Origin of the sequence: Candidatus Nitrosopumilus sp., from assembly GCF_029882185.1 — an archaeon.
Lineage (GTDB): Archaea > Thermoproteota > Nitrososphaeria > Nitrososphaerales > Nitrosopumilaceae > Nitrosopumilus.
The window spans coordinates 1-45796 of the sequence record NZ_JAOULD010000011.1 but is presented as its reverse complement, the minus strand read 5'-3'; the positions used below and the strand labels follow the sequence as shown (position 1 = coordinate 45796).

Genomic DNA, 45796 nt, shown 5'->3' with positions numbered 1-45796 from the left:
CATCTATGGGTTTGCAGATGTGATTGCACCATGTGCTGCCGAGCCTACAAGTGTTGCATATTTTGCAAGTGCACCTGATGTGTAATTGGGCTTTGGTTTTTTCCATTCGAGTCTCCTTTTTGCCAATTCTTCTTCTGAAACATGAAGATCAATTACAGTAGTTTCTGTATCTATTGTGATCTCATCACCATCTTTTACTAGTGCAATTGGACCTCCAACATATGCTTCAGGTGCTACGTGGCCTACCATGAATCCTCTGGTTCCTCCTGAAAATCTTCCATCCGTTACCATTGCTACTTTTTTGCCTAGCCCTTGTCCTACAAGTGCCGCTGTTGTTGCAAGCATTTCTCTCATTCCTGGTCCTCCTTTGGGACCTTCATATCTGATGACCACTACCTCTCCTTCTTCCACATCTCCTTTGGCTACTGCATCAAATGCATATTCTTCTCTGTCATACACTTTGGCTTTACCTGTAAATTTTGTCATCTCTACACCTGCTGTTTTAATTACTGCTCCTTCTGGTGCAAGGGTTCCTTTGAGAACAACAGCTGTTCCTACTGAATGCAGTGGATTCTCAATTGGTCTGATGATTGATTGTTCTGGTTCTGGAATTGTCATGGCATCAAGATTCTGTTGAATAGTTTTACCTGTAACCGTAACACAATTTCCGTTTAGTAATCCTTTGGCAGCTAATTTTTTTAGAACAAAGGGAATTCCCCCAATCTTGTCAAGACTATTCATGACATAACTGCCACCTGGTTTCATATCTGCAATATGTGGTGTCTTTTTTCTAATTCTCTCAAAATCATCATAAGTTAATTTTACTCCAGCTTCATTTGCCATTGATAACAGATGCAAAATTCCATTTGTTGATCCTCCTACTGCATTTAACATTACAATTGAATTTTCAAATGCTTCATACGTCATAATGTCTCTTGGCTTGATGTTTAATTCTAGTAATTTTGCACATGCTGCACCTGTATCATATACCATTTTATTTCTGCGTTCATCTTCTGCTGGGGGACTGGCACTTCCTGGCAATGCCAAACCAATAGCTTCGGAAATTGATGCCATTGTATTTGCTGTAAACATTCCTCCACATGATCCTGAACTAGGACACGCTGTGTTTTCAATATTTTTTAACATCTCTAGGGAAATTTGTCCTGCATCATATGCTCCTACTGCCTCATACACATCAACTACTGTCAGCTCTTTGCCGTCAAGAATTCCTGGCATAATTGTTCCTCCATATACGAAGACCGAAGGTAAATTCAATCTGGCCATTGCCATCATTGTGCCTGGCAAACTTTTATCACAACCTGCAATTCCTACAATTCCGTCATATTGATGGGCTCTTACCATCAATTCAATAGAATCTGCAATTACTTCGCGAGAGATTAAAGATGATTTCATTCCTTCATGTCCCATAGCAATTCCATCACTTACTGCTATTGTTGAAAATATTCTTGGAGTTGCTCCGTTTTCTTCAACTCCTCGTTTTGCCTCTTCTGCCAATTTTGGTAATAAAATGTTGCAGGGAGTTGCCTCATTACCTGTATGACAAACTCCGATGAATGGTTTACTAAGATCATTGTCATCTAGCCCCATGGCTTTGTACATTGCTCTATGTGGAGAACGTGCTGTTCCATCTACGACATTTTTGCTAGATATTTCCATTACATGTTAATTTTTGATTGGTATAATTTAGACTTTGTTGAAATTTTCTAATTACAAACTTTCATTGAGTTTAAATTGTAACTATTTTGGATTATTTCATGGAACAAAAAGCACTTGAATGTCCAATATGCAAGAGCAATAAAGCCGAAATTGCGGGGGATAATGTTAAACTTAGTGGACGCTTTGAAGACAAGGAATTTCTTACAACTGAACTGACAGTTTTACGGTGCAGTATGTGTGGATATTATATGATGTTTGACAAAAGTGCATCATCATTTACCACAAAAGATGAATCTTGATTTTATTTGATCAATTCTTGATTATCTAATTGTAACAAATAGGCTTCAATTTCTTCAGGAGTTTCAGCACCAAATACAATCAATACTCTATCATCTTCTTGAATTTCATAATCTCTAATGTCTGATACTTGTTCTCTATTAATGAAGAACTTTAGTGTGTAATCTTCATTTGTACAGAATTGCTTTCCATCTGGAAATACATAACATTGATCATCAAGACCTATTGCAAGTGTTTCAAAGAGATATCCTAGAGTGACTCCCGTTGCATGCTTGTGAATTGTAGTTCCGTCTCTTCCTTCAAAATGAATCCAAGATGATTTTATTTGAAAAGCTGGACCGTCAAAATCAAATGTATCGCCAAAAATTTTCACCAATATTGCTGCATGTGAATGCTCACTTCCCAAGGCTCCTGCATTTTCTGGTCCTCCAGGTGCTGTCTCAGTCATGTTCAAAAACATATAGCCTGCATACCCGACAATTACTGCAATTACGGATAATACTCCGATGGCAATTAACGTCTGCTTCTTTTTCTCGGCTGAGTGCTTTGTGGCATAGTTTTCACGTTTTACTTCACGCTCTCGTCTCTCTTTTCGGCCCATTAGTTAATTCCACTTCAAAATGTGCCCTAATTAACCATTCGTCACTAATCCATCTTGATCAGGTTTTTAATAAGACAATCTTTGTTTTTGATGAATTGTTTTGAATAGTTAATGTTGATCGAGACTGTTTTTGACCAGACTCTTTGTAATGCTATCAAATCTAATGACAATGTGAATTGCAAAGAGGGCTTTATTCATGATTTTGTGTGGTTTGAGATATTATCCTCAAAAAGATGCATGCATTGTGGAAAAGAAGAAAATTAAATCTTTAGGATTTACTTTCTATAATTAAGGGAATCATGGCTAGATAAAATATGATTAGAATCAATTAGAAACAATAAATAAAATTAGAACTGGTTTTATTTTATGGGCTGTATTTTTTGTGATATTTTAGATGGCAAGAGAGATGGCCATTTTTTGTATGAAGACGAACATCATGTTGCATTTTTAGATAAATATCCAATTGATGTAGGGCATAGTTTGATTATTCCAAGAAAACATCATGAAAGAATTACCGATATGACTTCTGATGATGTTGGAAATCTGTTCTCACTTGTGCCAAGAATTGCCCAAGCCATTTTGGATGCTGCTGGAGCAGACGCATTTAGTTTAGGACAAAATAATGGCAGAGCTGCAAAACAAATCATCCCCCATGTCCATATACACATTATTCCTAGATACAATAGTAAAGGAACCGTTTGGACTAAACGACAAATATCTAGTGATCATGAACTCTCAGAACTAGCAGAAAAAATTCGTAGTCTTATTTAGCATGTCCTGGATTATATCTTAGAATTGCTCCTACTTTTCCTAAACTTGCAAGCATGTTTCCATGCTCTGCACTGCCTGAAATAACTTCAAGCTGAGTACCTGTTTTTGATGCCAATATTTCAAGATAGTCTACAATATCTTGTTCATTAACTTCTACTTCCATTGATTTGCAACCTTGACATGGATTGTTGACAAATTCTGTTTTTTTTGGGATTACTAGAGGTCTTTCAACGATTTCTTCTTGAATGTGTTTACATCTTTTACATTTTCCTTCCACTCTGTGGAGATTTGTGTTATCTGTAATTAGCAAAGTCTGAACAACATTGTTTTTCAAAAACTCTATTACTTCTTGCAATCCGTATGATCCTTTGCCTGTGTTGGAATTGATTTCTCTGAACAGATCCTCTACTAATTTTTTCTCTTCTACCATTCTGAAATCACCTAGAATGTCTGCTGATTTTGCAAAAGCTTCCCTTATTCCTTCTGCCCCTGAATATGATGAATCAATTGTACTGATAATGTTGTTTTGTAATCTGTATTCTAGATAATTTCCGTTAATGAAATCTTCTTTTGTAGGTCCCGGACCTGAAATAATTAATCCTTTGACTGGATAAATGTCAATAAAATATTCACGTGTAGTCTGTGCAACTCTATTATAGAAATAACTCAACTCCATTTCTCTTAATTTCTGAAATCTCTTTGCAGACTGTCCTCCCTGTCTATGTTTTCCTGCAACCCCTGATCCTGTTTGAGATAACACTTCTATTTTATCTCCATGTAGTAATCCCCACCCTGCATCTTTTGCATCTATTGCTAGAAATCCTATGAGGTTATCGTCCTTTAACATGTCTTTTAGAATGTCTACATGGAAATGATCATCACATCGATACAGATACTGATTCAAATCTTTTGGTGGATCAATTTCCCAAACCTTGACTACTTCACTTCCTAGAGGCCCTCCTTCTTCTGGGGGTAATGCACCACAAAACATCACTAGTCCTCTATCCGGAGTTTTTTTGTATAGCTTCAATCTTTGAATGACTTTGCCTAATGAATCAACCACATGTGATCTTGTCAAGTCTGATTTTATGTTGTCTGCAGTTCCTTGTTCTTGTTGAAGAGAGCTGATAATTTCATGTAATTGTTTTCCTTTTGGAATGTATACTGTGATTAATTCAGTACCTCTGCCTGATTTTTGAGATAACTCTTCTAGTGTTTTTCGAATTTTATAGATTTTTACTGAATCTTGTTTTTCGATGTTAATTTTAGGCATTAAAATTACTCTTTAATTTGCGAATATATCTTTTTGATATTTTTTAAAATCATAATTCATCAAATGTTCTAAGAAATACTTCTAATGGTTGATTTCCTCTAATTTTGATAACTTTTTCACCATTGAAGACTAGAAATGATGGTGTAGCATCAATTCCTATCTCTTTTCCAAAATCATGAATTAAAATTACTTTTTCTTGATATTTTCGTTCATCAAGACATTTGTTAAATTCATCCAAATTCAAATTCACTGTAATTGCAAATCTATCAAGTGATTCTCTAGTGATCCAGCCTGTCCTTTCTCCTGCCCAATTTGTGTATAGTTCATTGTGATACTGCCAATATTTTTTTTGATCTTGAGCACAATATGTGGCCTCTGCAGCCAAAAATGAATCAGGACCGTTTAGAGGAAAATCTTTGAACACTAATTTGACTTTTCCAGATTTGATAAAATCTTCATCTATGATGTCTAAAGTATTTTGATGAAATTTGTAACAAAATGTACATTGATAATCTCCCCACTCCAATATTGTGATGGATGCGTTTGGATTTCCCATTATTGGAGACCCTCCTTCAATTAATTTTGTTATTGTTATTTGATTTGATTCAGATTCTGGATAATATACCATGAACATTCCTGTGAACACTCCAATCAATACAGGAATTGTCAACAAGTACAATTTTTCCATACAGTTACAATCTTTATTTCAAGTAAATATCTTCGCTAATTTTTATGTCTTAATTTTCTAAATAAGATTTTGTAAAACCATCCTAATTTCTGTCCTCTTTTCTTTGACGTCTCTTTCTTTTCCTTCAAAAAATGCTTTGTATAATTCTAAAATTTCTATTTCATCATCTGCAATTAATATTCTCATGCATTCTTTTTTTGTTTTCTTCTCTTGATGGATGTTCTCTATTCATATGATGTCTATTTTCATTTTGATTGGAACCAAAATTTTTGATTTTGATGATTTTCCAAAAACCCCTTATGATAACTCTGAAAATAATTCTAAAATTTCTAATTGTTTCATCTTCTGTTTTTTCAGAAATTTTTGTCATTGTTTGCATTATTGATTTGTATCCGTTTGCACCATACAGATCAATTAATTTGCCTTGTATGGTGTATGAAATTTTATTTTTGTATCTACTACTCTCTTTCCTTATTCCTAAATGATCCATTTTATGAATTTTCTAGGAGAAAAGATATCAAAAACAGCAGTATGTAAGATCACATAATAACAGATTTTCATGACTATTTGATATTTTTTTCAGCACCCAAGAGTTTTAATATAAACAGAGAATCATATTTCTTATGTCTGAATTAAGGCAAATAACTGTCTCAAAAACAGGTGTTTCAAAACTAGCAATTCTTGCATTAGCAATAGTATTTGCAGCAGGATTATTTGTTGTTGGGTTTGACCAAGGACACATCTTTAGTCTAGTATATGGTGAACAAGCATTTACTGACCTTTACATTCATGAATTGACTCATGATATGAGACACGCAGCAGGCTTTCCTTGCCATTAGCTTAACATTTATTATTTTAATTATTTATTGTCCATATTGCAGTATTGATTGCTGAAATTTCTGCCACAAATTTATCATCAGACGATGTGATGATTATGACATCTCCGTTATTTGGATTTACTTTGTCTATCAAATCCTTCTTTGTTTCAGATTCATTATCAAAACATTTCATTTTATCTCCTATGAAGAAAAATTCATTTTTATCATGATTCAGAGTTAATGAATCTGATGCACCGTAAAGAATTGCATAATCTCTTTGTTGCATTCCGTTTCCTAAATTTGAAGCAAATTCCTTTTTGATTCTAATAACGTAATTGAATTTCCCTTTAGTAATATCGCATTTCTTTAGAAATCCTTGTGCCGGAATTGCATCATAAAATTTCTCGGCAACTTTTTGTCCTTTTTTAGTAAGGAAAGTACCTGATTTTATTGTCTCTACTAATCCTTCTTCTTTCATATGTCCAATTAGTGTTTTTACTGCACCTTCTCCTAATTGAATTTCTTTACAAAAATTTGAACGACTAACATATTTTTGATTTGACAAATGGAAAATTGATTTTAAAATATGAGGCATACTAAATGATAATGTCTTACTAGATCCTTTTCTTTTTACAACTTTTTGTAAAATTTTGATTGTTTGTTTCATGTTTCAGAATACATTATTTATTATATAAATTGGATAATCTATCCAACAAGTTATATAATTATGAACAATTTGAAATTCATTGAATAGTTCAGTGTTAACAACAAAATCTAAATCAACAATTCCTGTTTTTGGAATTCTTGTTTTATCGATAATTTTTGCAGCAGGATTATTTGTTGTTGGGTTTGACCAAGGACATATCTTTAGTCTAGTATATGGTGAACAAGCATTTACTGACCTTTACATTCATGAATTGACTCATGATATGAGACACGCAGCAGGCTTTCCTTGCCATTAGATGTGATTAATTTTGAAAACGGTTCTATTTTTAACAATTGTTTTAATTTCAGGTACTCTTGCTGGACTTGTTCATGGAACTGTAAATTTTGCAATTGTGGAACCCTATCTTGATCAAGCTATTGGAATTGAAAATCAAAACCTCTTTGCATCTGGCGAAGAAGAAGACACTCCTGAATTTTGGGTAGAATACGAAGGATATAGAGTATGGCAAAAAAGTGGCCAGATTCTTGCAGGGGTAATTTTAGGGGTTTCTGTAGGGTCTCTTTTTGGAATGGTATTTGCATTATCTAAGAATTCCCTTCCTGGAAATCATTATGTGAAAAAATCTCTATTACTTGCAGGAATTATGTGGGCAACTTTATACTTGATACCTTTTCTCAAATATCCTGCAAATCCTCCCACGGTAGGCGATGCTGAAACTGTTGTATTGAGGGCAATTTTGTATTTGTCTTTTATTGCAATATCTGGCATAGGTGCCGTTGCTTTTTACAAGTTATCTAAGAGATTTGAAAACAATAAAAAAATTATTTCTCTAGTCGGTTATGGTATTTTCATATCTGCAGTTTTCTTTGCAATGCCAGAAAACCCTGATGAAATCACTGCTCCTATGAGTCTTGTAAATGAATTTAGATTGATGTCTGTACTCGGTGTCTCTTCATTCTGGATATCTGTTGGAATAATTTTGGGATTGTTTTGGAATAGATTCGAATCGCATAAAGAAACAACTCCTTACACTTGATTGTTCCAACTCTCTAGAATGAGAATGACTACAACTCGTTTAAATAGATCAATAATATTTCAAATGTTTGCATGTCTCGAAAATTAACTTTGCCCCAATTAAAAAAATATGATATTACTCAAAAAGTAATAGAAGCTCTAGCTGATTCTGAATCACGTGCAATCTTGTTTTCAATAATAAAGAAAGGAAATACTGCTGCCGAATTATCAGACAAACTGAAAATCCCTCTTAGCTCTGTATACAAAAAATTGACTGATCTTGAGGAATTAACATTAATTGAAGTTGAAAAATGGATGCTGTCTGATAAAGGCAGAAAATACAAGGTATATCGAAGCAGAATAAGTAAAGCCGATATCTCTATACGAAAGCCAGAACCTGTTCTTACTTTAATTCCAAACTGAGTGACAAGATTGCAAAAACCTACCATAATCCAATTATCAGAGTTTGACATTACGCAGAAAATTATCGAGTCCTTAAGCAATGTCTGTACAAGGTCTGTGCTATTTTCGGTAAAAAACCAATCAAAAGATGCTACTCAAATTGCTGATGAATTAAAAATTTCACTTTCTACTGTATACAAAACATTATCTACATTAGAAGAACTTGCCTTGGCAGAAGTTGACAAATTCATCATATCCCCAGAGGGTAAAAAAATAAAGTTGTACCGGAGCAGAATTGGAAAAGTTGAAATCACTTTGGACGATTTGGAGCCTAGTTTGAATTTGTATTCTAATACTACGAATCCAAAATCTTCTTAACTGTCTATCTTAAGACTCAGCTTATTCTCATTCTATAGATTTGGAATGATTGTTTGGAATGATACTTTGCTTTAAATAATTTAGCTTGTCCTAATTTTTTGTTAATCATGAAACGACAAATTACATTGACATTGATTGCTGCTTTTGCAGTACTTGGTGTATTGTCTGTACCATTAACTCAATCTGCACAAGCAGAAAATTTGGTTCCTGAATGGATTAAAACAAATGCTGGCTGGTGGGCTGATGGTACTTTGGATGATGAAACTTTTCTAAACGGAATTACGTTTCTGTTGGAAAATGGCATCATCAATGTTTCATCTGAATCTAACACTGTAGATATTGACACCATGACCATTGGATTCATTCCTGTTGAAAAAGCTGATGAATTGACTCCAAAGGCTCAAGAACTGGAAAAATTCCTAGAATCTGAGCTTGGCATAGATGTTAAAATCGTAGTTCCAACAAATTATGAGACAATCATTGAAGGAATGAGATTCGGTCATATTGATGCAGCCTTTATGGATACTGGCCCTGCATGGATAACTCATCAAAGAACTGGCGCTGAGGCAGTTATGGCTGAACTTGTTGCAGGAAAAGTAAACTATCAGGCCACAGTTTGGGCCCTTGCTGAAAATGATTCAATCAATTCATTGGAAGATACAGTTGGCAAAAAAGTAGCATTTACTAGCATTACTGGTTCATCTGGTTTTGTTAGACCTATGGGAACTTTAGTTACCGAAGGTCATGTTTCTATAGAAGGAGATGATATTGTAGCCTTAGAGTCTGCATTGGCAAAGAACTTTGAAAGTTACACATTTGCAGGCGGTTACAAAGCTGCATTAGAATTACTCCTTAATGGAAACGTTGATGTTGCATTTGGTTCAGATATTGCTCCGCAAAAATATCTTGAATTAAAAGATCAAGTAAAGTTGAGACCCGTAACAACCATTGGACCTGTTCCATCACATGTGTTTATGGTAAGCTCTGACATGTCAGATTCTACCAAAAATGCACTTGTTGATGCAATGATCGAACTCAATTATGATGAAAATAATCATATTTTGAAGGATTTGTACGGTGCAGAAGCTCTAGTCCCAACCACTACAACTATGCATATTGGTGAGTTTGGTGACTTTATTGATGCTTTGACAGGACTTGATCAGTTGATTCTTGATAAATCAAATTACGACAAGAGCAAATAAAACCCGGGATTCTTGAAATGAAACAAATTCAGATGACCCAAAACCCTTCTTTTTCATTAATTTCTACAAATAAAATTATCCAAATGAATAACGTGTGGACATCATATGACTCTAAAAATTTTGCATTGGAGGGAATCAATCTCTCGATATCTAGAGGTACAAACTATGCCATTGTTGGACAATCAGGTTCTGGAAAATCAACTCTTCTAAAATTGATGAATGGGATGATGATTCCAAGTAAGGGTACGATCAAAATTGATTATGTTACACCTAACATTAATAATAAAAAATTCAAAAAAATGATGCATACTATAGGTTACATCCCTCAAAGTTTGGGATTGGTAAAAAACATCACTGTGCTTGAAAATATTTTGATTGGTGCATTACCTCGATTGACAAAACTCCAATCTTTATTTAAAAAATTTCCCGAATCTGAAATCCAAGAAGCAAAACGAATAATGTCTCTTGTTGGATTGTCTGGAAAAGAAGACAGAAAAGCATACATGTTAAGTGGTGGGGAAAAACGTCGCGTTGCTATTGCCAGAGCTCTGATGCAAAAACCTACTATTTTGTTAGCTGATGAGATTGTCTCAGAATTAGATCATGTCACTGCACGTGAAATAATGAATTTGATTGCTGATGCTCAAAAAAGAATGAATCTTACTGCCATCATGGTTCATCATGATATGCAATTGGCATTAGAATATGCAAATAGAGTTGCAGTAATTAAAGAAGGCAGAAAAATTCTAGAAATTGGTGTTGAAGGTGACACTATTGTTGACTTTCAAACAGGGGATTTGAACACTGAGGAAATTATGGAGATGTATTCAGATGACACCAAAAAATAATATTATAATTGGAATTATCATTGCACTAGTTGTAGTTGCATCATATAATGTGGACGCTAATCCTTTAGAATTTGCTAAAGGGTTACCCAATCTTGCAATTGTTGCAGAAGAGATGTTTCTTGTAGAGCCAAAGTATATTCCGACAGCACTTTGGGCAATGTTTGAAACTATTCAAATGGCATTCATTGGAACTGTGGTGGGTACTGCAATAGCCTTACCTCTTAGTATGCTGGCAGCACGAAATCTAAACAGCAAGTATGTTTATGCTCCAGTTCGTGCTTTATTGGCAGCAATACGAACATTCCCTTCTATTCTTTGGGCAATTTTGTTTGTGATTATGGTTGGTCTTGGAACTTTTGCAGGTGTTTTGGCAATTGTCATGTATACAGTTGGATTTGTCGCAAAGTTACAGTATGAGGCAATTGAGACCATTGATTCTGATCCAATGGATGCTGTAAACTCCATCGGTGTCTCAAAGTGGCAACTAATACGATATGTAGTCATCCCCGAATCTGCATCTCATTTGTTAAGCCAAATGCTATACATGTTTGATTACAATGTTCGTCAAACTAGCATACTTGGATTAGTTGGTGCTGGCGGAATTGGATTCTACATCATCAATTATATCAAATTCTTTGAATACGGAAAAGCGGCAATCTTCATGTTGGTGGTGCTAGTAACTGTTCTGTTCATAGATTGGGCTAGTGTAAAAATCAGAGACAAATACATCATAAAATCACAACATGGAATGAAAGTGATTACAAAATAAATCTGAGCAATGTTTTATGTTGTAATTTTATCTAATTGATTTGATTCTGCAGCCGTTTTTACTTCTCTGGCGATTCTTTTTCCCATACTCATTGTTTCGTTAAATAATAATGAGTAATATGGAGAGCCATCCATGTAGATATTTGATCCTGCAACAATTCTTGCTGAAAATTCAAACGATGTGAACTTGGCATTTTCGTCATAAACTCCTTCTATACAAAATGGTCCGTTCATTCCTGGTGCAACCACTCTTTTAGCAGCTTCTACAAAATTTTCTCCCATAGTATAGACTTCATCTAATAATGATTCTCGCAAAACCAAAGGACTGTTTCCTATGACGTTAAAGGATGGAACTTTGTTTGATTTTAGTTGTTGTTCTGCAGGTATTCTTCCCAACCCTTCAATATCTGATTCGTGTCTTTGATCAACTCCAAAGAATTCCAACTCTTCTTTTAATGGAGAATAGAAAAATGTCAAATAAGCTAAAACACCTGCTGCATACTCTTGAATGTATAGTGTTTCTTCTTTAGAAATTATTCCTTCTGAAATCAATTGATTTCTTTTTATATTGTAGTCTTTTTCATTTGCTGCCATAAAGTACCCTTTTCCTCCTGCAGCCCCCTGCCTTTTTACAATCACCAGTTTTTCAATATCTTTAGGCTCTGTAACGGGTCTTGGCATTGGAAGTTTTGCCTCTCTCATGAGTTTTTCTTTCATTTCTCTGTCTGATTCCCATCTTAGAATCCATTTGTTTCCAAATATGGGGGTCTTGATTGATTCTATTTCTTCAGAACTCATTTGTGCGATTAATGTTCCATGCGGGATTAGAACAGAATTGTTTTCTTCAAGAATTTTCTGGCATTTTTCATCTAGTATTTCTTTGAATGAATCTACTATGACTAATTCATCGATAAATGGAAATCTTTTGTATAATTTTTCACGTTTTTTTTCACACACAAGAATTGTTTTGAGGCTTTCATCCTTTGCTCCTTTTAAAACTTGTAGAGAACAATGTGAGCCTAATGTTGCTATGGATGTCACTGTTTTTGTGAATACTTTGTACTTTATGAACTATGTGCGGAGGTTACATACTGGAATACTTCGTCTATCAGTTCCACACTTAATTCTGATTTGATATTTTCTGGAATGACTTTTAACACAAAATCATACATTGCCGTATTTTTTGGCAATTCATCGCGTTCTTGTAATAATGAAAAAACGGCTATTCCGTTTGAAATAATTGCAACCATTCTTTCTTTGTTTGAAAGTACCATGATTTTCAATAATGGATATAATTTAATATAAATCCGACTTTGCTATTTCTAAAGGATTGTTTTTCGAATTTCTGGATTTTGTAAGATTTGCACCGATTCTGAATTATCGTTTAGAGTTTCTAGTTCTACTGTAATATTGTGAGCTTCTCCGCCTTCAGGGGTTTCTTGTTGAGATACATGATATCCTACGTATACTCCTACAATGATGAATATTGCAATAACCAGTGCTATGAGGAAATTCATCTTGTTTTGATGTGAATTTTTTACTGGCTATAAGCATTATGAAAATTAATACAATTGTCCATTATTTTGTATAAAAATTAATTACACCATGAAATCAAGAATAATGTAAATTATGATAGAAACTGAGCTTGGAACTTTACGAAGATCTCATTATTCCAATGAAATTACCTCTGCAATGGATGGCACTAAAGTTACTGTGATGGGTTGGATATTGACTGTCAGGAGTCATGGGAACATCAGCTTTGCTACAATTCGTGACAAAAACGGTGATCTTTCTATTGTGGCAAAAAAAGGAGATTGTCCTGATGAAATACGCGAGAAAATTTCTTCACTGAAAGCACATTCTTCGGTTGCAATAACTGGCAACGTCAAGGCATCTGAAAAAGCACCAAGCGGATTTGAGATAATACCAACTGATATGAGGGTTTTCTCAGAAGTTGAAAAAATTCCTCCATTTGAGCCTACTGTAAAAACTGTCAAAAATATTGATACTCGACTTGAGGTGAGACCCATTGATCTTAGACGTGATGTTTTACAACATATTTTCAAAACACGAAGTTTAGTTCTAAAATCAATTAGAGATTATTTTAACAATCAAAATTTTGTTGAAATCAATACTCCAAAAATGATTGCTACTGCTACTGAAGGTGGTGCTGCACTATTTCCAATATTTTACTATAACAAAGAGGCATTCTTGGCACAAAGTCCCCAATTATACAAAGAACAATTAACAATGAGTTTTGAAAAAATATTTGAAATTGCTCCTATTTTTAGAGCCGAACCATCCAGAACTAATCGTCACTTGGCAGAAGCAATATCGATTGATCTGGAAGAAGCATTTGTAGATTATAATGATGTAATGAATAGAATTGAAGAGATCATCAAAGTTTCAATTCAAACCGTAAATGTTTATTCTAAAGAAAATCCTGATTCTGGATTTCCTGAAATCAAAGTTCCCAAATCCATTCCAAGATATTCTTATGATGAACTTGTAGATAAAATGCAAAAGGCAGGTGCAAAAACAGAATGGGGTGATGACTTGTATCCTTCAAATCTAAAAAAAATAGGCCTTGATGGATTTTATTTTATTACTGATTGGCCTCTTGCACCAAAACCTTTCTATGTAAAAGATAGTAAATCCAATCCCAAAGTTTCTGAATCTTTTGATTTAATGTATGGTGATTTGGAATTGTCTTCTGGAAGTACAAGAATTGAAAAACGTGATGAGTTGGCTGATAGAATGAAAAACAAAGGAATGAAAACTGATGCATTTGAATATCATCTTGGAGCTTTTGATTATGGTGTTCCACCACACGCTGGTTGTGGAATTGGTCTTGAGCGATTGATAATGGTTTTGACTGGAACTGAAAATATTCGTGATACTACATTCTATCCAAGAGATGTTGATAGATTGACCCCATAAATTTTTGAGATAATTCTAAATTTTATTTGTAGGAGGATTTTTTGATTTTGTTCAATACTTTATCAGTCATTTTTTCCAATTCTGTTCTGCGGTGTGGAGAATTAATATTATAAACAATGATTCCCCAAACACATTCTATGTTAGAGAAGATACCGCGCTGTTGTTGAAACTCTAGGAGGTTCTACCAATGCATTCTATATTGTAGATTGTGCAACATCAAACTCTCCTACTATTATAGCATATGCCTATCTTGATCAAAGTATAGATCTTTGTGAAGAACTGCGTATTTATTTTGGTACAACAACAGCTGGCAATGCTCTTGAAGATGACTCCATCTAATAAAGGAGTTAATGAATCACCTATACTAATGTTTGGAAAGATATGTTCTGGAGGGAGTTGCCCAGGATCCGGCTCATCCTATGTCCAAACTATTCCTTTTCTTGGTATTTTGTTAGATTAAATATAATGCATTAATATCTGAAACATCATGGTAACTGAAGAAGAATTAGAACACGTCTCAAAATTGATGAGAATAGATGTTGATGATCATAAAGAGTTTATTGAAAAAGTACATGCTATGATTGATTATTTTGATATTTTAGATTCTGCAGGAGTAGAATCCGAAGAAATTTCAATGCCTGAAATTTCTCTTTCAAATTTAAGAAAAGATGAATACATCCCATTTGATGATAAATTGATTGAAAAACTAAATCATTACAAGGGAACATACGTTCGTGCACCAAAGATGTCTTCATGAATCTAAAAATATCTGCTCTTGATTACATTCAAGAAGTAAAAATTGGAAATATATCTGCAGAAGATTTTGTTGCAAAAACCTTAGAGCAGATTCATAATGAGGATGATAAACTTCATGCATTTTTGTCTGTAAATGAAAAAGCAGTTGATCAGGCCAGAGATATTGACAAAAAAATAAAGTCGGGCGAAAAAGTTGGAGACTGTTTCGGAATGCCGATTTCAATTAAAGACAATCTGTGTATCAAAGACTCTAAAACTACATGTGCATCAAAAATGCTTGAAAATTTTATTGCGCCATATGATGCTACTGTGATTAGAAAACTAAAGCAACAAGATGCCATATTCGTTGGCAAAGTAAACATGGATGAATTTGCAATGGGTTTGACTACTGAGTTTAGTGCATTTGGTCCCAGCAAAAATCCGTGGAATAATGACTGCGTTCCAGGTGGCTCTTCTGGTGGTAGTGCGGTATCTGTTAGCGCATTTGAGTGTGTTGCATCTCTTGGCTCTGACACTGGTGGGTCTGTGAGAAACCCTGCAAGTTTTTGTTCTGCAGTAGGATTCAAACCGACTTATGGATTGATTAGCAGATTTGGTTTAATTTCATATGCTAACAGTATTGAACAGATTGGCCCTTTGACTAGAACAGTAAAAGATACTGCCTTTATGCTAAATATGATTTCAGGAATTGATCCTAATGACAATACTACAATTGATAACAAAAATGAAGACTATCTATCAGGAATAGATTCTGGCATTGAAGGCAAAAAAATCGGCATCATCAAAGAAATGATTGGTGAGGGAATAGACCCTGCCGTATTGTCTGCAACAAAAGATGCTATTTCCAAACTTGAGAGTTTGGGTGCAATATGTGAGGAGATCTCACTTGACATGGTAAAATATTCAGTTGCAGCATATTACACCATTACTGCAACTGAAGCTGGAAGTAATCTTGCAAGATATGACAACATACGATATGGTTACGATTTTCCACTTGAGGGCTATGAGTTTAATTCATACATCTCAAAGGCCAGACGCAATTTTGGCCCCGAGGTAACTAGAAGAATGATTATTGGTGGATTTGTACCCTCTTCAGGACAAGCTGGAAAATATTTCTTAAAGGCATTAAAAGTAAAAAGCAAACTTACTAATGAGATCAATGATGCGTTTAAAAGATTTGATCTTCTACTATCTCCTACGGTTCCGGTACTCCCATTCAAGTTGGGTGAAAAAATAGATGATCCTGTCTCACTATTTTTAGTAGATATTAACACAGTAACTGCAAATCTCACAGAAAAGCCTGCAATTTCTGTTCCATTTGCAATTTCAAATGGTTTGCCTATTGGAATCCAATTGATGGCAGACACCTTACAGGATAAACAATTACTTCAAGCAGCATATGCATTAGAGCAAACTGTACGTTTGCCGGAGGTTCCACTTTGACCATGATTGGTTTGGAAATTCACTGTCAGCTAACAAATCTAAATAGCAAATTATTTTGCCCATGCAAAGCAAACTATCGTGGATTTGAAATCAACGAAAACATATGTCCTATATGTATTGGATTGCCTGGAAGTATGCCTCGATTAAATCAAGAAGCGGTAAAAAAAGCAACAATTATTGCAATGGCTCTTAATTGCTCAACTCCTGAAAAAATCGCATTCTTTAGAAAAAATTATTTCTATCCTGATTTGCCAAAAAACTTTCAAATTACACAACTCAATATCTATGGAGATACAAGTGTCGGTGGAACTGGCTCGGTAATGGTGGGAGATAAAAAAATCAATATCACTAGAATCCAACTAGAAGAAGACCCTGGGAGGTTGATTTACGAAGGAAGTTCTTCAAAAAATCAGATAACTCTAGTAGATTACAATCGTGCAGGCACACCGTTAGTAGAAATTGTTACTGAACCAGATTTTGAGACTCCTAAAGAAGTTCGAGATTTTCTAAATATTTTGTCAGATATTCTTGAAAATCTTGGAGTTGCAGATCCTAGTTTGGAGGGTGCGATGAGAGCAGATGCTAATGTATCAATCAAAGGAGGAAAAAAAGTTGAAATTAAAAACATTGGATCATTTCATGATTTAGAAAAAGCAGTGCACTTTGAAATTACTAGACAAGAAAGTTTGCATTCTCGTGAAATTGAAATCATCCAAGAAACACGTCATTGGGATGATAAAAGAAAGATAACTGTATCATCCCGTTCTAAAGAAGAGGAATTGGATTATCGTTACTTTTTGGAAGGCGATATTCCATGGGTCATAATTGATCCTGCAACTAAAACAAAATTAATTTCTGAAATGCCTGAAAGCATCGTCTCTAAAAAAGAAAGATATGTTTCAAAATATCATATTCCTGCACAGGTAGCTGACGTGCTATCCTCTGACAAGTATTATTCTGATTTGTTTGAAGACTCTCACACTGAATCAAATGCAAAAGAAATTGCAAATATAATCACAACTGATTTGATGGGACTAGTAGACACAAGAGAAAAACGAGAAGCATCAAAATTGACACCTCATCATTTAAAAGATCTAGCAGATTCTATTCAGTCTAGCAAACTATCTAGAAATTCATCAAAAAATGCATTACATGAGATTCTGAAAACTGGAAAAGATTTGTCAATAATAATCAAAGAACTAGATCTTGGAAATGTTTCTGATGAATCTGAATTGTCTGGAATTATAACACAGGTAATCTCTGAAGAGGCACAAGCTGTTGAGCAAACAAGGTCAAACCCTCAGACAATTAATTATTTGGTGGGCAAAGTTATGCAAAAAACAAAGGGAAAGGCAGATCCTACATTAACTTTGAATTTGTTAAAAAAACAAATTGGTATCTAATGCCTGAAATATCTCTTGAAGATATAGAATTTATCAAAATTCTGGCTATGTCTGATGCTACCATTCTTCAAGCAGGCATGAATGATGCTACTAGGCACAGATTAGATGATGAAATAGGCGTGATTTTAAGAGAATATTATCGTGAAAACACAATGGGGATACAAACCGGATGGACAGAAAAATTACTTCAATTTGGAATTAATGAAGATGTAGGTAAATCATCTATTGCATGCGCTAGACGTCTTGGGATAGATATTTCATAAAAAAATCTTTTTACTGTGTCATAATCTAAAAAAAGAAACCTTGTCTGATTTTGAATTTGTTCCAACTGAAAAACAAATCCAGGAATCTAATATTTACAAATTTATGAAAAAGCATAATCTTTTGACGTTGAATGATTTATCTGATAAATCTAAAAATGATTTAGAATGGTATTGGAAATCAGTAGATGAAGACATTGGTGTAGTTTGGGATAAACCATATACAAAAATATTGGATAACTCAAAAGGGATAGCATGGTCAAAGTGGTTTGTTGACGGAAAAACAAATCTTTGCAAATCTTCTGTAGAAAAATTTGCTAAAAAATCTCCTGAAAAAATTGCATATTATTTTGAATCTGAAGATGGCAAAAAATCAAAAATTTCATATTCTGAATTAAATTCAAAAGTCTCAAAACTTGCAAATGGATTAAAGTCAATGGGGGCAAAAAAAGGAGATGTTATTGCAATATATTTGCCTATGATTGAAGAAGCAATTTTATCTATACTTGCTGCAGCAAAAATAGGTGCAATACAAACTGTAATTTTTTCTGGATATAGTTCAGAATCATTACATGTGAGACTAAAAGATTGTAGTGCTAAATTTTTAATAATTTCAGATGGTTTTTATCGTAAAGGAAAACCTGTTTCTCAAAAAAAATCTATGGAAATTGCACTTGTCGATACATTTGTAGAAAAAACAATACTGGTACCATACAAAGGAATTGATGAATATGCTGAATCTGAAAACATTGTTTTTTACGACAAACTTGTATCTACTCAGAGCGATTCTTGCGATACTGAAATTTTAGATTCTGAGGATCCTTTGTTTATCTTGTATACTTCTGGCACTACAGGCAAACCAAAAGGCGTGATTCATACTCATGGTGGGTTTTCGGTGTTTGCGGGACATCAGGCAGCATATCTTATTGATTTGCAGGCACAAGATACGCTATTTTGGCCTGCAGATATTGGTTGGATTACTGGCCTCGTATGGAATATCTATGGTCTTTTAATGATTGGCGCATCTGCTGTGATTTACGATGGAGGATTAGATTTTCCCACATCTGATAGACTTTGGAGGATGTTATCGGAATATGGTGCAACAATCTTTGGGATATCTCCAACTGCTGTAAGATTGTTTAAAAAAAATAACATTAAACCGTCTAAATTATTTTCATTAGATAAAATCAGGAACATTCCAACCACCGGTGAACCTCTTGATGAGGATTCATGGTGGTGGCTGTATGAAAAAGTTGGAAATAAAAAAATTCCTATCATGAATCTTTCTGGAGGAACTGAAATTGGTGGCGCAATGTTGTCTGTTTTTCCTGGAATGAAACTAAAACCATCTACTGTTGGAATTCCGGTACCTGGAATGAATTTGGATGTAGTTGATGAGAATCAAAATTCTGTTAGAGGCAAAAATGGTTATTTAGTAATAAAATCTCCTTGGCCTGCTATGACACGAGGTCTGTTAAATGATGATGAAAGATATTTGAAAACATATTGGTCTAAATTTAAAGATGTTTGGTTTCATGGGGATTATGTGTATGTGGATGAGGATGGTCTTTGGTATATGCGTGGAAGAACTGATGATGTGATTAACGTATCAGGTCATCGAATGTCTACTGCTGAAATTGAACATGTTGTTATATCCAATGAAAAAATCTCTGACGCTGCAGCAATTGCAATTCCTGATGATATCACTGGTGAAGCAATTGTAGTATTTTTTGTATCTAACGTCTCTGAAAAATTGTCTGTCTCTGAAATTTCTGATTATGTGGTAGAAAAAATTGGCAAGTTGGCAAGACCAAAACTACTTTTTCAATTATCAGACCTCCCGAAAACCAGAACAGGAAAAATTATGCGCAGATTATTAAAATCCAAATTGTTAGGCCAGGAACTTGGAGACTTGTCTTCTTTGGAAAATCCTGAAGTTTTAGATGAAATTGAAAAAATAAGTTGATGAAATCTATCTATTTGTTATCTATTATTTCTCGATTTGTTTATAATGCCTGTCCCTGTTGGTAACATTATTGAAATTTGTAGTTGATCAGCAGGTAGAAGACATTGAGATGCCTGAGAATCTCAAATTAAACACATTTTTGCAAGAATTTCATTCAAACTGTCCTCATGCAGAATGTAGTTTTGGATTTTATGGATTTGCATTTGGTCAATCTCCCTTTCCTGTCCCTAAATTAATTCAGGAAGCATTAATCAAAAATGTTGACAAGGGAGCATATGCCCCTATATCTGGAATCACAGAATTACGAAATGCCATTTCTAAATACAACAAACATTATTTCAATATGGATGTCTCCCCCGAAAGAATCTATGTTGGCCCTGGAACAAAAGAACTGATCTTTAATCTTTTAGAAATTTTACACGGGACTGTAATTTTGCCTACTCCTGCATGGTTAGGATATCTTCCTCAAATCCGATTTCTCAAAAAAAATTACCACATGTTGCCTACTAGAGCTAACAAAAAAATATCTCCAAATGATCTAAAGAAATTAGCATTAAGATTACAAGACAGACAAAAGATATTGATTTTAAACAATCCAAATAATCCTACGGGATTATTGTATGATCGACTAGAGCTAGAGGAAATTGCTGATATATGTAAAGAACAAAACATTACGGTGATTTCTGACGAAATTTATGCTCAAACAACATACAATTTTTCAAAATTTGTCAGTATGGGAAAAATTTATCCTGAAGGAACATTCATTACAAATGGTCTATCAAAATCACACGCTGCTGGCGGGTATCGTTTGGGCTATGTTGTTTTTCCACAACATGCTGAGAATCTTGGGGTGCAGTTTAAAAAAATTCTTGCAACTGAATATACTGCAGTATCAACTCCAATACAACACGCTGCTGTTGCAGGATTTGAAATCAGTAAAGAAATGGATGAATATTTTGAAGTTACAAGAAACATTCATCAAATAATGGGCGAATACACTCATCATGCTCTTACTGCAATTGAAGGAGTAAAAGTAACAAAACCTGATGCTACTTTCTATCTTTTAGCTGATTTTAATTCATATGCCCCTGATTTGCAAAAATCTAATATCTTTACATCTCAAAAATTATCTGAATCTTTGATTGTCCACCCTTATCACACTGCAATAGTTGGTGGTGATAGCCTTGTTTTAGAGAGAACAGACTTTAGTGCAAGGATTGCATATGTAGACTATGATGGAGCAAAAGTCTATCAAAATTATCTGGATAACAAACCAAAATCCAGCATAGAAAAAATTGAATTTGTAAAAAAGAATGCTCCTAAAGTGGTTGCAGGTATTGATATGATTGCTGACTTTTTCGGTAAATTGAGAAAGGATTTCTTACAAGAAACCCCAAGTTCTACAGTTGTTTCATAGTTAGTCTAATTTTGATTTTAGTTTTTCATATTCTTCCAAAGTGATTTCACCTTTGACCAATCTTGTCTCAAGGATCTCTTTAGGATCAAACTTGTGATGGATGATTTTTGGAATGCTTATACTGTTTCTGTTAATTGAAATTTGTCTTGAATTATTATCTACTTGTTTTTTAACGCCGTACACTGCTCCAAATAATATACCTAATGCGGCTAAAATCAATGTAATTTGTGCAATATCTGAATCATCACTATTATGATTAGATGTAACAATTGATGATGCTTGTACTTCTGGAATAATTTTATTATCCATAATGTCATTTACTGCTGATTTTATTTTTTCTACATTGTCTGTGTATCCCACGGTTTCTTCAATTGTTTGTCCAGGATAATTCCTATCAAACCAACTCTTGTATGCAGGTTCAGAATAATATCTTTTAACGTAATAAGATGGTTGGACATTAGAATCAACAAAATCTCTATTTATGATCTTTACGTTCTCTAATGGAACATCTTGTTCATTTCCTTGAATTATAATTTGTGCATTCTCAATTACCTTATCTTCTAGTTCTTCTGAAATTATTTCGTCGATTATTTTATTTTCATCTAATGACACACTAAATTCTGAAGTGACTCCTCTAGTCATGTTTAGAATGAAACCTGTTGCGTTGTAAATTCCATTATGAGTAAATGTTTCCTCGATTTGTATACTTTTTTCAAAAGTGTCATCATGGTTTATCGTTGCTTGTGTTAACAACACAAATTCGTTATTTAGATCTTGAATCACGATTGTTACTAGTCCATTAGATTCTTTTTCAACAGTACCTGAAAATTCAATTTTATCCCCCATCAAAAATGAATCATTGTTTGTATAAAGACTGGTCACTTCCCCAAATGCTGGATTGACTAATAGTCCTAAAAACAACAATCCTAGAGAATATGAAAGATATTTCTTCATTTTTAATAAAATCCTTGCATGAATTTTCAATTTAAGAAAAGCGTAGAATTTATCCAGTTTTATTATACGAAATCGTTAAATTCTAATTTAAAATTTTTAACATATTGTAATCCTTTATTAAAAATTCTGTTTGAAATAGATTAAGAAAGTATTTTTTACACTCAGTCATATTTTTTACATTTATTTTATTTGTCCATGATGGTTCAGATGACTTGGTTTTGAGGTATCCTAGACTGTCTCCTTAATCATTTCTTTTTCTTGATTTGTTGTGCAACCATTGGCAAAAATGCACCCACGTCGGATACAATTCCCATAGCTTGCCAAGTTCCTCTATCCATTAATTTTGTAACGGTTGGCTGGCTGATATCCACTACAATCACTTTGACATTTGCAGGTAGCATGTTTCCTGTAGCAATAGAATGCAGCATAGTTGAAATCATTATCACCATACTTGCATCTTTTAGAATTTTTTTGTATTCTCGCTGTGCTTGTGCAACATCTGTTATTACATCTGGTAGAGGACCATCATCTCTAATTGATCCTGCCAAAACAAATGGAATATTATTTTTTATACATTCATACATGATTCCTTTGGTTAGTTTTTTACTTTTTACCATGTTTGCAATAGAGCCTGCTTTGAAAACTGCGTTGATTGTATCCATGTGATTTCTATGCCCGTGATAAGCAAGTGTTGCATCATGAACATTCATTCCAAGGGATGTGCCAAGAGTCGCATACTCTATATCGTGAACTGCTAATGCATTTCCTGCCAATACTCCGTCAATGTATCCTGCCTTGATCAAATATGATACAGCATCATCTGCTCCTGTATGTACAATTGCAGGACCTCCAACGATGACGATTTTTCCTCCCTTTTTCTTTGTATTGTAAATATCATCAGCTACTTTTTTTGCAATGTGTTGAGTTGGTCTCTCGCTGGAACTTGAACTTCCCATAAATTCAAAAACATTGACTCCTTCTCTTGGACGCTCTGGTGGGGTAATTTTGATTCCGCTTTCTCCCACAATCACATTATCTCCTTTTTTTACATCTCTTACTGGAACACAAAATGCTCTGTTTCCTTTTACAACTATACATTTATCCATCATCATATTTTCTACTTGAATCCATTTTCCTTTGTAAAAAATACTTGTGTGGTTATTTGTTGTACTGTAAAAATCATCTGGCATTACATAATTTTTTGGAGATTTTTTTAGTTTGATTTCTTGTTGAATTTTTGATACTGCTCCTAATCGATAAATTGTTTCTAAAATTTCATCCAGATGTTTTTGATTCTTTCCTGTAACTAGTAATCGTGCAAAAGAATGATCCCCTTTCTTTTTACCAATCTCAATTTCTTCTACCTCAAATTCCCCATGAAGATCCATAATTTTATCAAAGATCTTCGTCAAAATTGACGAGTCAATCAAATGACCTCTGACTTCAATTTCTTGAGAAAATTTGCCCATTTTATTTCTGGATACTATATCATAACTAAAGCTTACGTTTTTTCTTTAGACAGGCAAGATTACTTTACCCTCAAATTTTGGAATGTTGTCTTTTTCAAATGCTTTTTCCAAAACCTCCTTTTGTTGCTTTGTCACTCCTTGAACTATGGTTTTTGACGACCCTGTTTTATCCACTAGTGCAAGGATATACCCACTACTATCAGTCAAAATAAAACCTGACGACTCATCAACAAACGCATAAAGGTTCTCCTCACCTACGGGATTCCATACATTGGATTTGGTATCTACCAGTGCTAGTGCGGGCATTGCTTTACCGTCAGTCAAAGTGTTTAGATATTCTCTGGCCTCTGCAACCCTTTTCTGACCTAATTTTAAAGCCTGAAAATACTGCATGTATTTCAATTAACTTGGTTGCTATAACAATTTATCTTCTAAAGATTGTTATAGAATCTGAACGTATGAGAAAATATGCCACTAACAAATCCAGTAATAATCAAATTAAATGAAATCAGTACATTGGTTGAGGATAAATCAAAATTATCCGAATCTGAAATTGAGGAGATAAAATTAATCTTTAAAGGTCTTGTTGAGCAAAATGAACGATATGATCTTGATGAAATAGAGTTTTGGTTTGAAAATGAAGGGCATTGGACTACAAAAGAGCCTCGAGTCAGAATTGTGAATATGGCAAATTATATTCAAGACAAATATCAACAAACAGCCCATCTTAGAATAATATCTGATGATGATTGTAGTTGTGGAAATTAGATTTCTAATTGTTCTAACAACCTGCCTACAATTTTTGCATTTTCTGTTCTTTCGTTTTGAATCTCTTTGATGCGAATCTCATTTTTCTCTCCTTTTGAAATAATCTGAAAATATTCTTCATCAAGATCACTGTTGGTTTGTTGTCTTTTAATCACTTCAAACAATATTCCAATTACTTGTTTTTGTGCCTCAATTAATTCATCCTTTTCAGTATTGGACATCTCTAATTGTTTTCCAGAATCTTTCTAAATAATTCTTTTAATTTAGGATTTGTAATGTCTTGTTTGGCTGATTCAATAAATGAGGATAGATTTTCTTTAGAATGGCCATCATTTTCATATATTGTTGCTTGAAGGACCATCTCCAAGCGGTCAATCTGATGTACCAACTTTGATTCATATGATTTATTTTCTTGGTATTCATCCCAGATTTTTTGATATTGTGATTTTATGTCCGCAGGCAGATTCTCTGAAATTTTATAAAATGTTTCATCTTCTAGTTTTCTTTTTTCTTCAGAGGTAATCTGTCCTGGAGTGTAATCTCCAATTTCAGATTCTGCCAAATCATGTAGTAAAATCATTTTCAAGATTTTTTCAGAATCACAATTTCCAATATCTGATAGTATCATGCCCATTATTGCCATAGAGTATGAATGATCAGCTACTGATTCGGGGTGTTCTAGAGATAGTTTATCTATCCACCCCTGTCTTTTGACTTTTTTAAGATTTGCAGCAGTTTTGAAAAAATCAATTGTCATGATGTTATGAAATGAGATGTTTTCTACTAATGAATTTTCATATTGTTAATCCGAATCACATAATAGTTATTTCAAAAATAACAGGGTGATGAAAATATATACAAAAACTGGAGATGATGGGAATACGGGATTGCAAGGAAATTACAGGATATCAAAATCACATCCCAGGATCATTTCTTATGGTACTGTTGATGAAGCTAATGCTGCTCTAGGTGTAGTGTTGAGTAATTCGTTAGATGAGGATATTAGAATGATTTTAACTGAAATTCAAAATGATCTATTTCTTGTAGGAGCAGACCTTTCAAATCCCAATCTCAATGATGTAAAAAACAGGGTATCATTAGACATGATTGAAAAGCTAGAACATTATATTGATAAATTTGAATCAGAGTTGCCCCCCCTTACCAATTTTATTTTGCCTGGTGGTGATGTTTCTGCAGCACAATTGCAGTATGTAAGAACAGTGGTAAGAAGAGCAGAATCACAAACAGTTCAATTAAGTGAAAAAGACGAAATTAACTCCAATTGCATCAAATATCTTAATCGGTTGTCTGATTTGTTTTTTGTAATAGGGCGTCTAATCAATAAACGAAAAAATAAAGACGATATTCCTTGGAAGATCTGAAAAGACAAACTTTAATTCCTCAATATTATCCTTTTTTTCTAAGTGCCGTGGTAGCTCAGCCTGGGAGAGCACTCGGCTGAAGACCGGGCTGTCGCGCGTTCAAATCCCGCCCGCGGCACTGTTTTATCCATAATTAGTCAGTAATTTTTGAAAATTACAATAGTATTAAGTAGAAATTCATCTTACAAGTATTGGTTTTCATTTTATTCCCTTTTCTTTAGAAATAAAGAAAAGGTGGAAAACCTTTCTAGAGTTTCATACTATGCATCTACTAGGTTAAAGAAATTTTTTCCAGATGCGGATTTTTCAGAGATGCATTTTACGGGACCTAGTGGAATTTGTTTTATGTTGATATCTTCGCGGAGTTTCTCATTTTTGAATCTATTAACTATGGCTACACGTGTTGTGTGAAATTTGTTAAAATAATTTCCGTCTATCTCAAACATTTCTTTAGTTGTGATCTTTATTCCTTTAGTGATATTTTCACCCTGAGTATAATCTGAATCTTCTACAAATGTAATTGTAAATGACTGATCACCTATTTTTGCCAATGATGCACTATCTCCAATTGTTTGGTAATCTGCTAATGTTGCTATGTCTTTTCACCTCCAATAGTAATTGCACAGATCAATTAATGATAAATCCAGTCATGAGTCAATTATTGACTCAGATAGTCTAGTTGATCGATTATAGGTGATCGTTTTTATGCAAATTTCATTCTGCATAATCTTTAAAAGCCACCCTACCTCTTGATTTTCGACATTCATGGTTGAAAAAAAATCAGCAAAGAAAGTAACAAAGAAAGCACCTGAAAAAAAAGCAACAAAAGCTAAAGCAACAAAAGCTAAAGCAACAAAAGCTAAAGCAACAAAAGCTAAAGCAACAAAAGCTAAAGCAACAAAAGCTAAAACTAAGAACAGTATTGACGATTCCTCAGGAGATATGGGCATTGTCATAGTTGATGATGATATTGAAATTGATCAAGAGAAAGTCAATGAGGAAAGACGTGCTTATCTTGAAGAAGCTCGTTCTCAAGAAGCCTTTGACTAGGAATCTTTATCAGATTCGGTGACGTAGTCTAATCATGCGTGCTCTATGTTTAATCACGATAAAACCCGGAAAAGTAGATTCTGTAGTTGCCATACTCAAGAAAAAGAGAAAAATCATCAAACAAATCATGGTGGTTGCAGGAAGAGCAGACATCAGTGTTCTTTTACAAGGAAATATTGATGAAATTAACAACACTGTGATCGATTTTAAAAAAATCAAAGATATTGTCACGACAGAAACTCTAATTGAAGTGGAGGTTAACATGGGATGGTAAGAGCAATAATTTTGGTAAAATCTCCAAAAAAACTAATTGCTGCACGATTAAAGAAAATCCCATCCGTTGCAGATTCATTTCCAACAAGCGGTCAATTTGACGCAGTAGCCATAATTGATGTAGAGGAATTGATTCAGATTAAAGAAGTAGCAAATCAAATACAAAGAATCAGCGGTGTGGATAGGACTGAAACTATGGTTGAAGTGCAATGACGCAATGGATTTAAAGAACTTCTGGCTAGTATATCTGTGAACATCAAAAAAGTAGGCAATGTTATTCTAGCAGTTAAAGACATTGACAAATCCCTACAATTTTACCATGAAATCATAGGTCTTCCTATTAGAAATCAAAGAAGATCCTGGGTTGATTTGGGTACATCTGGTGCTTTATTGAGTTTACATCCAGCATCATTGACAGAAAAACACACTGGAAGTTCAATTGAAAATGGAATTACCATCGGTTTTCTTGTAGGTGATGTACAGTCTGCTGTTGAGGAATTAAAAGCAAAAGGAGTCACAATTCATCGTGATATTGTTGAAAAAGATGCAGGAAAAAATGCAGTAATATTAGATCCTGATGAGTATCTTATTTCATTATTCGAACCTAGCTTTGAAGATAAAGATCAACAAACAGGCGGATATCAAGGATTTACACCAGCTTAGATTGTCTTTTTAATTAAAGAGATAATCTTCTCTAAGTCTTTTTCTTTTCTATCAATAGACACATAGAATGTTGTATTATTTTTTTGTAAAATCAAGATTGAGATTTTTTGATGTTGTAATACCACATGCTCTAACTTTCCAATTGCGCTGACTGAATTTCTTCTAAGAGAAATCAATGTAGATATCACAAACAGTTCATTTTTGAAATCTTCTGACTGTAAAAGAGGCTTGAGATTGGGTTTGATCATTCCAGTTAATGTTCTACCATAGGCATTAACAATACCTGCATATCGTATACTGTTTGATATTTCTAAAATTTTTTGACATTGTTTTCTATATTTCACAACAGCATCTTTCCATTTTTCTGCAGGAGTTTTGACCATGATCAAACTATATTTTGAAATTAATAAGCCTATTGACTAATTACAGTTTTTAGAACTAGTGTTTTATTTAGAATTATTTTCTTTTTCTAATTTTTTCTTTAATTCTAGATTTTCTTTTAATAGTTTATCATTTTCAGTTTGAAGTGTTTTGATAGAATTTTGTCTGGTATATGCTGGATGTCCTGGTGGAATCACTATTGAATTCATCGTAAGTAAACCTGCAGCATATTGTTGATACATGTGTTGAAATCCTTGCAATTTTTGAGCCATTGTATCAGCATTTTGCAAAAATTGTTCCTTCATGGGATTTCCTTGAATTTTAAACATAGTATTTGATAAGCCTGGGGGCAGTCTTGGAAATTGGAATGCTAAATGAGGAATGTTTGGATTTAATCCATAAAGGTCGTGAAGGTGATTTGTTACTAAATTATCCATGTTATTCATCAATATTTGCTATATTTGTGGCTTGCTTTAGTCGTTTGATATACTCTTTAGTTAAACTTCAGGCATTTTAGCTCAAATTGAGCTGATCGCAGATCCTTATAGATTCCCTACTTAGATCGATGATCAGATGGATCAATCAAAGAAATCATGTTTGAAATGTAAAAAAGAGATTGAAGAACAAGATCTACACAAAATTGTAATTTATGTGGTCCAAGAAAAATTCACAGAGCATCATTATGAACATGTAGAGTGTCCTGACAAGTTTACAGTATAATTATAAAATTAAACTATCCTTTGAATTCATATACATTATAAATTTCGCCAGTTATTCTGGAGCGATATTTCCATTCATCTTTTTTCCAAACTATTAATGAAAACTGTTCTTGTGTTTTTGGATGTAATCTTCGATAGACATCATAGCCAATTAAAATTTGATTGGGTTTTGCCAAATTTTGAATTTTTGCAGCAATATTCATTGCAGGTCCCATTAAATCAACATGAGAGTTTACAACATCAGCACCATATCGTACAACAATATTTTGACCAAAATCTAATCCAATTTTCACCATTAAATCAGGATAATCATATTGATTCAAAATAGGGTTGATGCCTTTTTGAATTATAGATATCATTGATTTTGCACAGGTTACAGCATTATCTGAGGCAAGCATTCCTTCTCCTACAAAAAACCCTACAACAGCATCACCAACAAATTTTAAAACATATCCATGATGTTGTCTAATTACTGCTGCCATTTCTTGAGAAAAAGAACTTATGATAATCGCAATTTTTTCTGCAGGCATTTCTAATGTCATTGTTGTAGATCCGACCAAATCAACATAGAGTACAACCATGTCTAATTTTGAAAAAACATTTTTTCTTAGAAATGCTTCAGATTCATCAATTAATCCACTGTATTCATATCCTTTTTTGAGAGCTGCCCAAACACGTTTTTGAGTTTCTAAAATCATGGTATCAGAATCTAAGATTTCATTCTTATTCTTACTAAGCAACATGTCTACTACATTAATTCCCTGATCTTTTTTTTCTGATTCTTGTTTTTTTTCAGTCATTTTTTATCTCAATCCAAGGGAAAATCTGTACTGCATTTAGAGCATTTACCCCTTCTCCCCCTGTAGCCATCATGGTAATATTCTATGATGATTCCATCACAATTGTCACAAGCAGTATCAGATGCATTCATGCCTATAATACCCATCCAATCTATTTAGATTTAATGATGAAGGTTTAAGGAGTGCAATTATTTTCTATTTTTTGTGAGATTAGGTTCAAGATCATCCAATGAATTCATCCATCTGCTAAATGAAAAAAATGAATCGATTCAAAAAGCATTTCTTCCAAAAATAATTGATTTTACAAAAATGATCGATGTGAAAGTTATGATGGGAGATTCAACAGTAACAGAACAAAAAACATTTGATCCAAAATTAATTTCAGATTATTTTCAAAAAATTAATGATTCATTAAAAGAATGGTCTGTACAAGATGTCTCAATTACTAATAATCAAGATGTCCGAAGAATCTTCACAAAATTTGAGATTAAGGAAGGCAGTTATTTGCTATCAGGTCATTTATCATTACAATTCCATGTTTTACTATACTACAAGCCAGTTCAAAGAGTGATTGATTGCCAAAAAGAACTATCTGAAATTGTAGATCTGACAAAAAATGAACAAGAACAATTCTCAGATAACAGTGATCAAATCGTTTTAAACAAACTAAAAGAATTAGGTTACAAAGATTTTGATCATCAAAAATTATTTGAAGTATTTTATGAAAATGACGAGTTTAGAGAAAAAGTTTTTGAAGAAATTCAAAAGGAGACAAATGTTGATTTTCAAGAACTGTCTGAAAAAAAATCTAAACTTTTTTCAGAACTTGATTCGTTGCTAGTTGAAACTTATCAAACATCAAATGTGTTAATAGATGATCCTAGATTAGTTGCAGGAGAAGAAGGATGTTTACTAACGTTAGATTTGGAATTTATCAAAAACGGCAACCGTGAAGGAGTCTTTGATCCAAGAAAGATGTCTGATTCAACAAAAGAAAATATCTTGAAACGTTTATCAGAATTAGAAACTATTATTAAATTATAAACCAAGAAACCGGAAAATGAGAAATTATCTCAAAGGGGAGGATCCGGTTCCTGGATATATTTTGAAGAACTGTTTACAACTATTTAGCCATACCTGATAATTTACGCATAAAATTTGACTAAAGATGCAAATTTTGTATAGAAGAAGTCAAATACAGTAAATCCATAGCAACATTTCCAATGAACCCATCATATGATGACATACTTGTAGCAAATTCCTTACGAGGTCATGAAATAAGGAAAACACCACTTATTCATTCTCCAACATTTAGTGAGATGACGGGTTCGGAAATCTACCTAAAAGCAGAATTTCAACAAAAGACAGGTTCTTTTAAAATTCGAGGAGCATATTTTAAAATCAAATCATTATCAGATGAAGAAAAAAAATACGGGGTTGTTGCAGCATCAGCAGGAAATCATGCACAAGGAGTTGCATTTGCATCTGCATTAGAGAAAATACCTTGTACTATTGTAATGCCAAAAAATGCATCACCAGCTAAAGTTGCAGCAACAAGAGGGTATGGCGCCAAAGTAATTTTGGAAGGAGTAAACTATGATGAATCATCTTCCAAAGCAAAAGAAATAGCAAAAGAGACAGGGGCAACAATGATACATGCATTTGATGATCCTCAAGTCATAGCAGCACAAGGTGTTATTGGTCTTGAGATTTTAGATGAATTATCAGATGTAGATGAGATCTATCTCCCCATAGGAGGAGGAGGACTGGCAGCCGGAATATTAATTGCAATAAAAGAAAGTAATCCTCAAATCAAAGTCATAGGAGTTCAATCAAAATCATTTCCAGCAATGTATGATTCAGTGAAACAAGGATCAATTACCGCTAGCGGAGGAGAAAGAACCATAGCAGACGGCATCTCGGTAAAAGTTCCAGGACAATTAACATTTTCAATCATCAAAGAACTCATCGATGAAATAGTTCTAGTTGATGATGTAGAAATCACCAAAGCCATGTTTCTATTAATGGAGAGGATGAAATTTGTAGTGGAGCCTGCAGGAGCTTCAAGTTTAGCTTATCTAATATCAAAAAAACCAGCAATTGGAAAAAAAGTAGTAGCAGTTTTAGCAGGAGGTAATGTAGACATGTATCTGCTAGGACAAATAGTGGACAAAGGTCTTGCCGGAATGGGACGTCTACTCAAATTATCTATTTTATTGCCTGACAGGCCAGGAGCATTCAAAGAAATTGTTGATGAAATTACTTTAGCAAATGCCAACATTGTAGAGGTAGTTCATGACAGACTCAGTTCTGCAATCAGTGCAGGTTCTGCAGGGGTAACATTGAGTCTGGAAACACAAGGCAGAGAGCAAGCTCAATTGTTAATTGATGCACTAAAAGAAAAAAATATTCAATTCACGCTATTGACATAATTTACTTGAATTTGCTTTTGGCAAATTTTGAAAGACCTTGTTTCTTTAACTGATTAGATTCTTTCATAACTGAATTGTGTTGATTGGATTTGTGTTGTTTTAATTTCTTTTTTAAATCTGGAAATTCATTTGCAAGCATCTTCATTGCATAAATCCCCGCATTTCCTGCTTTGTTAATACCGACAGCAACAACAGGAGATCCTGAAGGCATTTCGGTAATAGACAACAATGAATCCAATCCCCCAAATGCAGAAAATTTTGTCATATCTGTTTTTTTGGGATGTTTATCATTGTATACAAGTATCGGAACTCCGATAACAGGTATTGTTGTATGAGATGCAATCATTCCCGGTAAATGCGCAGCCCCACCTGCACCTGCAATTATTATTTTGAATCCCATTTTTTCAGCATGTTTTGCATATTCTGATAATCTGGCAGGAGTTCTATGCGCCGATACAATTTGATCTTCATGTTTAATTTTATATTCATCTAAAATTTCAGCTGCACCTTGCATTATTCTACTATCTGAGCTAGACCCCATGATAATTCCAACCAAAGGTTTTTTGGAATATGCCATAATATTAGAAAAAACTAGCGAGTAATTAACAATTCTATTGCAAAAAAATCAACAAATATTTTGAGCAACATTAGATATTTTTAATCCAAAAACACCCTTCTTGTAATGTCAAAAGTTCTAGGAATTATCGGCGGAGGTCAACTAGGAATGATGATTGCAGAGGCTGCAAAGAAAATGCCCAATGAGATATCTGAAATTATTGTGTTAGATCCTACTGAAAATTGCCCAGCAGCACAAGTTGGAGCAACACAGATTATTGCAGATTTTAAAAATAAAGATGCCATAATAGAACTTGCAACAAAATCAGATATCATTACATATGAAATTGAATCAGGAGACAGTGATGTTTTAAAATCAGTTGAAGATAAAGCTGAAATCAACCCTTCTCCTGAAACATTAAAAATAATCCAAGATAAATTCTTACAAAAATCATTTTTGCTTGAACATGATATTCCGGTTCCTGAATTTGTGGAAATAAAAAATATGGATGATGTTAAAACAGGTTTGCAAAAATTTGGCATCCCAGCAATGTTAAAGGCTCGCAGAGATGCTTATGATGGAAGAGGCAATTTTAAAATTAATTCTAAAGATGAAATACAAAAGGCATATGATTATTTTAAAGGACAGCCACTCCTTTTAGAAAAATTTGTGCCATTTATCATGGAAGTTTCAGTTATTGCCTCAAGAAACACGAAAGGTCAAATTAAGACATATCCATTAGTTGAAAACATTCATCATGAAAATATTTTGAGGGAAACTATTGCACCTGCCAGAGTTTCAAGAGAGATTTCAAAAAAAGCAGAAGAGATAGCAGAAAAAACAATGTCTGTACTAAAAGGTGCAGGAATTTTTGGGATAGAGATGTTTGTTACTCAAGATGAAAATATTGTGATCAATGAAATAGCGCCAAGGGTCCATAATTCAGGTCACCATACTTTACAGTCAAGCGAAACATCACAATTTGAACAACATTTGCGAGCGATTTTAGGATTAGATTTAGGCAGCACCAAACTAATTCATAATTCAATAATGTACAATATTTTAGGCGATGAGAGTTTTACGGGAGAATACTTACCTTTGGACATCTCTAATTCAGGAGTATTTTTGAAAATGTACGGTAAGAAAATCTCAAAGCCATTACGCAAACTAGGGCATGCCAATATTGTAGGAATGAAAGGAGAGTCAATTAATGAATTGTTAAATAAATTAGAATTATTAAAACCCAAAATGATTGTCAGACGATCTAATTAGATTTATTAATTGTTCAAAACAAAATTTTTCATGGCTTTAACCCCTGCATTGATCATTACAGGCATTGCAATTGCATTACTGGTAGTTTATGGCATGGATGTAGTTGTAGGGTACAGTACGGATAGTGGTGATGGTTTCATACCATTTGATCATAAAACTAGAGGTATGGGATTGGGGCTTCCGGCATTGATTTTACCGATTATTGCATTTTTCATTTCCAAAAAAGAACCATCAAAAGGTCTAGGCATCATGATAATTATTGCAGGTATTTTGATCATTATAGGAGGAGCAGTTGTGATTGGAAATGCAGAAGCCATGGAAGAAGCATCAGGACGAAGCATACTTGCTGAAACAGTCCCATTAATTATTGCAGGACTAGTTCAGATTGGATTAGGCATACTTAAAATCAAAAAATCCTAAACGATTGAAATGCCCGCTTGTGCAAAATGTGAAAATAATGTGAATAAAGTATATGATTGTGATCACACTGATTTTGAAGAATATTGTGTAGAATGCTACACTGAATTACATTACTACTTGACTGAAAGTGAATGATTCAATGCTAACAGACAAAGAGATTGCAATTTACGCCTTGGGAAAAACTGAAGGAATTCATTCGATAGCTGAAACTCTAGGCAAAGGCCTTGATGATGAAAAATATATCGAATCCTGGAACAAAACAATGGAGTTATTGGGAATTGAGATGCCGTTAAAGGAACTAGAAAAGATCTACAATGAATTTGCAAAAAAGATGGAAGATCTTGTAAATTCTGAAAATATAAAACCTAAAAAAAATACAACCAGTTAGATGAAAGCAATTATTTTAGCTGGTGGTAGAGGTAAAAGATTAAGACCAATTACAGATTATGTTCCAAAACCTCTAATCCCAATTAAAAATATTCCAATAATCGAATGGCAATTAAAATATTTGAAAAAATTTGGGGTCACTGAAGCCATTATTTGTACAGGATACAAACAAGAGATGATTGAAAATCATTTGAACATGAAAGATGTAGGAATCAAAATAAAATTTTCAATAGAAAAATCACCTTTAGGAACAGGTGGTGCAATTAAAAAAGCAGGCAAGATGTTTAACGAAGAATCATTTTTTGTGATAAATGGAGACACTATAACTGACATTGATTTAAAAAAACTTGCAACAAAGGAAAACGCAATTGCTGCAATTGAATTAAGAACAAAATATGGAATTTTGGAAACAGATAATGATAAGATAGTAAATTTTAGAGAGAAAAAAGAAATTTCAAATACATGGATGAATGCAGGGGTTTACCATTTAAAAAAAGGAATTCTAAAAGACCTTCCAAACAAGGGAGATATTGAGAAAACTGTATTTCCAGATTATGCAAAAAAAGGAATTCTAAACACAATGAAATTCAAAAATGCGAAATGGTATTCAGTGGATTCTTTCAAAGACATGGAAGAATGTGCTTTAGAAGTAGATAAAATAATTAAATAAAATTACAAATTATGCGCCAGTTCTATGCAATGTGACCATACAGTATGCCAATTCCTCTACGAAAGATTCATCCTTGCTTGCAGAAGCATATTTTGTTGCATAATCCCAAAAGGTTGTCTTTATCTCCTTTTTTTCTAAGAATATCTGCTGACTCAATGATATTGGTTATGTTTGGATCTGATAATCTTCAGCCTCAATCAAAATTAACCTATTGCTAAAACAGTTGTACCAATAATTTTAGTCGCTAAATGCCTATTTTTAGGCTCATTCATTGTATAATTTAGGGCAAACTAGTATTTGATCTTTTTATTTATTCAGATCCTGAAATAATCACCGCAGCAATCCAGTATTAGGATTCCTTATCCCTAGTGTCTATTTCCAGATTTGAGCCATTATCTTTGAATTGTGTATCAATTCCGTTTTCATTTAACAATGATGATAATTGATTAGCCCAATCTCTTACCATTTGATCTGATTGACAAGAAACAATTATTCGAATATTGAATGGAGGAAGCAGGTATTCAGGCAAAATTTTATGTTCACAACAAATAGCAAAATAACCTGTTAGTGTACAATCTATTTCTTCAGGGGCGTTTGCCAAAAAATCAGTTACAATACTAACTCCTTTTTCATTTAATGTTTGAGTTATTTTTGGAATTTCTCCTCGTTTGATTGTTCCCTGTATATTTTGAGTTCTGCTATGACTTCAGATTCTGTTCTGTTTTCATATTCAGCTTTACAGAAAAGATCAAAGTGATTCCTTGCCAGTCTTGTCTGGATTTTAGTAGTATCAGATATGGCACTTTCTGTGCTCCTATAGTCATTTGAGGTGGTTTTCTCTAGAAATGTCATGGTAAAACTAGGCCATTCCATCTAAAGAGAAGCATCCAGAGACAATTAGCGAAGAGGTCAACTAGCACAGAAACAGATACACTAGAATATCCAAAAGACATACGCATTTCATGCGTATTGCATGCAGTTTGGGCTCACTACTATCAATAGATGAGGTGCTACAGTGCTCAGAGATAATATCAAAAACAGATACTGATGCTATTTGGGTGCCTGAGACTTGGGGAATGGAGAATTTTTCCATGTTAGGAGCAGTTTCAGCAAAGACTACCACTCAAAAAATAGGTTCATCAATTATCAACATCTATTCCAGAAGTCCTTCTACTATTGCCATGGGAGCTGTCACGACAGATACTTTATCTAATGGAAGGCTGATCATAGGACTTGGAACCAGCAGCATGCCGATTGTAGAATCATTCCATGGTTACAAATTTGAAAAACCAATACAAAGAATGAAGGAATATGTAGATATAATTCGCCTTGTTACATCTGGAGAATCAGCGAATTACGATGGAAAAATTTTCAAACTAAAAAATTTTACATTGCTTATCAAGCCAAAAAGAAAGAAAATCCCAATTTATCTTGCCGCAATAAATGAAAAAATGGTGAATTTGGCATGGGATATAGGCGATGGCGTGATTTTTTATCTAAGACCAGTAAATGAAATGAAACAAACGATTGCAAAAATGCAATCAAAGAAAAAAATTGATGTTACATGTCAGCTAATCACTTGTGTTTCAGAAGATTCAGAAGAAGCAGTAAAACGTGCAAAAAAGACTGTAGCATTTTACATTTCTGTAGGAAATATTTATAGAGAATTTTTGGCAAAAAATGGATTCCAAAATGAAACATCAAATATTTTTGAAGAATTTCAAAAGTCAGGATTCAAATCAAATCATGAATTAGTGACTGATTCGATGCTTCAATCCCTAACAATATCTGGAACCTCTGAAGAATGTAAAGTGCAACTGACAAATTTTATTGATGCAGGAATTGAACAACCTATTTTACAATTTAATCCCATTGGAGAAACAATGAATTCTTTTAAATTATTTAAAAAAACATTTTTGGATGATTGATGTGAACAAAGTCGGTATTGCAGGGTATGGCATAACACCCTTTTCTAAGGAAGATAAAAAAATTGAATCAGTTTTACTAGATTCTACAAAAGAGATTTTTAGAAACAATTCAAAAATCAATAAAGATGAGATAGATGCAGTGTTGGTATCTACAAATAACAATTCAAAATATTTGTCTCCAATCCTTTCAGAAATGTCAGGCATTCAGCCCAAGATCTCCCACACAGTTGAGAGCCTCTGTAATTCAGGCACTAATTCCATCGTATCAGCATATTCTTACATTGCATCAGGTCTTGCAGACATGGTATTAATTTCAGGTGCAGAAAGATATGATAGTCCAGGACAAATATTAGAATGGGATGACTCTCGTGGAGAATACAAACACCCCATATTTTGGGCATCCATATTTTCTAAATCATACAAACGTAAATTCTCAATTTCTGATGAACAATTAGCAATTGTTTCTGTAAAAAATCATAAACAAGCAAAAGAAAATCCAAATGCACTATCAAAGAAAACATACACAGTTAATGATGTGATAAATTCTAAAAAACTTACAGAGGATCTTAGATTACTTGATTGCTCAAGACCTTGTACTGGAAGTGCATCCATGATTTTAGCATCTGAGAAAAAAACAAAACAACTTACAGACAAACCCGTGTGGATTACAGGAATTGGTCAAAAAACAATATCTGCAGGTTTTACTAAAAATAGTTCATTCAGTTCAATGGAATCAACCAAAATGGCAGGTCATACAGCACTGAAAATGTCAAACAAAAATATCAGAAACATAGATGTTGCAGAAATCCATGATGCATTTTCTGTATGTGAACCTATGGCGTTAGAATCCCTGGGATTTTCAGAGGATGGTAATGGGATGCAAATAATAAATGAATTACACAGTACAGATGATTTTAAAATAAATCCACGAGGAGGGTTGATTGGTTCAGGACATCCACTAGGTGCAACTGGAATAGCACAAACAATTGAAATTACACAACAACTTCAAGGAATTGCAGATAAAAGACAAGTTGATAATCCCAAATCAGGGCTAGTCCATAACATGTCAGCTGCAGCTACATCATCAACAGTATTAATTTTAGAAACATGAATTTTGAATCAAAACTAAATGGAGGAATATTTTGTATTCCAGAATGTACGGAATGTAAAAAAATTGTATGGCCCCCATCAGAGTTTTGCAATCATTGTTTTGGAAGAATATTTCTAAAAGAAGGAATATTTGTGGGTAAAATCATAGAATTTTCACGACAAAATGATGAGTATTTCTGTCTGGTTGAATTTGAAAAGGTAATTAGAATAATGGCAAAAACCTCTAAAATCCCAGAAATAGGGCAATCAGTGAAAATATCAAAATGTGGAATTCGTGACGGAAATTATTTTTTCCAAGTTATTTGAATTCAGTGTATATGTACGGAGTTTCAACATCTTGATCAAATGTCCAAATTGTAGGTAATGACACAGTGTCAATCACTTTTAGATTATGTTTTTCAATTAATGAACTCCAACCCCCATTCCCCAAATTCCCAGATAGCTGGCGTTTTGTATCCGTTCCTGCAAACACAATTCCAGCATCATTATTTAGATTTATGATTAAATTGATTTTATCGATGATGCTTGTAGCTAAAACATCTCCTCCCATTTGGGCAAGACCTCCGATAAAAAATACAGGTTTTTTCAGATTCAGTGACGAATAATCAAATTCTAATGCATCATGACATATAGGATTAAAATTTTGTTTTGTAGATTTGCAAATAGTGTTTTGTAATTCAACTAATACTTCATCGATTTCAATACTGTAAGAATTTAACTCTAAAATATTTCCACAAAATGCTATTCGTCCATCTCCTGAACCAATATCCACTAATTCAGAATAACCAAACTGCTTTGCCATCTGAACCATAACAAATGCAGACATTATCCATGTAGGATAAAACGGCTGACAACTTGAACCGTGTTTTATGCTGTTTAACCAATAATCATTAATGTCTCCCTCATATACAGTGCAAGAAATTCCATCGATCTCTTGTTCATAGTGATTGTGATAAATTGGATTTTTAACTGCAAAATTATGAAGATACTTCAAAATATTCACATCGACTGGAAATTTTTCTGAAACATTAGTTGGGATTACCTCCTGAATATGGGAATTGCCATCATATCCTTTTGCAAAAATCTGTTTGACGTGAATTAGATTTTTTACAAGTTCTTGCACAATATTTTGTTTTATTTGGGTTTGATAAACTCATTGGATTTTATGATTTTTCAGATATCCAAAAAGCAATTTCCTGTTCAATTTTTTTTAATTCTTCAATTGTATCATTTTGCAATATTTTGATATCACATACTTCTTTTTCAGTAGGATCCGTTACCAATTCAAAATCTAAATGTTTTAACACATTCAAATTCAAATCTCGTTGCTCCAGAAGCTCTTCAATTATCAAATCATTTAGAGATTCCATGATTCCTTAGATTTTAAAATGTCTTAATTTGTGTATTATCTTTTAATAATTTCAAGAATTATTGATCATGTCCTAGTTTTTCAAGCAATTGTGACTTAAAACAGGTAATATTCAATTACTTATATCCTACTTTCCGGCACCAAAAAACTGAAAGATTTGTCTTCTTTGATATATTGCAACTATAATTAAAATCATCAATCCCAAAATAAGACTAACATGTTCTGAAAAATAGTTTGCAGATACTTCCCAAATCCCTCGCCAAAACAAAACTAATCCAATACCGCTCAATAGCAACAAGATGGTTTTTTTTGTCAGGAAATTGTCTTTCAAATAACTACAAATTTTTTCCTAAAGCATCTGAAACTTAAGCCTATGGTTTCGTTTCAAAAGAGTTCAAAACCTTCTTTATCATTATTAAAAAACAGATAACCTAACTAATTTCAACAGATATTGTATAATTACCTACTGTACTATATCTAAAAGAGGAATAAAATGCCAATGAGGAAAAAATTACAATCAATAATCATTACAAAACAAAAAAACGGTGAAAAATCCATACTAAATAATCAAAAAGCAGCAAGAACACGTAGACAGAGAGGATACCAATGGGAAGACACCATCGTAAAAAGATTCAACAGTACAGAAGATTGGAAAGCATTCAGGCTAGGATCTCCCAGTATTGCATTGCCAGATGTTTTGGCTGTAAATACTGAAAATAGCAGCATATTTACTATTGAGGCAAAGTCTGGAACTAGTACATCATTGCCCATTCCAGCAGACCAAATTGAACGTTGCCTAGAATGGATTAAAACATTTGATATTTACAAAAAACGACATGTTTTGTTGGCATTCAAATTTTTATCAAAAAAACGGATAGGTGTGGGAGAGTATGAAGGGAGAGAACTGCGAGAATATTTCAAAATTTGGGATGAATCTCTAGACATAACAGATTGTGTTTGTACATATGAAGGCAAATTTTTTGCAAAGATTGATGGGGTTAGAGAAGAGATTTCACTGCAAGAATGTAAAATGCCATTTAAGACAAAGCAAAGAACTAGTGCCTAACTAGACTATTTCTTCAAATCGTTTTTAAGGATAAGATGTAATGATATAGTATGTCTGAAGAAAGAATCGATGCCGAACCATCTGAAAAGATTACAGAATCCCTATTGGAGACAGTATCAGATGCAGAAGTAAATTCAAGAATAAGTTTTGAAGAATTTACTGATGAACGAGCTTTGATCAGTCATGATGCATTTGGTAAAAAGCAAATGAAGATCAAAGTGCTAGAAGTGTCTGATGAAAATCCGGTGCTAAAATGGAAATTTGGAGATCGTGTAAAAGTAACAAAAATTTTGGTCACTGTAAAACACCTAACCACTCAGCAAGTAGAAGAAGCTGAATTTGATATTGAAGCCATAGAAAGAGAATTGGCTGAAAAGCGTCATTATACTTCCACAAACAGATGGATACCAGCAGAAGATATCAAAAACGGTTATGTTGTAGGTTCAAAACACACTAGATTGATCAGTGATGCTTCAGCATTGGATTACATAGTGTTTTAGAATATAAATTACATACAGCATTTATTTTTATCTGAAAACATTATAAACAAAAGATATTGAAAAAACATTATGAGTTCAAAAGAATTTGATGTCAATGGAACAGATTACAAAATTGTAATAACAGAGCAAGTAATAAGCCACGTAAATAACCTGAAGAATCTATACAATGCGGCATATGAGGATCCTGAAAGTTTTGAAGATGTAAGCTCTGAAATTTCTACTACGATCAATGAAATTGCAAGTACTGTAGAACCAGAGGCAGAAGACAGTGATTTGGATGGTATAATACAAGAAATAATCAAGGCAGTAGACAATAAAGCAGAAGAAATCAAAAAAGAATTAGAAGGTAAACCTGCAAAAAAGCCAAAATCCAAAAAATAGTCTCATTTTGACCTTAAACTCATAAAAAATTAGTGGATAAATTATATTCTAAATCAAATAATCTATATCATGTCAAAAAGCTGTGAATGCGGTATTTGTGGTCATCATAAAGAGGCAGAATGTGTACAAAAAGAATGTAAATGTTGTTTGAATTTTCACGAAAGATCAGGGCCTAAAAAAAAATAACAATTTTCAGTTAATTTCCATCATTATAACAACTACATTTTTTTGCCACATGTCTATTACATCCAAAAATTTTATGATCACGACATCCACAAATCATACATTTTTTTCCATCAGTCATAGTTGGTGTATCAAATCCTCCATGCTTTGAATCATTTTTTTATCTTCCAAGGCTTCAATTATTTTAAATCTCATGTTTTTTATTCTATAAGCATCATCAGAGTATAACGAAGTCATAGTGTCAATCTCTTGTTCAAAGAAGTAATTTTCTAAATAATAGTTTAGTTTGGACTTTAATTTTTTAAAATCAGATAAAGGGATTTTGTGCTCATCGATATTGTTTGTTATTACTTTAATGAATCCGTTAATTTTTAGCAATTCTTTCTTAATGACATCTAAATCCCCAGGATTATCTTGTATTTCTCTTAGAAAATTATGTGATTCTATAGTTTGTGAGAGAATCTTTTTCAAATGTTCCCCGTAAGAAACCATGATTATAATCAGATTCCATCCAATCTAAAGTTTAGCAAAAACATCTAAACTTGAATGATTTTTACATGATTTCCTTTAAATTATCACCGATTATCTGTAATTACGATGCAAGGCGACGCTTATCTAAAATGTGTTGATCCACAATGTGGATTAGAATACCCCATTGAAAATACAAATGTTCAATGTGAGAAAGGACACATGTTAGACGTAAAATACAAAAACAAACCATCATCGTCTCTCAAAGAAGTATTTTATGAAAGAAGAAATTCAGAAGGCAGTATTTTCAATGAAAGTGGAGTTTGGAGATTTAGAGATTTACTAAACTTTTGCCAAATAGATACTGAAAATTTGGATGAATGTTCAAAATATCTCGTATCTCTTGACGGGGCAGAAGGTAGGCAATCAAAACCATATCACATGTCAAAAGCTGCTGAATTCATTGGAATTTCAAATAATAATTTATGGTTACAACCTGAAGGATACAACCCTAGTGGGTCATTCAAAGATAATGGTATGGCAACAGCTGTAACCCATGCAAAAATGATTGGTGCAAAAAAAATTGTTTGTGCATCTACTGGAAACACTTCTGCATCAGCAGGAATGTTTGCAGCAAATGAAGGAATGAATTGTGATGTGTATATTCCTGCAGGTCAAATTGCTCCAGGAAAGCTTAGCCAAGCATATCAATTTGGTGCACAAATTGTAGAAGTTGATGGAAATTTTGATGATGCGTTAAAACAATCATTAGACGATGCACAAAATCATGATGGATACACAGTTAACTCAATTAATCCATTTAGAATTGAAGGGCAAAAAACAATTCCGTTTAGAGCATTAGAGTATTTGGATTGGGAATCTCCAGATTGGATTGTTTATCCTGGAGGAGCTTTAGGAAATACATCAAGTTGTGGTAAAGCATTAATGGAATTATATGAGTGGGGATGGATTAAAAAAATTCCAAGAATTGCAGTAATAAATTCAGAAGGTGCAAGTACATTATCTGATTTGTATAACGGGAAATTTGAAGGAGAAGAGATTAGATGGAACAAAGGAAATCCAAATACCGAACTGATTTCCAGATATTATAATCATTTGGATAAAGAAGGATTAAAACCAAAAACTAAAGCAACAGCAATTCAAATTGGCAGACCTGCAAATATTTTAAAAGGTCTACGAGCTTTAGAATTTACAAACGGGGTAGCTACAACAGTTTCAGATTCTGAGATGTTAGATGGGATGTCTGTTGTAGGTTTGAATGGTTTTGATTGTGAAATGGCATCGGGGGCATCAGTTGTTGGAATTAAAAAATTGATTGATGAAGAAATAATCAAAAAAGATGACATTGTAGTAGGAATTCTCACAGGAAGACAAAAGGATGCCATGATACCAGTAGATTATCATAGAAATCCAGAAAACAGATTTGCAATTCCTCCTAAAAATTAGCCTCAATCATATAATTAATTTAAAAAAGAGTGATTTTAACAAGTTAAGAGTTAAATCCAAGGTTTGTAGAAATATTGCAACCAAAAGATGGTGCAAAAAAACTAAATGAGTAATATATGTAAATTTAAAAATTTCATGAGGGTCATATCTTGGTAGAATTATGGTTGGAGCTTAGTGCATTAGCAGCATTAATAGGACTTTCAGGTTTTTTTAGTGGATTGGAAGTATCATTGGTAGGAACCACTCAAGCTACTGTAGAGCAATTGCTTAAAGAGAAAAGAAGAGGCTCCAAAGCACTTCAAAAACTCAAATCAAATCCAGGTTGGATGATGTCAGCTGTAAATCTTGGAAATAATTTAGTGAATATAGGTTCATCCGCATTGGCAACTGTAGTCGCAATAAAATTATTTGGAGACAGTGGATTAGGTATTGCTGTAGGAATTATGACTTTTTTGATTATCATTTTTGGGGAAGTTACTCCAAAAACATATTGTAATGCTAATGCCACTAAAGTTGCATTACGTTCAAGCGGAATTTTGTTGATGTTTAGTTATGCAATGTATCCAATTGTTTGGACGTTGGAGAGAATTACACGAGTGATGATCAAAATTACTGGAAGCGACTACCATCCACCAGCATTAACAGAAAATGAAATCAGAGGTATAATTGATCAAGGACATAGAGATGAAGCATTAGAATCACATGAACGCGATTTGTTGCATAGGGCATTGGAGTTTGATGATACAGTAATTCGTGCTGTGATGACTCCTAGAATGAAAATGCAGACGCTTCCTGCAAAAATGTTATTGTTTGAGGCACTTCCAATTATTAATCAAAACTCACATTCTAGAATTCCTATTTATGGTGAAACCCATGATGACATTGTAGGATTCATTCATGTAAGAGATGTGTTAAGAGAGCTTGAATCAGACAACAAGATGAAAACATTACAGCAAATTTCAAGAAATCCTGTATTTGTTTCACAAGAAAAAATGGTTACGTCACTGTTAAGAGAAATGAAAGGAAGAAAAACTCACATGGCAATAGTAATAGACGAACATGGAGGAGTAGAAGGATTAGTAACATTAGAAGATCTGATTGAAGAGATTCTTGGAGACATAGAAGACGAAACAGATTTACCGGAATCAACAAAATATCACTCTATAGATAAAGATACAATAATCACAACAGGAGATATCGAAATCGAAGATATCAACGAGATTTTCAAATCAGAATTGCCAGAAGGAGATGACTATAGTACGCTAAACGGATTATTACATGAAAAATTACAAGACATACCTCAAGAAGGAGACAAATTAGAATTAGGAAAACTGAGAATAATTGTGGAGAAAGTTGTAAAAAATCTTCCAGAGAAAATAAGAATAGAACGAATTAAACAGTAAAATTATTTAGCAAAATGTTCTTGTAATTTTTCTTTTTTCTCCTTCATATGAAATATGGATTCCGTGTGTGCAAAAGCTTCAGAATACGATTTTCCAAACAGCATTGCTTGCATCAGCATGTGGTTTTCAGGGATTA

General features: G+C 33.5%; 64 protein-coding genes and 1 tRNA gene. 39 read left to right on the top strand and 26 right to left on the bottom strand.

The window, feature by feature from the left end; translation table 11 throughout:
- Positions 1–3: 3 nt before the first annotated feature.
- Entirely contained in the window at positions 4–1677 is a 1674-nt protein-coding gene (gene ilvD, locus OEW78_RS04975) for a dihydroxy-acid dehydratase (protein WP_300324971.1), read from the bottom strand.
- 98 nt (positions 1678–1775) lie between these two features.
- Here ilvD and OEW78_RS04970 point away from each other — a divergent pair, with 98 nt between their 5' ends.
- A complete protein-coding gene (locus tag OEW78_RS04970) occupies positions 1776–1976 on the top strand; it encodes a hypothetical protein (protein ID WP_300324968.1) in 201 nt (66 codons plus the stop codon).
- Positions 1977–1978: 2 nt separating this feature from the next.
- Here OEW78_RS04970 and OEW78_RS04965 read toward each other — a convergent pair whose 3' ends face one another.
- Entirely contained in the window at positions 1979–2575 is a 597-nt protein-coding gene (locus OEW78_RS04965; RefSeq protein WP_300324966.1) for a protein-disulfide isomerase, read from the bottom strand.
- A gap of 366 nt (positions 2576–2941) precedes the next feature.
- On the opposite strand from OEW78_RS04965, the gene OEW78_RS04960 reads away from it, so the two are divergent.
- A complete protein-coding gene (locus OEW78_RS04960) occupies positions 2942–3346 on the top strand; it encodes an HIT family protein (protein ID WP_300324963.1) in 405 nt (134 codons plus the stop codon).
- Here OEW78_RS04960 and prf1 read toward each other — a convergent pair.
- The 4 genes from prf1 to OEW78_RS04940 are packed head-to-tail and all read right to left on the bottom strand — an operon-like array spanning position 3339 to position 5797.
- The gene (gene prf1 / locus OEW78_RS04955) at positions 3339–4619 is read right to left on the bottom strand and encodes a peptide chain release factor aRF-1 (protein ID WP_300324960.1); all 1281 of its coding nucleotides are present in this window, start codon (positions 4617–4619) and stop codon (positions 3339–3341) included. The genes OEW78_RS04960 and prf1 overlap by 8 nt on opposite strands.
- A gap of 49 nt (positions 4620–4668) precedes the next feature.
- Complete coding sequence (locus OEW78_RS04950; protein WP_300324958.1) at positions 4669–5307, bottom strand: thioredoxin domain-containing protein; 639 nt, start codon at positions 5305–5307, stop codon at positions 4669–4671.
- Positions 5308–5364: 57 nt separating this feature from the next.
- Positions 5365–5493: a hypothetical protein gene (locus OEW78_RS04945; protein ID WP_300324956.1), complete on the bottom strand. Its 129-nt coding sequence runs from the start codon at positions 5491–5493 to the stop codon at positions 5365–5367.
- Entirely contained in the window at positions 5471–5797 is a 327-nt protein-coding gene (locus OEW78_RS04940; protein ID WP_300324954.1) for a hypothetical protein, read from the bottom strand. Before OEW78_RS04940 ends, OEW78_RS04945 begins: the two co-directional genes overlap by 23 nt.
- 133 nt (positions 5798–5930) lie before the next feature.
- Here OEW78_RS04940 and OEW78_RS04935 point away from each other — a divergent pair, with 133 nt between their 5' ends.
- Positions 5931–6146 (top strand): CbtB domain-containing protein, encoded by a 216-nt coding sequence (locus OEW78_RS04935; RefSeq protein WP_300324951.1) that lies wholly within the window; start codon positions 5931–5933, stop codon positions 6144–6146.
- 16 nt (positions 6147–6162) lie between these two features.
- Here the strand turns inward: OEW78_RS04935 and OEW78_RS04930 are convergent, their stop codons facing one another.
- Positions 6163–6792, bottom strand: coding sequence for a DUF4443 domain-containing protein (locus tag OEW78_RS04930; protein WP_300324948.1), 630 nt, complete (start codon positions 6790–6792; stop codon positions 6163–6165).
- Between the two features lie 91 nt (positions 6793–6883).
- Between OEW78_RS04930 and OEW78_RS04925 the strand changes: the two genes are divergently transcribed.
- The 7 genes from OEW78_RS04925 to phnE all read left to right on the top strand — a co-directional run bounded on the left by OEW78_RS04925 (position 6884) and on the right by phnE (position 11405).
- Complete coding sequence (locus OEW78_RS04925; RefSeq protein ID WP_366523035.1) at positions 6884–7087, top strand: CbtB domain-containing protein; 204 nt, start codon at positions 6884–6886, stop codon at positions 7085–7087.
- A 12-nt stretch (positions 7088–7099) separates the two neighbouring features.
- Positions 7100–7828, top strand: a complete 729-nt coding sequence (locus tag OEW78_RS04920) for a CbtA family protein (protein ID WP_300324943.1) — start codon at positions 7100–7102, stop codon at positions 7826–7828.
- Positions 7829–7899: 71 nt separating this feature from the next.
- Positions 7900–8229 carry a helix-turn-helix domain-containing protein gene (locus tag OEW78_RS04915; RefSeq protein ID WP_026090124.1) on the top strand — a complete coding sequence of 110 codons (330 nt, stop codon included), beginning with the start codon at positions 7900–7902 and terminating at the stop codon, positions 8227–8229.
- Between the two features lie 9 nt (positions 8230–8238).
- A complete protein-coding gene (locus tag OEW78_RS04910) occupies positions 8239–8586 on the top strand; it encodes an HTH domain-containing protein (protein ID WP_300324935.1) in 348 nt (115 codons plus the stop codon).
- Positions 8587–8693: 107 nt separating this feature from the next.
- Positions 8694–9788 carry a phosphate/phosphite/phosphonate ABC transporter substrate-binding protein gene (locus OEW78_RS04905; RefSeq protein ID WP_300324932.1) on the top strand — a complete coding sequence of 365 codons (1095 nt, stop codon included), beginning with the start codon at positions 8694–8696 and terminating at the stop codon, positions 9786–9788.
- A gap of 17 nt (positions 9789–9805) precedes the next feature.
- Positions 9806–10636, top strand: a complete 831-nt coding sequence (locus tag OEW78_RS04900; protein ID WP_300324929.1) for an ATP-binding cassette domain-containing protein — start codon at positions 9806–9808, stop codon at positions 10634–10636.
- Entirely contained in the window at positions 10620–11405 is a 786-nt protein-coding gene (gene phnE, locus OEW78_RS04895; protein ID WP_300324926.1) for a phosphonate ABC transporter, permease protein PhnE, read from the top strand. Before OEW78_RS04900 ends, phnE begins: the two co-directional genes overlap by 17 nt.
- Positions 11406–11419: 14 nt before the next feature.
- On the opposite strand, the gene OEW78_RS04890 is transcribed toward phnE, so the two are convergent.
- Genes OEW78_RS04890 through OEW78_RS04880 form a run of 3 tightly spaced genes read right to left on the bottom strand, consistent with a single transcriptional unit; the run spans position 11420 to position 12921 of the window.
- A complete protein-coding gene (locus OEW78_RS04890) occupies positions 11420–12445 on the bottom strand; it encodes a formate--phosphoribosylaminoimidazolecarboxamide ligase (protein WP_300324923.1) in 1026 nt (341 codons plus the stop codon).
- A gap of 23 nt (positions 12446–12468) precedes the next feature.
- Positions 12469–12678 (bottom strand): hypothetical protein, encoded by a 210-nt coding sequence (locus tag OEW78_RS04885; RefSeq protein WP_300324920.1) that lies wholly within the window; start codon positions 12676–12678, stop codon positions 12469–12471.
- A 48-nt stretch (positions 12679–12726) separates the two neighbouring features.
- A complete protein-coding gene (locus tag OEW78_RS04880; RefSeq protein WP_300324917.1) occupies positions 12727–12921 on the bottom strand; it encodes a hypothetical protein in 195 nt (64 codons plus the stop codon).
- A gap of 112 nt (positions 12922–13033) precedes the next feature.
- Between OEW78_RS04880 and aspS the strand changes: the two genes are divergently transcribed.
- The 7 genes from aspS to OEW78_RS04845 all read left to right on the top strand — a co-directional run bounded on the left by aspS (position 13034) and on the right by OEW78_RS04845 (position 21589).
- Positions 13034–14344, top strand: coding sequence for an aspartate--tRNA(Asn) ligase (gene aspS / locus OEW78_RS04875; protein ID WP_300324914.1), 1311 nt, complete (start codon positions 13034–13036; stop codon positions 14342–14344).
- Between the two features lie 487 nt (positions 14345–14831).
- Entirely contained in the window at positions 14832–15101 is a 270-nt protein-coding gene (locus OEW78_RS04870) for a hypothetical protein (RefSeq protein ID WP_300324911.1), read from the top strand.
- Positions 15098–16543, top strand: a complete 1446-nt coding sequence (gene gatA, locus OEW78_RS04865) for an Asp-tRNA(Asn)/Glu-tRNA(Gln) amidotransferase subunit GatA (RefSeq protein WP_300324908.1) — start codon at positions 15098–15100, stop codon at positions 16541–16543. The genes OEW78_RS04870 and gatA overlap by 4 nt, the downstream gene beginning before the upstream one ends.
- On the top strand, positions 16540–17946 hold the full coding sequence (gene gatB, locus OEW78_RS04860) for an Asp-tRNA(Asn)/Glu-tRNA(Gln) amidotransferase subunit GatB (protein WP_300324905.1): 1407 nt from the start codon (positions 16540–16542) through the stop codon (positions 17944–17946). The genes gatA and gatB overlap by 4 nt, the downstream gene beginning before the upstream one ends.
- A complete protein-coding gene (locus tag OEW78_RS04855; protein WP_300324902.1) occupies positions 17946–18209 on the top strand; it encodes a hypothetical protein in 264 nt (87 codons plus the stop codon). The genes gatB and OEW78_RS04855 overlap by 1 nt, the downstream gene beginning before the upstream one ends.
- A 40-nt stretch (positions 18210–18249) precedes the next feature.
- Complete coding sequence (locus OEW78_RS04850) at positions 18250–20172, top strand: AMP-binding protein (RefSeq protein WP_300324899.1); 1923 nt, start codon at positions 18250–18252, stop codon at positions 20170–20172.
- Positions 20173–20242: 70 nt separating this feature from the next.
- A complete protein-coding gene (locus tag OEW78_RS04845; protein WP_300324896.1) occupies positions 20243–21589 on the top strand; it encodes a pyridoxal phosphate-dependent aminotransferase in 1347 nt (448 codons plus the stop codon).
- Here OEW78_RS04845 and OEW78_RS04840 read toward each other — a convergent pair whose 3' ends face one another.
- The 3 genes from OEW78_RS04840 to OEW78_RS04830 all read right to left on the bottom strand — a co-directional run bounded on the left by OEW78_RS04840 (position 21590) and on the right by OEW78_RS04830 (position 24405).
- Positions 21590–22543, bottom strand: a complete 954-nt coding sequence (locus tag OEW78_RS04840) for an SHOCT domain-containing protein (RefSeq protein WP_300324892.1) — start codon at positions 22541–22543, stop codon at positions 21590–21592.
- Between the two features lie 245 nt (positions 22544–22788).
- Positions 22789–24012 carry a TIGR00300 family protein gene (locus tag OEW78_RS04835; protein ID WP_300324889.1) on the bottom strand — a complete coding sequence of 408 codons (1224 nt, stop codon included), beginning with the start codon at positions 24010–24012 and terminating at the stop codon, positions 22789–22791.
- Between the two features lie 45 nt (positions 24013–24057).
- The gene (locus tag OEW78_RS04830) at positions 24058–24405 is read right to left on the bottom strand and encodes a hypothetical protein (RefSeq protein ID WP_300324885.1); all 348 of its coding nucleotides are present in this window, start codon (positions 24403–24405) and stop codon (positions 24058–24060) included.
- A 75-nt stretch (positions 24406–24480) separates the two neighbouring features.
- Here OEW78_RS04830 and OEW78_RS04825 point away from each other — a divergent pair, with 75 nt between their 5' ends.
- Positions 24481–24780 (top strand): hypothetical protein, encoded by a 300-nt coding sequence (locus tag OEW78_RS04825; protein WP_300324882.1) that lies wholly within the window; start codon positions 24481–24483, stop codon positions 24778–24780.
- Here the strand turns inward: OEW78_RS04825 and OEW78_RS04820 are convergent.
- On the bottom strand, positions 24777–25001 hold the full coding sequence (locus tag OEW78_RS04820; RefSeq protein WP_300324879.1) for a hydrolase: 225 nt from the start codon (positions 24999–25001) through the stop codon (positions 24777–24779). The genes OEW78_RS04825 and OEW78_RS04820 overlap by 4 nt on opposite strands.
- Positions 25002–25003: 2 nt before the next feature.
- Positions 25004–25537, bottom strand: a complete 534-nt coding sequence (locus OEW78_RS04815) for an HD family hydrolase (RefSeq protein ID WP_300324876.1) — start codon at positions 25535–25537, stop codon at positions 25004–25006.
- A gap of 88 nt (positions 25538–25625) precedes the next feature.
- On the opposite strand from OEW78_RS04815, the gene OEW78_RS04810 reads away from it, so the two are divergent.
- Positions 25626–26162 carry a cob(I)yrinic acid a,c-diamide adenosyltransferase gene (locus tag OEW78_RS04810; RefSeq protein WP_300324873.1) on the top strand — a complete coding sequence of 179 codons (537 nt, stop codon included), beginning with the start codon at positions 25626–25628 and terminating at the stop codon, positions 26160–26162.
- 44 nt (positions 26163–26206) lie between these two features.
- Positions 26207–26280, top strand: a tRNA-Phe gene (locus OEW78_RS04805).
- Positions 26281–26422: 142 nt separating this feature from the next.
- Here OEW78_RS04805 and OEW78_RS04800 read toward each other — a convergent pair.
- Entirely contained in the window at positions 26423–26713 is a 291-nt protein-coding gene (locus OEW78_RS04800) for a hypothetical protein (RefSeq protein WP_300324870.1), read from the bottom strand.
- Positions 26714–26927: 214 nt separating this feature from the next.
- Here OEW78_RS04800 and OEW78_RS04795 point away from each other — a divergent pair, with 214 nt between their 5' ends.
- From OEW78_RS04795 to OEW78_RS04780, 4 genes are read left to right on the top strand one after another with little or no spacing between them, the layout of a single operon-like run.
- A complete protein-coding gene (locus tag OEW78_RS04795) occupies positions 26928–27212 on the top strand; it encodes a hypothetical protein (protein WP_300324867.1) in 285 nt (94 codons plus the stop codon).
- A 34-nt stretch (positions 27213–27246) separates the two neighbouring features.
- Positions 27247–27486 carry a hypothetical protein gene (locus tag OEW78_RS04790; protein WP_300324864.1) on the top strand — a complete coding sequence of 80 codons (240 nt, stop codon included), beginning with the start codon at positions 27247–27249 and terminating at the stop codon, positions 27484–27486.
- Complete coding sequence (locus tag OEW78_RS04785; protein WP_300324861.1) at positions 27480–27698, top strand: Lrp/AsnC ligand binding domain-containing protein; 219 nt, start codon at positions 27480–27482, stop codon at positions 27696–27698. Before OEW78_RS04790 ends, OEW78_RS04785 begins: the two co-directional genes overlap by 7 nt.
- 36 nt (positions 27699–27734) lie before the next feature.
- Positions 27735–28148, top strand: coding sequence for a VOC family protein (locus OEW78_RS04780; protein WP_300324858.1), 414 nt, complete (start codon positions 27735–27737; stop codon positions 28146–28148).
- Here the strand turns inward: OEW78_RS04780 and OEW78_RS04775 are convergent.
- On the bottom strand, positions 28145–28531 hold the full coding sequence (locus OEW78_RS04775) for a hypothetical protein (RefSeq protein WP_300324855.1): 387 nt from the start codon (positions 28529–28531) through the stop codon (positions 28145–28147). The two genes, OEW78_RS04780 and OEW78_RS04775, sit on opposite strands and share 4 nt — an antisense overlap.
- Positions 28532–28594: 63 nt before the next feature.
- Entirely contained in the window at positions 28595–28966 is a 372-nt protein-coding gene (locus OEW78_RS04770) for a hypothetical protein (protein ID WP_300324852.1), read from the bottom strand.
- 136 nt (positions 28967–29102) lie between these two features.
- On the opposite strand from OEW78_RS04770, the gene OEW78_RS04765 reads away from it, so the two are divergent.
- Positions 29103–29249, top strand: a complete 147-nt coding sequence (locus OEW78_RS04765) for a hypothetical protein (protein ID WP_300324849.1) — start codon at positions 29103–29105, stop codon at positions 29247–29249.
- A 13-nt stretch (positions 29250–29262) separates the two neighbouring features.
- Here OEW78_RS04765 and OEW78_RS04760 read toward each other — a convergent pair whose 3' ends face one another.
- The gene (locus tag OEW78_RS04760) at positions 29263–30048 is read right to left on the bottom strand and encodes an adenylate/guanylate cyclase domain-containing protein (RefSeq protein ID WP_300324846.1); all 786 of its coding nucleotides are present in this window, start codon (positions 30046–30048) and stop codon (positions 29263–29265) included.
- Positions 30049–30252: 204 nt separating this feature from the next.
- Between OEW78_RS04760 and OEW78_RS04755 the strand changes: the two genes are divergently transcribed.
- Entirely contained in the window at positions 30253–31092 is an 840-nt protein-coding gene (locus OEW78_RS04755; RefSeq protein WP_300324842.1) for a hypothetical protein, read from the top strand.
- A 179-nt stretch (positions 31093–31271) separates the two neighbouring features.
- Positions 31272–32480 (top strand): threonine ammonia-lyase, encoded by a 1209-nt coding sequence (gene ilvA / locus OEW78_RS04750; RefSeq protein ID WP_300324839.1) that lies wholly within the window; start codon positions 31272–31274, stop codon positions 32478–32480.
- A 1-nt stretch (position 32481) separates the two neighbouring features.
- Here the strand turns inward: ilvA and purE are convergent, their stop codons facing one another.
- Positions 32482–33057 (bottom strand): 5-(carboxyamino)imidazole ribonucleotide mutase, encoded by a 576-nt coding sequence (purE, locus tag OEW78_RS04745; protein ID WP_300324836.1) that lies wholly within the window; start codon positions 33055–33057, stop codon positions 32482–32484.
- A gap of 105 nt (positions 33058–33162) precedes the next feature.
- Between purE and OEW78_RS04740 the strand changes: the two genes are divergently transcribed.
- The 4 genes from OEW78_RS04740 (at position 33163) to OEW78_RS04725 (ending at position 35785) form a co-directional block, all read left to right on the top strand.
- Positions 33163–34308, top strand: a complete 1146-nt coding sequence (locus OEW78_RS04740; RefSeq protein WP_300324833.1) for a 5-(carboxyamino)imidazole ribonucleotide synthase — start codon at positions 33163–33165, stop codon at positions 34306–34308.
- A gap of 30 nt (positions 34309–34338) precedes the next feature.
- The gene (locus tag OEW78_RS04735) at positions 34339–34728 is read left to right on the top strand and encodes a hypothetical protein (protein ID WP_300324829.1); all 390 of its coding nucleotides are present in this window, start codon (positions 34339–34341) and stop codon (positions 34726–34728) included.
- Between the two features lie 139 nt (positions 34729–34867).
- Positions 34868–35116, top strand: coding sequence for a hypothetical protein (locus OEW78_RS04730; RefSeq protein WP_300324826.1), 249 nt, complete (start codon positions 34868–34870; stop codon positions 35114–35116).
- Positions 35117–35785 carry a nucleotidyltransferase family protein gene (locus tag OEW78_RS04725; RefSeq protein WP_300324823.1) on the top strand — a complete coding sequence of 223 codons (669 nt, stop codon included), beginning with the start codon at positions 35117–35119 and terminating at the stop codon, positions 35783–35785.
- A gap of 9 nt (positions 35786–35794) precedes the next feature.
- Here OEW78_RS04725 and OEW78_RS04720 read toward each other — a convergent pair whose 3' ends face one another.
- From OEW78_RS04720 to OEW78_RS04710, 3 genes are all read right to left on the bottom strand, one after another.
- Positions 35795–35941 carry a hypothetical protein gene (locus tag OEW78_RS04720; protein WP_300324820.1) on the bottom strand — a complete coding sequence of 49 codons (147 nt, stop codon included), beginning with the start codon at positions 35939–35941 and terminating at the stop codon, positions 35795–35797.
- A gap of 193 nt (positions 35942–36134) precedes the next feature.
- Complete coding sequence (locus OEW78_RS04715; protein ID WP_300324817.1) at positions 36135–36386, bottom strand: hypothetical protein; 252 nt, start codon at positions 36384–36386, stop codon at positions 36135–36137.
- A gap of 44 nt (positions 36387–36430) precedes the next feature.
- On the bottom strand, positions 36431–36658 hold the full coding sequence (locus tag OEW78_RS04710) for a hypothetical protein (protein ID WP_300324814.1): 228 nt from the start codon (positions 36656–36658) through the stop codon (positions 36431–36433).
- 89 nt (positions 36659–36747) lie between these two features.
- Here OEW78_RS04710 and OEW78_RS04705 point away from each other — a divergent pair, with 89 nt between their 5' ends.
- Genes OEW78_RS04705 through OEW78_RS04695 form a run of 3 tightly spaced genes read left to right on the top strand, consistent with a single transcriptional unit; the run spans position 36748 to position 39129 of the window.
- Positions 36748–37713: an LLM class flavin-dependent oxidoreductase gene (locus tag OEW78_RS04705; protein ID WP_300324811.1), complete on the top strand. Its 966-nt coding sequence runs from the start codon at positions 36748–36750 to the stop codon at positions 37711–37713.
- A 1-nt stretch (position 37714) separates the two neighbouring features.
- The gene (locus OEW78_RS04700; protein WP_300324980.1) at positions 37715–38824 is read left to right on the top strand and encodes a thiolase family protein; all 1110 of its coding nucleotides are present in this window, start codon (positions 37715–37717) and stop codon (positions 38822–38824) included.
- The gene (locus OEW78_RS04695) at positions 38821–39129 is read left to right on the top strand and encodes a hypothetical protein (RefSeq protein WP_300324808.1); all 309 of its coding nucleotides are present in this window, start codon (positions 38821–38823) and stop codon (positions 39127–39129) included. The genes OEW78_RS04700 and OEW78_RS04695 overlap by 4 nt, the downstream gene beginning before the upstream one ends.
- On the opposite strand, the gene OEW78_RS04690 is transcribed toward OEW78_RS04695, so the two are convergent.
- Both OEW78_RS04690 and OEW78_RS04685 read right to left on the bottom strand, forming a co-directional pair.
- Positions 39122–39949 (bottom strand): hypothetical protein, encoded by an 828-nt coding sequence (locus tag OEW78_RS04690; protein ID WP_300324977.1) that lies wholly within the window; start codon positions 39947–39949, stop codon positions 39122–39124. The genes OEW78_RS04695 and OEW78_RS04690 overlap by 8 nt on opposite strands.
- 37 nt (positions 39950–39986) lie before the next feature.
- Entirely contained in the window at positions 39987–40193 is a 207-nt protein-coding gene (locus tag OEW78_RS04685; protein WP_300324805.1) for a hypothetical protein, read from the bottom strand.
- Positions 40194–40691: 498 nt separating this feature from the next.
- Between OEW78_RS04685 and OEW78_RS04680 the strand changes: the two genes are divergently transcribed.
- The 3 genes from OEW78_RS04680 to OEW78_RS04670 all read left to right on the top strand — a co-directional run bounded on the left by OEW78_RS04680 (position 40692) and on the right by OEW78_RS04670 (position 42139).
- The gene (locus tag OEW78_RS04680; RefSeq protein WP_300324974.1) at positions 40692–41258 is read left to right on the top strand and encodes a resolvase; all 567 of its coding nucleotides are present in this window, start codon (positions 40692–40694) and stop codon (positions 41256–41258) included.
- Positions 41259–41308: 50 nt separating this feature from the next.
- Positions 41309–41758: a hypothetical protein gene (locus OEW78_RS04675; protein ID WP_300324802.1), complete on the top strand. Its 450-nt coding sequence runs from the start codon at positions 41309–41311 to the stop codon at positions 41756–41758.
- A 69-nt stretch (positions 41759–41827) separates the two neighbouring features.
- A complete protein-coding gene (locus tag OEW78_RS04670; RefSeq protein WP_300324799.1) occupies positions 41828–42139 on the top strand; it encodes a hypothetical protein in 312 nt (103 codons plus the stop codon).
- Positions 42140–42439: 300 nt separating this feature from the next.
- On the opposite strand, the gene OEW78_RS04665 is transcribed toward OEW78_RS04670, so the two are convergent.
- Positions 42440–42814, bottom strand: a complete 375-nt coding sequence (locus OEW78_RS04665) for a hypothetical protein (RefSeq protein WP_300324797.1) — start codon at positions 42812–42814, stop codon at positions 42440–42442.
- 105 nt (positions 42815–42919) lie between these two features.
- Between OEW78_RS04665 and thrC the strand changes: the two genes are divergently transcribed.
- Together thrC and OEW78_RS04655 are read left to right on the top strand one after the other, a co-directional pair.
- Positions 42920–44257: a threonine synthase gene (gene thrC / locus OEW78_RS04660; protein ID WP_300324794.1), complete on the top strand. Its 1338-nt coding sequence runs from the start codon at positions 42920–42922 to the stop codon at positions 44255–44257.
- Between the two features lie 149 nt (positions 44258–44406).
- Positions 44407–45660: a hemolysin family protein gene (locus OEW78_RS04655; protein ID WP_300324791.1), complete on the top strand. Its 1254-nt coding sequence runs from the start codon at positions 44407–44409 to the stop codon at positions 45658–45660.
- The last annotated feature ends 136 nt before the right edge of the window (positions 45661–45796 follow it).

Bases quoted from the DNA above. Each gene is read 5' to 3' on its own strand.
- ilvD (WP_300324971.1), bottom strand. From the start codon at position 1,677: ATGGAAATATCTAGCAAAAATGTCGTAGATGGAACAGCACGTTCTCCA.
- OEW78_RS04970 (WP_300324968.1), top strand. From the start codon at position 1,776: ATGGAACAAAAAGCACTTGAATGTCCAATATGCAAGAGCAATAAAGCC.
- OEW78_RS04965 (WP_300324966.1), bottom strand. From the start codon at position 2,575: ATGGGCCGAAAAGAGAGACGAGAGCGTGAAGTAAAACGTGAAAACTAT.
- OEW78_RS04960 (WP_300324963.1), top strand. From the start codon at position 2,942: ATGGGCTGTATTTTTTGTGATATTTTAGATGGCAAGAGAGATGGCCAT.
- prf1 (WP_300324960.1), bottom strand. From the start codon at position 4,619: ATGCCTAAAATTAACATCGAAAAACAAGATTCAGTAAAAATCTATAAA.
- OEW78_RS04950 (WP_300324958.1), bottom strand. From the start codon at position 5,307: ATGGAAAAATTGTACTTGTTGACAATTCCTGTATTGATTGGAGTGTTC.
- OEW78_RS04945 (WP_300324956.1), bottom strand. From the start codon at position 5,493: ATGAGAATATTAATTGCAGATGATGAAATAGAAATTTTAGAATTATAC.
- OEW78_RS04940 (WP_300324954.1), bottom strand. From the start codon at position 5,797: ATGGATCATTTAGGAATAAGGAAAGAGAGTAGTAGATACAAAAATAAA.
- OEW78_RS04935 (WP_300324951.1), top strand. From the start codon at position 5,931: ATGTCTGAATTAAGGCAAATAACTGTCTCAAAAACAGGTGTTTCAAAA.
- OEW78_RS04930 (WP_300324948.1), bottom strand. From the start codon at position 6,792: ATGAAACAAACAATCAAAATTTTACAAAAAGTTGTAAAAAGAAAAGGA.
- OEW78_RS04915 (WP_026090124.1), top strand. From the start codon at position 7,900: ATGTCTCGAAAATTAACTTTGCCCCAATTAAAAAAATATGATATTACT.
- OEW78_RS04905 (WP_300324932.1), top strand. From the start codon at position 8,694: ATGAAACGACAAATTACATTGACATTGATTGCTGCTTTTGCAGTACTT.
- OEW78_RS04900 (WP_300324929.1), top strand. From the start codon at position 9,806: ATGAAACAAATTCAGATGACCCAAAACCCTTCTTTTTCATTAATTTCT.
- phnE (WP_300324926.1), top strand. From the start codon at position 10,620: ATGACACCAAAAAATAATATTATAATTGGAATTATCATTGCACTAGTT.
- OEW78_RS04885 (WP_300324920.1), bottom strand. From the start codon at position 12,678: ATGGTACTTTCAAACAAAGAAAGAATGGTTGCAATTATTTCAAACGGA.
- OEW78_RS04880 (WP_300324917.1), bottom strand. From the start codon at position 12,921: ATGAATTTCCTCATAGCACTGGTTATTGCAATATTCATCATTGTAGGA.
- aspS (WP_300324914.1), top strand. From the start codon at position 13,034: ATGATAGAAACTGAGCTTGGAACTTTACGAAGATCTCATTATTCCAAT.
- OEW78_RS04870 (WP_300324911.1), top strand. From the start codon at position 14,832: ATGGTAACTGAAGAAGAATTAGAACACGTCTCAAAATTGATGAGAATA.
- gatA (WP_300324908.1), top strand. From the start codon at position 15,098: ATGAATCTAAAAATATCTGCTCTTGATTACATTCAAGAAGTAAAAATT.
- OEW78_RS04855 (WP_300324902.1), top strand. From the start codon at position 17,946: ATGCCTGAAATATCTCTTGAAGATATAGAATTTATCAAAATTCTGGCT.
- OEW78_RS04840 (WP_300324892.1), bottom strand. From the start codon at position 22,543: ATGAAGAAATATCTTTCATATTCTCTAGGATTGTTGTTTTTAGGACTA.
- OEW78_RS04835 (WP_300324889.1), bottom strand. From the start codon at position 24,012: ATGGGCAAATTTTCTCAAGAAATTGAAGTCAGAGGTCATTTGATTGAC.
- OEW78_RS04830 (WP_300324885.1), bottom strand. From the start codon at position 24,405: ATGCAGTATTTTCAGGCTTTAAAATTAGGTCAGAAAAGGGTTGCAGAG.
- OEW78_RS04825 (WP_300324882.1), top strand. From the start codon at position 24,481: ATGCCACTAACAAATCCAGTAATAATCAAATTAAATGAAATCAGTACA.
- OEW78_RS04820 (WP_300324879.1), bottom strand. From the start codon at position 25,001: ATGTCCAATACTGAAAAGGATGAATTAATTGAGGCACAAAAACAAGTA.
- OEW78_RS04815 (WP_300324876.1), bottom strand. From the start codon at position 25,537: ATGACAATTGATTTTTTCAAAACTGCTGCAAATCTTAAAAAAGTCAAA.
- OEW78_RS04810 (WP_300324873.1), top strand. From the start codon at position 25,626: ATGAAAATATATACAAAAACTGGAGATGATGGGAATACGGGATTGCAA.
- OEW78_RS04795 (WP_300324867.1), top strand. From the start codon at position 26,928: ATGGTTGAAAAAAAATCAGCAAAGAAAGTAACAAAGAAAGCACCTGAA.
- OEW78_RS04790 (WP_300324864.1), top strand. From the start codon at position 27,247: ATGCGTGCTCTATGTTTAATCACGATAAAACCCGGAAAAGTAGATTCT.
- OEW78_RS04785 (WP_300324861.1), top strand. From the start codon at position 27,480: ATGGTAAGAGCAATAATTTTGGTAAAATCTCCAAAAAAACTAATTGCT.
- OEW78_RS04775 (WP_300324855.1), bottom strand. From the start codon at position 28,531: ATGGTCAAAACTCCTGCAGAAAAATGGAAAGATGCTGTTGTGAAATAT.
- OEW78_RS04770 (WP_300324852.1), bottom strand. From the start codon at position 28,966: ATGGATAATTTAGTAACAAATCACCTTCACGACCTTTATGGATTAAAT.
- OEW78_RS04765 (WP_300324849.1), top strand. From the start codon at position 29,103: ATGGATCAATCAAAGAAATCATGTTTGAAATGTAAAAAAGAGATTGAA.
- OEW78_RS04760 (WP_300324846.1), bottom strand. From the start codon at position 30,048: ATGACTGAAAAAAAACAAGAATCAGAAAAAAAAGATCAGGGAATTAAT.
- ilvA (WP_300324839.1), top strand. From the start codon at position 31,272: ATGAACCCATCATATGATGACATACTTGTAGCAAATTCCTTACGAGGT.
- purE (WP_300324836.1), bottom strand. From the start codon at position 33,057: ATGGCATATTCCAAAAAACCTTTGGTTGGAATTATCATGGGGTCTAGC.
- OEW78_RS04740 (WP_300324833.1), top strand. From the start codon at position 33,163: ATGTCAAAAGTTCTAGGAATTATCGGCGGAGGTCAACTAGGAATGATG.
- OEW78_RS04735 (WP_300324829.1), top strand. From the start codon at position 34,339: ATGGCTTTAACCCCTGCATTGATCATTACAGGCATTGCAATTGCATTA.
- OEW78_RS04730 (WP_300324826.1), top strand. From the start codon at position 34,868: ATGCTAACAGACAAAGAGATTGCAATTTACGCCTTGGGAAAAACTGAA.
- OEW78_RS04725 (WP_300324823.1), top strand. From the start codon at position 35,117: ATGAAAGCAATTATTTTAGCTGGTGGTAGAGGTAAAAGATTAAGACCA.
- OEW78_RS04710 (WP_300324814.1), bottom strand. From the start codon at position 36,658: ATGGAATGGCCTAGTTTTACCATGACATTTCTAGAGAAAACCACCTCA.
- OEW78_RS04705 (WP_300324811.1), top strand. From the start codon at position 36,748: ATGCGTATTGCATGCAGTTTGGGCTCACTACTATCAATAGATGAGGTG.
- OEW78_RS04695 (WP_300324808.1), top strand. From the start codon at position 38,821: ATGAATTTTGAATCAAAACTAAATGGAGGAATATTTTGTATTCCAGAA.
- OEW78_RS04685 (WP_300324805.1), bottom strand. From the start codon at position 40,193: ATGGAATCTCTAAATGATTTGATAATTGAAGAGCTTCTGGAGCAACGA.
- OEW78_RS04680 (WP_300324974.1), top strand. From the start codon at position 40,692: ATGAGGAAAAAATTACAATCAATAATCATTACAAAACAAAAAAACGGT.
- OEW78_RS04675 (WP_300324802.1), top strand. From the start codon at position 41,309: ATGTCTGAAGAAAGAATCGATGCCGAACCATCTGAAAAGATTACAGAA.
- OEW78_RS04670 (WP_300324799.1), top strand. From the start codon at position 41,828: ATGAGTTCAAAAGAATTTGATGTCAATGGAACAGATTACAAAATTGTA.
- OEW78_RS04665 (WP_300324797.1), bottom strand. From the start codon at position 42,814: ATGGTTTCTTACGGGGAACATTTGAAAAAGATTCTCTCACAAACTATA.
- thrC (WP_300324794.1), top strand. From the start codon at position 42,920: ATGCAAGGCGACGCTTATCTAAAATGTGTTGATCCACAATGTGGATTA.